This window comes from Enterobacter kobei, from assembly GCF_001729765.1.
GTDB classification, from domain to species: domain Bacteria; phylum Pseudomonadota; class Gammaproteobacteria; order Enterobacterales; family Enterobacteriaceae; genus Enterobacter; species Enterobacter kobei.
Genome location: NZ_CP017181.1, coordinates 1,031,655 through 1,088,169 on the forward strand (window position 1 = coordinate 1,031,655; position 56,515 = coordinate 1,088,169).

At 54.7% G+C, this 56,515-nt stretch carries 55 protein-coding genes, 1 other RNA gene and 1 pseudogene (2 of these 57 only partly in view); 30 read left to right on the forward strand and 27 right to left on the reverse strand.

Going from position 1 to position 56,515, the window contains the following annotated elements:
• The 3 genes in view from dxs to xseB are tightly spaced (at most 24 nt apart) and all read right to left on the reverse strand, a layout consistent with a single transcriptional unit that may run on beyond the window.
• Positions 1-350 carry the beginning of a 1-deoxy-D-xylulose-5-phosphate synthase gene (gene dxs, locus BFV64_RS04860; RefSeq protein ID WP_023332229.1) on the reverse strand. The gene continues 1,513 nt to the left of window position 1, outside the view, so the window shows 350 of its 1,863 coding nt (coding positions 1-350); the start codon lies at positions 348-350; its stop codon lies off the left edge, out of view.
• 24 nt (positions 351-374) lie between these two features.
• Complete coding sequence (gene ispA / locus BFV64_RS04865) at positions 375-1,274, reverse strand: (2E,6E)-farnesyl diphosphate synthase (RefSeq protein WP_014882763.1); 900 nt, start codon at positions 1,272-1,274, stop codon at positions 375-377.
• Entirely contained in the window at positions 1,275-1,517 is a 243-nt protein-coding gene (gene xseB, locus BFV64_RS04870) for an exodeoxyribonuclease VII small subunit (protein WP_008503331.1), read from the reverse strand.
• A 191-nt stretch (positions 1,518-1,708) separates the two neighbouring features.
• Here xseB and thiI point away from each other — a divergent pair, with 191 nt between their 5' ends.
• On the forward strand, positions 1,709-3,157 hold the full coding sequence (thiI, locus tag BFV64_RS04875; protein ID WP_014882764.1) for a tRNA uracil 4-sulfurtransferase ThiI: 1,449 nt from the start codon (positions 1,709-1,711) through the stop codon (positions 3,155-3,157).
• A gap of 132 nt (positions 3,158-3,289) precedes the next feature.
• On the opposite strand, the gene yajL is transcribed toward thiI, so the two are convergent.
• Positions 3,290-3,883, reverse strand: a complete 594-nt coding sequence (gene yajL, locus BFV64_RS04880; protein ID WP_014882765.1) for a protein deglycase YajL — start codon at positions 3,881-3,883, stop codon at positions 3,290-3,292.
• Entirely contained in the window at positions 3,846-4,757 is a 912-nt protein-coding gene (gene panE, locus BFV64_RS04885; RefSeq protein WP_023332230.1) for a 2-dehydropantoate 2-reductase, read from the reverse strand. Before panE ends, yajL begins: the two co-directional genes overlap by 38 nt.
• A gap of 121 nt (positions 4,758-4,878) precedes the next feature.
• Here panE and BFV64_RS04890 point away from each other — a divergent pair, with 121 nt between their 5' ends.
• Positions 4,879-5,370: a YajQ family cyclic di-GMP-binding protein gene (locus tag BFV64_RS04890; RefSeq protein ID WP_023332231.1), complete on the forward strand. Its 492-nt coding sequence runs from the start codon at positions 4,879-4,881 to the stop codon at positions 5,368-5,370.
• Between the two features lie 31 nt (positions 5,371-5,401).
• On the opposite strand, the gene BFV64_RS04895 is transcribed toward BFV64_RS04890, so the two are convergent.
• The 8 genes from BFV64_RS04895 to BFV64_RS04935 all read right to left on the reverse strand — a co-directional run bounded on the left by BFV64_RS04895 (position 5,402) and on the right by BFV64_RS04935 (position 14,275).
• Positions 5,402-6,763: an MFS transporter gene (locus BFV64_RS04895; protein ID WP_023332232.1), complete on the reverse strand. Its 1,362-nt coding sequence runs from the start codon at positions 6,761-6,763 to the stop codon at positions 5,402-5,404.
• Positions 6,764-6,912: 149 nt separating this feature from the next.
• Entirely contained in the window at positions 6,913-7,800 is an 888-nt protein-coding gene (cyoE, locus tag BFV64_RS04900) for a heme o synthase (RefSeq protein ID WP_014882769.1), read from the reverse strand.
• 11 nt (positions 7,801-7,811) lie between these two features.
• Positions 7,812-8,138, reverse strand: coding sequence for a cytochrome o ubiquinol oxidase subunit IV (locus BFV64_RS04905; RefSeq protein ID WP_006176899.1), 327 nt, complete (start codon positions 8,136-8,138; stop codon positions 7,812-7,814).
• Positions 8,138-8,752 carry a cytochrome o ubiquinol oxidase subunit III gene (locus BFV64_RS04910; protein ID WP_008503324.1) on the reverse strand — a complete coding sequence of 205 codons (615 nt, stop codon included), beginning with the start codon at positions 8,750-8,752 and terminating at the stop codon, positions 8,138-8,140. Before BFV64_RS04910 ends, BFV64_RS04905 begins: the two co-directional genes overlap by 1 nt.
• Positions 8,742-10,733, reverse strand: a complete 1,992-nt coding sequence (gene cyoB, locus BFV64_RS04915) for a cytochrome o ubiquinol oxidase subunit I (protein ID WP_014168864.1) — start codon at positions 10,731-10,733, stop codon at positions 8,742-8,744. The genes BFV64_RS04910 and cyoB overlap by 11 nt, the downstream gene beginning before the upstream one ends.
• A 16-nt stretch (positions 10,734-10,749) precedes the next feature.
• Positions 10,750-11,697: a cytochrome o ubiquinol oxidase subunit II gene (gene cyoA / locus BFV64_RS04920; RefSeq protein ID WP_014882770.1), complete on the reverse strand. Its 948-nt coding sequence runs from the start codon at positions 11,695-11,697 to the stop codon at positions 10,750-10,752.
• 478 nt (positions 11,698-12,175) lie between these two features.
• Positions 12,176-13,651, reverse strand: a complete 1,476-nt coding sequence (gene ampG / locus BFV64_RS04930; protein WP_069601779.1) for a muropeptide MFS transporter AmpG — start codon at positions 13,649-13,651, stop codon at positions 12,176-12,178.
• A 45-nt stretch (positions 13,652-13,696) separates the two neighbouring features.
• Positions 13,697-14,275 (reverse strand): lipoprotein, encoded by a 579-nt coding sequence (locus tag BFV64_RS04935; protein WP_014882772.1) that lies wholly within the window; start codon positions 14,273-14,275, stop codon positions 13,697-13,699.
• Between the two features lie 305 nt (positions 14,276-14,580).
• On the opposite strand from BFV64_RS04935, the gene bolA reads away from it, so the two are divergent.
• The 11 genes from bolA to BFV64_RS04990 all read left to right on the forward strand — a co-directional run bounded on the left by bolA (position 14,581) and on the right by BFV64_RS04990 (position 25,659).
• Positions 14,581-14,898, forward strand: a complete 318-nt coding sequence (gene bolA, locus BFV64_RS04940) for a transcriptional regulator BolA (protein WP_013095855.1) — start codon at positions 14,581-14,583, stop codon at positions 14,896-14,898.
• 330 nt (positions 14,899-15,228) lie between these two features.
• The gene (tig, locus tag BFV64_RS04945) at positions 15,229-16,527 is read left to right on the forward strand and encodes a trigger factor (protein WP_069601780.1); all 1,299 of its coding nucleotides are present in this window, start codon (positions 15,229-15,231) and stop codon (positions 16,525-16,527) included.
• Between the two features lie 260 nt (positions 16,528-16,787).
• Positions 16,788-17,411 carry an ATP-dependent Clp endopeptidase proteolytic subunit ClpP gene (gene clpP / locus BFV64_RS04950; protein WP_014069126.1) on the forward strand — a complete coding sequence of 208 codons (624 nt, stop codon included), beginning with the start codon at positions 16,788-16,790 and terminating at the stop codon, positions 17,409-17,411.
• A 126-nt stretch (positions 17,412-17,537) separates the two neighbouring features.
• Positions 17,538-18,812, forward strand: a complete 1,275-nt coding sequence (clpX, locus tag BFV64_RS04955; RefSeq protein ID WP_014882774.1) for an ATP-dependent protease ATP-binding subunit ClpX — start codon at positions 17,538-17,540, stop codon at positions 18,810-18,812.
• A gap of 183 nt (positions 18,813-18,995) precedes the next feature.
• Positions 18,996-21,350 carry an endopeptidase La gene (lon, locus tag BFV64_RS04960; protein ID WP_014882775.1) on the forward strand — a complete coding sequence of 785 codons (2,355 nt, stop codon included), beginning with the start codon at positions 18,996-18,998 and terminating at the stop codon, positions 21,348-21,350.
• A gap of 210 nt (positions 21,351-21,560) precedes the next feature.
• Positions 21,561-21,833, forward strand: coding sequence for a nucleoid-associated protein HU-beta (gene hupB / locus BFV64_RS04965; protein WP_002444653.1), 273 nt, complete (start codon positions 21,561-21,563; stop codon positions 21,831-21,833).
• A 212-nt stretch (positions 21,834-22,045) separates the two neighbouring features.
• Entirely contained in the window at positions 22,046-23,917 is a 1,872-nt protein-coding gene (gene ppiD, locus BFV64_RS04970) for a peptidylprolyl isomerase (protein WP_023332234.1), read from the forward strand.
• Between the two features lie 148 nt (positions 23,918-24,065).
• Positions 24,066-24,446, forward strand: a complete 381-nt coding sequence (locus tag BFV64_RS04975; protein ID WP_014882777.1) for a helix-hairpin-helix domain-containing protein — start codon at positions 24,066-24,068, stop codon at positions 24,444-24,446.
• A gap of 99 nt (positions 24,447-24,545) precedes the next feature.
• Complete coding sequence (locus BFV64_RS04980; RefSeq protein WP_023336819.1) at positions 24,546-24,944, forward strand: YbgC/FadM family acyl-CoA thioesterase; 399 nt, start codon at positions 24,546-24,548, stop codon at positions 24,942-24,944.
• A gap of 48 nt (positions 24,945-24,992) precedes the next feature.
• Positions 24,993-25,358, forward strand: coding sequence for a type II toxin-antitoxin system RelE/ParE family toxin (locus BFV64_RS04985; RefSeq protein ID WP_023336820.1), 366 nt, complete (start codon positions 24,993-24,995; stop codon positions 25,356-25,358).
• Positions 25,330-25,659: an addiction module antidote protein gene (locus BFV64_RS04990; RefSeq protein WP_014882780.1), complete on the forward strand. Its 330-nt coding sequence runs from the start codon at positions 25,330-25,332 to the stop codon at positions 25,657-25,659. Before BFV64_RS04985 ends, BFV64_RS04990 begins: the two co-directional genes overlap by 29 nt.
• Positions 25,660-25,661: 2 nt before the next feature.
• Here the strand turns inward: BFV64_RS04990 and queC are convergent, their stop codons facing one another.
• Together queC and BFV64_RS05000 are read right to left on the reverse strand one after the other, a co-directional pair.
• A complete protein-coding gene (gene queC / locus BFV64_RS04995) occupies positions 25,662-26,357 on the reverse strand; it encodes a 7-cyano-7-deazaguanine synthase QueC (protein WP_023332238.1) in 696 nt (231 codons plus the stop codon).
• A 66-nt stretch (positions 26,358-26,423) separates the two neighbouring features.
• Positions 26,424-28,124, reverse strand: a complete 1,701-nt coding sequence (locus tag BFV64_RS05000; RefSeq protein ID WP_045269158.1) for an SgrR family transcriptional regulator — start codon at positions 28,122-28,124, stop codon at positions 26,424-26,426.
• Positions 28,125-28,224: 100 nt separating this feature from the next.
• Here BFV64_RS05000 and cof point away from each other — a divergent pair, with 100 nt between their 5' ends.
• Positions 28,225-29,043, forward strand: coding sequence for an HMP-PP phosphatase (cof, locus tag BFV64_RS05005; RefSeq protein WP_014882783.1), 819 nt, complete (start codon positions 28,225-28,227; stop codon positions 29,041-29,043).
• A 41-nt stretch (positions 29,044-29,084) separates the two neighbouring features.
• On the opposite strand, the gene BFV64_RS05010 is transcribed toward cof, so the two are convergent.
• Complete coding sequence (locus BFV64_RS05010) at positions 29,085-30,131, reverse strand: PLP-dependent cysteine synthase family protein (protein ID WP_045134719.1); 1,047 nt, start codon at positions 30,129-30,131, stop codon at positions 29,085-29,087.
• A 115-nt stretch (positions 30,132-30,246) separates the two neighbouring features.
• Here BFV64_RS05010 and BFV64_RS05015 point away from each other — a divergent pair, with 115 nt between their 5' ends.
• From BFV64_RS05015 to amtB, 5 genes are all read left to right on the forward strand, one after another.
• A complete protein-coding gene (locus BFV64_RS05015) occupies positions 30,247-30,705 on the forward strand; it encodes an Lrp/AsnC family transcriptional regulator (protein WP_008503307.1) in 459 nt (152 codons plus the stop codon).
• A 30-nt stretch (positions 30,706-30,735) separates the two neighbouring features.
• Positions 30,736-32,508, forward strand: coding sequence for a SmdA family multidrug ABC transporter permease/ATP-binding protein (locus BFV64_RS05020; protein WP_045134720.1), 1,773 nt, complete (start codon positions 30,736-30,738; stop codon positions 32,506-32,508).
• Positions 32,501-34,282 carry a SmdB family multidrug efflux ABC transporter permease/ATP-binding protein gene (locus BFV64_RS05025; RefSeq protein ID WP_014882786.1) on the forward strand — a complete coding sequence of 594 codons (1,782 nt, stop codon included), beginning with the start codon at positions 32,501-32,503 and terminating at the stop codon, positions 34,280-34,282. The genes BFV64_RS05020 and BFV64_RS05025 overlap by 8 nt, the downstream gene beginning before the upstream one ends.
• Positions 34,283-34,502: 220 nt before the next feature.
• Positions 34,503-34,841, forward strand: a complete 339-nt coding sequence (gene glnK, locus BFV64_RS05030) for a P-II family nitrogen regulator (RefSeq protein ID WP_008503304.1) — start codon at positions 34,503-34,505, stop codon at positions 34,839-34,841.
• 35 nt (positions 34,842-34,876) lie between these two features.
• Positions 34,877-36,163: an ammonium transporter AmtB gene (gene amtB / locus BFV64_RS05035; protein WP_014882787.1), complete on the forward strand. Its 1,287-nt coding sequence runs from the start codon at positions 34,877-34,879 to the stop codon at positions 36,161-36,163.
• A 95-nt stretch (positions 36,164-36,258) separates the two neighbouring features.
• Here the strand turns inward: amtB and tesB are convergent, their stop codons facing one another.
• Positions 36,259-37,119, reverse strand: a complete 861-nt coding sequence (tesB, locus tag BFV64_RS05040; protein WP_014882788.1) for an acyl-CoA thioesterase II — start codon at positions 37,117-37,119, stop codon at positions 36,259-36,261.
• A 203-nt stretch (positions 37,120-37,322) separates the two neighbouring features.
• Between tesB and BFV64_RS05045 the strand changes: the two genes are divergently transcribed.
• On the forward strand, positions 37,323-37,850 hold the full coding sequence (locus BFV64_RS05045) for a YbaY family lipoprotein (RefSeq protein ID WP_045281686.1): 528 nt from the start codon (positions 37,323-37,325) through the stop codon (positions 37,848-37,850).
• Positions 37,851-37,883: 33 nt separating this feature from the next.
• Here BFV64_RS05045 and BFV64_RS05050 read toward each other — a convergent pair whose 3' ends face one another.
• Positions 37,884-38,195, reverse strand: coding sequence for an MGMT family protein (locus tag BFV64_RS05050; RefSeq protein WP_014882790.1), 312 nt, complete (start codon positions 38,193-38,195; stop codon positions 37,884-37,886).
• A 170-nt stretch (positions 38,196-38,365) separates the two neighbouring features.
• Here BFV64_RS05050 and ffs point away from each other — a divergent pair.
• The 3 genes from ffs (at position 38,366) to BFV64_RS05065 (ending at position 39,187) form a co-directional block, all read left to right on the forward strand.
• Positions 38,366-38,462, forward strand: an RNA gene (gene ffs, locus BFV64_RS05055) — signal recognition particle sRNA small type.
• Between the two features lie 261 nt (positions 38,463-38,723).
• Entirely contained in the window at positions 38,724-38,975 is a 252-nt protein-coding gene (locus BFV64_RS05060; RefSeq protein WP_023310587.1) for a hypothetical protein, read from the forward strand.
• Positions 38,972-39,187 (forward strand): hypothetical protein, encoded by a 216-nt coding sequence (locus BFV64_RS05065; RefSeq protein WP_023310588.1) that lies wholly within the window; start codon positions 38,972-38,974, stop codon positions 39,185-39,187. Before BFV64_RS05060 ends, BFV64_RS05065 begins: the two co-directional genes overlap by 4 nt.
• Before the next feature lie 81 nt (positions 39,188-39,268).
• Here BFV64_RS05065 and yczR read toward each other — a convergent pair whose 3' ends face one another.
• The gene (gene yczR / locus BFV64_RS05070) at positions 39,269-40,690 is read right to left on the reverse strand and encodes a MocR-like transcription factor YczR (RefSeq protein ID WP_059372400.1); all 1,422 of its coding nucleotides are present in this window, start codon (positions 40,688-40,690) and stop codon (positions 39,269-39,271) included.
• A gap of 87 nt (positions 40,691-40,777) precedes the next feature.
• Between yczR and yczE the strand changes: the two genes are divergently transcribed.
• The 3 genes from yczE to BFV64_RS05085 all read left to right on the forward strand — a co-directional run bounded on the left by yczE (position 40,778) and on the right by BFV64_RS05085 (position 45,731).
• Positions 40,778-41,389: a membrane protein YczE gene (gene yczE / locus BFV64_RS05075; protein ID WP_014882793.1), complete on the forward strand. Its 612-nt coding sequence runs from the start codon at positions 40,778-40,780 to the stop codon at positions 41,387-41,389.
• 76 nt (positions 41,390-41,465) lie between these two features.
• Entirely contained in the window at positions 41,466-42,536 is a 1,071-nt protein-coding gene (locus tag BFV64_RS05080; RefSeq protein WP_047344466.1) for a LacI family DNA-binding transcriptional regulator, read from the forward strand.
• A 102-nt stretch (positions 42,537-42,638) separates the two neighbouring features.
• The gene (locus BFV64_RS05085) at positions 42,639-45,731 is read left to right on the forward strand and encodes a beta-galactosidase (protein WP_069601781.1); all 3,093 of its coding nucleotides are present in this window, start codon (positions 42,639-42,641) and stop codon (positions 45,729-45,731) included.
• A 35-nt stretch (positions 45,732-45,766) separates the two neighbouring features.
• Here BFV64_RS05085 and BFV64_RS05090 read toward each other — a convergent pair whose 3' ends face one another.
• Complete coding sequence (locus BFV64_RS05090; protein WP_069601782.1) at positions 45,767-46,588, reverse strand: nickel/cobalt efflux protein RcnA; 822 nt, start codon at positions 46,586-46,588, stop codon at positions 45,767-45,769.
• A gap of 134 nt (positions 46,589-46,722) precedes the next feature.
• Here BFV64_RS05090 and BFV64_RS05095 point away from each other — a divergent pair, with 134 nt between their 5' ends.
• Positions 46,723-46,995 (forward strand): metal/formaldehyde-sensitive transcriptional repressor, encoded by a 273-nt coding sequence (locus BFV64_RS05095; protein WP_028012182.1) that lies wholly within the window; start codon positions 46,723-46,725, stop codon positions 46,993-46,995.
• On the opposite strand, the pseudogene BFV64_RS05100 reads toward BFV64_RS05095, so the two are convergent.
• Positions 46,988-48,552: pseudogene (locus BFV64_RS05100) on the reverse strand (EAL domain-containing protein). The gene BFV64_RS05095 and the pseudogene BFV64_RS05100 overlap by 8 nt on opposite strands.
• A gap of 221 nt (positions 48,553-48,773) precedes the next feature.
• Here BFV64_RS05100 and BFV64_RS05105 point away from each other — a divergent pair.
• Entirely contained in the window at positions 48,774-49,034 is a 261-nt protein-coding gene (locus tag BFV64_RS05105; RefSeq protein ID WP_069602468.1) for a type B 50S ribosomal protein L31, read from the forward strand.
• Between the two features lie 2 nt (positions 49,035-49,036).
• Positions 49,037-49,177, forward strand: coding sequence for a type B 50S ribosomal protein L36 (gene ykgO / locus BFV64_RS05110; protein ID WP_003859006.1), 141 nt, complete (start codon positions 49,037-49,039; stop codon positions 49,175-49,177).
• On the opposite strand, the gene BFV64_RS05115 is transcribed toward ykgO, so the two are convergent.
• The gene (locus BFV64_RS05115; RefSeq protein WP_069601783.1) at positions 49,174-49,884 is read right to left on the reverse strand and encodes a GNAT family N-acetyltransferase; all 711 of its coding nucleotides are present in this window, start codon (positions 49,882-49,884) and stop codon (positions 49,174-49,176) included. The genes ykgO and BFV64_RS05115 overlap by 4 nt on opposite strands.
• A 101-nt stretch (positions 49,885-49,985) precedes the next feature.
• Here BFV64_RS05115 and pdxR point away from each other — a divergent pair, with 101 nt between their 5' ends.
• Positions 49,986-51,446 (forward strand): MocR-like pyridoxine biosynthesis transcription factor PdxR, encoded by a 1,461-nt coding sequence (gene pdxR, locus BFV64_RS05120; RefSeq protein ID WP_014882799.1) that lies wholly within the window; start codon positions 49,986-49,988, stop codon positions 51,444-51,446.
• Here pdxR and BFV64_RS05125 read toward each other — a convergent pair.
• The 5 genes from BFV64_RS05125 to acrB all read right to left on the reverse strand — a co-directional run.
• Positions 51,418-51,885, reverse strand: coding sequence for a YlaC family protein (locus tag BFV64_RS05125; RefSeq protein WP_014882800.1), 468 nt, complete (start codon positions 51,883-51,885; stop codon positions 51,418-51,420). The genes pdxR and BFV64_RS05125 overlap by 29 nt on opposite strands.
• A gap of 118 nt (positions 51,886-52,003) precedes the next feature.
• A complete protein-coding gene (maa, locus tag BFV64_RS05130) occupies positions 52,004-52,555 on the reverse strand; it encodes a maltose O-acetyltransferase (protein WP_014882801.1) in 552 nt (183 codons plus the stop codon).
• Positions 52,556-52,764: 209 nt separating this feature from the next.
• Positions 52,765-52,983 carry a hemolysin expression-modulating protein Hha gene (locus tag BFV64_RS05135; protein ID WP_014882802.1) on the reverse strand — a complete coding sequence of 73 codons (219 nt, stop codon included), beginning with the start codon at positions 52,981-52,983 and terminating at the stop codon, positions 52,765-52,767.
• 27 nt (positions 52,984-53,010) lie between these two features.
• The gene (gene tomB / locus BFV64_RS05140) at positions 53,011-53,385 is read right to left on the reverse strand and encodes an Hha toxicity modulator TomB (protein ID WP_008499288.1); all 375 of its coding nucleotides are present in this window, start codon (positions 53,383-53,385) and stop codon (positions 53,011-53,013) included.
• A gap of 511 nt (positions 53,386-53,896) precedes the next feature.
• A protein-coding gene (gene acrB, locus BFV64_RS05145) for a multidrug efflux RND transporter permease subunit AcrB (RefSeq protein WP_069601784.1) crosses the window boundary here: on the reverse strand, positions 53,897-56,515 show its 3' portion. It continues 528 nt past the right edge of the window; 2,619 of the gene's 3,147 nt are visible here — the last part of the coding sequence; its start codon lies beyond the right edge, outside the window; it ends in the stop codon at positions 53,897-53,899.

Sequence of the window (56,515 nt, forward strand, 5' to 3'; positions counted from 1 at the left end):
ACGTCATACTCGCTCTCACCGCGCCACGGGAACGGATGCAGGCCACCTTTCTGACGAATGGTGCCAATTTTATCGCGACGTCCGGTCAGAATTTTGTGCGGATAGGCCTGGTGGCCCACGTCCCAGATAAGCTGATCGAACGGCGTGTTATAGACATAGTGCAGCGCCACGGTCAGTTCTACCGTGCCAAGCCCGGAGGCGAAATGGCCGCTTGAGCGGCTTACGCTGTCGAGCAGGTAGCGACGCAGCTCGTCGCACAGCTTCGGCAGGCTCTCTTTCGGCAACAGACGCAACTCCTGGGTGGAGTCAACTAACGCCAGTGTCGGGTATTTGGCAATATCAAAACTCATCAAAGGCTCATCGAGATATATAGTTTATTTATCACGCTGGATTATATAGTCCGCTAGCGCTTCCAGTGCCGAGGTATCCAGCGATTGTGCGGCCAGTACATTTAGCGACTGGCGGGCATCGTCAATCAGATCCCGGGCTTTACGTTGGGCTTGCTCAAGACCCAGCAGGGCGGGGTAGGTACTTTTGCCAAGCTGCTGGTCCGCACCCTGACGTTTACCCAATGTTGCAGTATCGCCCACCACATCCAGAATGTCATCCTGAACCTGGAATGCCAGACCGATACTTTCTGCGTATCTGTCCAGCGTCGGCAAGGCTTTGCGCCCTTGTTCACCCGCGCTCAGCGCGCCCAGGCGAACGGCAGAACGAATCAATGCCCCGGTTTTGTGGCGATGAATACGCTCCAGCTGTTCCAGATTAACCTGACGTCCTTCCGCTTCAAGATCCAGCGCTTGTCCGCCGCACATGCCGGCCACGCCGCTGGCCATCGCCAGTTCGGAAATCATTGCCAGGCGGTCACGGTCAGCCACTTCCGCCATCGGCGCATCGCTCAAAATAGAGAACGCCAGCGTTTGCAGGGCATCGCCCGCCAGAATGGCATTCGCTTCGCCAAACTTGATATGGCAGGTAGGTTGACCGCGACGCAGGTCGTCGTCGTCCATCGCCGGTAAATCATCGTGGATCAGCGAATAGGCATGGATGCACTCAACGGCGGCAGCCGGGGCGTCCAGCGTGTTATCGCTGATACCAAACATATTGCCTGTGGCGTACACCAGGAACGGGCGCAGGCGCTTTCCACCCAAGAGTGCGCCATAGTGCATGGCCTCAACCAGAGGAGTGTTCTGAAAAGGCTGTGGTGCAATAAAACGGCGCAGGGCGTCGTTGGCGCGAACTACACGCGCCTGAAGCTCGTTGGCAAAATCCATTTACTCGGCGTCCGGTGTGAAAGGCGTAGTTTTCGCGTCTTCGCTGTCGGAAAGCAGGATCTGCACGCGCTGCTCGGCCTGCTGCAGTTTGACCTGCCCCTGTCGCGCCAGCTGCACGCCACGTTCGAATTCGTTGAGCGCCTCTTCCAGCGGGAGATCGCCGCTCTCAAGACGGGTAACGATTTGCTCCAGTTCACTCAGCGCAGTTTCGAAACTGGCCGGTGCGTCGTTCTTCTTCGGCATAGTGAATTGACTCTTATATTCTTCGCCCCGACATGGTAACGGACTCGGGCGGATAAGCAAATAACGCGCAATGTGCACAGGAGCGGCGCGATGGTGGTATACTTGCGCGCCTGGATGCAGCCACGGGTGTGGGCTGCTGTACTCTTTTCCATTACAAGCCTTAATACGCTTGCCTAAGAAACATTGCCGCCATGAAGTTTATCATTAAATTGTTCCCTGAAATCACCATCAAAAGCCAATCTGTGCGTTTGCGCTTTATTAAAATTCTCACCGGGAACATTCGTAACGTATTAAAGCACTACGACGAAACGCTCGCCGTGGTGCGCCACTGGGACCACGTTGAAGTCCGTGCGAAAGACGAAAACAAACGTCAGGATATTCGCGACGCGCTGACCCGTATTCCGGGGATCCACCATATTCTGGAAGTGGAAGACGTCCCGTTCAGCGATATGCACGATATCTTCGAGAAAGCGCTGGTTCAGTACCGCGATCAGATCGAAGGCAAAACCTTCTGCGTACGCGTGAAACGTCGCGGCAAGCACGAATTCAGCTCCATTGAAGTGGAACGTTACGTTGGCGGCGGTTTGAACCAGCACGTCGAGTCTGCGCGCGTGCGTCTGACGCACCCGGACGTGACGGTTAACCTGGAGATCGAAAACGATCGCCTGCTGCTGGTGAAAGGTCGTTATGAAGGTATCGGCGGTTTCCCGATCGGCACCCAGGAAGATGTCTTGTCTCTGATCTCCGGCGGCTTCGACTCCGGCGTTTCCAGCTATATGCTGATGCGCCGCGGCTGTCGCGTCCATTACTGCTTCTTTAACCTGGGCGGTGCGGCGCATGAAATCGGCGTTCGCCAGGTCGCGCATTACCTGTGGAACCGCTTCGGCAGCTCCCACCGCGTGCGTTTTGTGGCGATCAACTTCGAGCCGGTAGTGGGCGAAATTCTTGAGAAAGTGGACGACGGCCAGATGGGCGTTATCCTGAAGCGCATGATGGTACGTGCGGCATCCAAAGTGGCTGAGCGCTACGGCGTGCAGGCGCTGGTCACCGGCGAAGCGCTGGGGCAGGTCTCCAGCCAGACGCTGACCAACCTGCGTCTGATCGACAACGTCTCTGATACGCTGATCCTGCGTCCGCTGATCTCCCACGATAAAGAGCACATCATCGATCTGGCACGTGAAATCGGCACCGAAGATTTTGCCCGTACCATGCCGGAATACTGCGGTGTGATCTCAAAAAGCCCGACCGTCAAAGCGGTGAAGGCGAAGATCGAAGCCGAAGAAGAGCACTTCGATTTCAGCATCCTGGATAAAGTGGTGGCGGAAGCGTCCAATATTGATATCCGCGAAATCGCCCAGCAGACCGAGCAGGACGTCGTCGAAGTGGAAACCGTAAGCGGTTTCGGCGCTAACGATGCGATTCTGGATATCCGCTCTATTGATGAGCAGGACGACAAGCCGCTGCAGGTGGAAGGCGTTGAAGTGGTGTCGCTGCCGTTCTACAAGCTGAGCACCAAATTTGGCGATCTCGACCAGAGCAAAACGTATCTGCTGTGGTGTGAGCGTGGGGTGATGAGCCGCCTGCAGGCACTGTATCTGCGCGAGCAGGGCTTTGCGAATGTGAAGGTGTATCGCCCGTAGTTTTTTGCCCGGGAATGCGGCCTGATGCCCCCACCCCGGCCCTCTCCCGCGGGGAGAGGGAGAAAACATAAAAAACGGCAACCTTTGGTTGCCGTTTTGCTTTAACCTGGCGCCACCCGGCTTTTTTACGCACTACTCTTCATAGTAGTTATAAATTCCCGCCGGCATCACCAGCGATGATGCCACCTCGTACGCTTTTTCGCGCCCGACCAGCAGGTCAATAATCTTCAAACCAAAATCAATCGCGGTGCCGGGGCCCTGGCTGGTCAGCAGGTTGACGCGTGGATCCCACACGACGCGTTTGTCCACCCACTGGTCTTCCGGGATGGTCTGCTTCAGACCGGGGTAGCCGGTCATATTGCCGATAGGGAAAATATCGTGCGGAACCAGCACTGTTCCGGCGGCGGCACAGATGGCGGCGACGATACGACCCGATAAGTGGAACTGACGCACGGTCTCGACCAGCAGCGGGCTGTCGCGAAAATATTCCGCACCCTTCAGGCCACCGGGCAGGACGATGATGTCGTAATCCCCGTCGGCCACCTGCACAAGCGGCGCATCCGCAAGCAGTTTCACGCCGCGCGAGCAGGTCACCGCCAGACTGCCATCGCTGGCAACGCTGGCGACCGTCACCTCAATACCGCCGCGCACCATCAAATCAATGGTGGTGACCGCTTCTGTCTCTTCGCTACCAGGGGCGAGGCAGATCAGTGCCGACGCGCTCATATTCACTCTCCTTACGTTTAACCAGGTCATACAAACGGGCGTTTTCCGGCACGGCGATGCCATGTGCTCGGGCACGTTTTAGCAGATAGCCGGTAATGTAGTCGATTTCTGTGTGGCGTAATGCCCGGACATCCTGCAACATTGAGGAGATATTTTCTGCCGTACTCTCAATAACCTGCTCGACATAACCGCGCAAATCCTCTGCCGAGGTATGCAGACCTTCCCGCTCAATGACCGACGCGACTTCAGCACACAGTGATGCAACCTCCTGCGGATGGTTTTTCAGCTCCCCATTCGGGCAGTTCCACAGTGCCGTCAGCGGATTGATCACGCAGTTCACGGCAAGCTTGCGCCAGAGTTGAGGGCGAATAGTGTTATGCCAGGCGACGTCCGGCAACACCTTCTGCAGCACATCGGCAAGATAACTGTAGTCGCCATCCTGTGTTCTGGCCGGTCCCATATGGGTCACGCCGCTGGCGACGTGCACGATGATGTTGCCGTCGCGACGGGCTGCTTGCGTGGTTGTCGCCATCAGCAGGGGCTGCGGGACGCTTTTCAGCTCATCAATGGTCCCCATGCCGTTATGCAGCAGCAGTATAGGGGAAGTGGAGGGGAGTTGCGCAGCCAGCGTCTTCACCGCGTCTGAGACCTGCCACGCTTTAAGCGTCACCAGTAACAGGTCACTTTGCGCCAGGAAATCGGGATCGTTCGCGGTGAGGGATTCGTTAAAGATGCTTCCGTCTTCACCAATCAGGTTTACACTGCAATAGGGCTGGGGCACGCGCAGCCAGCCCTGAACCTCATGTCCGTGCTTGCACAGCGCGGTCAGCCATAGCTGACCAAGCGCTCCGCATCCGAGCACTGTAATTTTCATTGTTCCTCCTCACCTGCAACTGCGCCAGGTGTTACAGCTTAATTATACAGCTAAGCTTCTGTTGAGTTATGCCTCGTAGCGGGTATTATGCAACGCAACAAAAGTGAAGGGAGAAGAAAAGATGCCATCTTTCGATATTGTTTCCGAAGTTGATATCCAGGAAGTTCGCAACGGCGTTGAGAACGCAACCCGCGAAGTTGAGTCACGTTTCGATTTTCGTGGCGTTGAGGCGTCGTTTGAGCTGAACGACGCAAATAAGACCATTAAGGTGCTGAGCGAGTCTGATTTCCAGGTGAATCAGCTGCTCGACATTTTGCGCGCCAAGCTGTTAAAACGCGGCATTGAAGGGGCCTCTCTGGATGTGCCGGAAGAGTTTGTGCACAGCGGTAAAACCTGGTTCGTTGAAGCTAAACTGAAGCAGGGCATTGAAAGCGCGGTGCAGAAGAAGATCGTGAAGCTCATTAAAGACAGCAAGCTGAAGGTGCAGGCGCAGATCCAGGGTGAAGAGATTCGCGTCACCGGCAAGTCCCGCGATGACCTGCAGTCCGTGATGGCGCTGGTGCGTGGCAGCGATCTGGGACAACCGTTCCAGTTTAAAAACTTCCGCGATTAATACCAAAAAGCCCGGTTCAACCGGGCTTTTTTCATGCTTTCAGGGCCTGCTCCACTTCGAAGCGGTTGGTCATTTTGCTGTCTATCTTGACGTAAGCGCTGCGCTCTTCCGGGACAATCAGGACCTCCGTCACACCCTCTTTTGCTTCCAGACGCTGTTTCAGCGCGTCGCTAATCTGAACATCATCCGGGATTTCTACCCGCAGGCTGCTCACGTAGCGCGGCTCTTTCATGGTACTGGCGACCAGCAGCCAGACTGTCGCCAGCAGTGCGCCCGCGAGAAACACGGTTTGAGAGTCAAACAGACCGTCCACCCAGCCGCCAAGCGAGCCGCCAATGGCCACGCCGAGGAACTGGCTGGTGGAGTAGATGCCCATCGCCGTGCCTTTGTAACCGGCAGGGGACTCTTTGCTGATCAGCGACGGCAGCAGGGCTTCCATCAGGTTAAACGCCAGGAAGAACAGCTGCACGCCGGCAATCAGCTCCCAAAAGTGCGGGCCGGCACCCCAGAGCACAATCTCAGCTATCAGCAACAGTGCTACGCAGCCAATAAAGACGCGCTTCATCTTGCGCTTCACTTCAGCGTAGATGATGAATGGCACGACGGAGACAAAGGAAATCAGCATCGTGACCAGATAGATTTTCCAGTGCTCGGCTGCCGGGAAGCCCGCAGCGGCCAGCTGGCCGGGAAGGGCGACAAAGGTCGACATCAGGAGTATGTGCAGACACATAATGCCGAAGTTAAGCTTCAGCAGGCGTGGCTCAACCAGCACTTTGCTGAAGCAGCCCTTTACCATTCCCGATTCACGGTTGAGGACGTGGTTTTTGCTGTCCGGGACGACCCACAGGGTTAAGGCAATACCGAGGGTTGCCAGCACGGCAATCATCCAGAACAGCGCGTGCAGGCCAAGCGCATGGGTGATTATCGGGCCCAGTACCATCGCAATGGCGAAGGTGACGCCAAAGCTAACGCCGATGAACGCCATCGCTTTAGTCCGGTTCTGTTCGCGGGTGAGATCGGACAACAGCGCCATCACGGCGGCAGCAATCGCGCCGGAGCCCTGAAGGGCGCGGCCAAGAATAATCCCCCAGATGGAGTGGGAGAGGGCGGCAATCACACTGCCCAGAACAAAAATAAGCAGGCCACCGACAATCAGTGGCTTGCGGCCAACCCGGTCAGAGAGCAGGCCAAACGGGATCTGGAAGACCGCCTGGGCCAGACCGTAAATGCCAATGGCCAGGCCAATCAATGCCTCGCTCGCCCCCTGCAGCGCCATGCCGTAGGTGGTCAGAACAGGCAGGACCATAAACATGCCGAGCATCCGTAGCGAGAAGACAGTCCCTAAGCCCCAGGTCGCGCGTAGCTCGCCTGGCGTCATTTTATAATCGTTCATTACCACCTCAGTTCAAAAGCAGGCCATAGTGTAGTGCGGGGAAGGGGCGGGGTAAATAAGGGCTTATTTAACAAATATTACATGCGTTATTAATTGATTTTGTGAATAAAAAAGGGTGCCGAAGCACCCTTTTATTGACCTGTTGTCGCTTACCAGACGTAAGTCAGCAGGTTGTGCGAATCTGGCACCATGAAATCCACGGACATCATCACGGACAGAGAAGTGATGGCGACAATGGAGAACACAAACAGCTTACGTGCCCAGACTTTGTCATCTTCCACTTTGTATCCGCGCAGCGCCATGCCAAGCCACCAGACGCTCACCGCAGCCGCTACCGCCAGATATTTATACCCGGCGTAACCACCCAGAGAGAGCATCAGCGTTGCCACGGCAAAGGCGATGATGTAAAGCGTGATGTGGTTCTTGGCAACCGAAATGCCCTTCACGACCGGCAGAACCGGGATGTTCGCTGCCTGATAATCCTTAAAGCGGAAAATCGCGATGGCATAGGAGTGCGGCATCTGCCACAGGCTAAAGATAGCCAGCAGGATCAGCGCACCGCTGTCGAACTCGTTCGTGACGGCGCAGTAGCCAATCACCGGCGGCGCAGCGCCGGAGAGAGAACCAATCAGCGTGCCGTAGACGGAGTGACGTTTCATATACAGGCTGTAGACGCCCACATAGACCACGAACCCCATCACCCCCAGCCAGCAGGCCAGTGGGTTAGCACCAAACCACAGCAGCATAAAGCCAGCAATACCCAGCAAGGTGGCGTACACCAGCGAGACGGAAGGGGCGATCAGGCCTTTCACCAGCACCCGATTTTTGGTCCTTTCCATCTTCTTGTCGATATCCATGTCGATGTAGTTGTTAAATACACAACCGGACGCAACAACCAGTGACACACCGACCAGCGTGTAAATAAAGAGGGCGTAATCAATGCTGCCTTTAGAGGCCAGCAGGAACCCTCCGATCACGGAGATCAGGTTGCCAAAGATGATGCCTGGTTTCGTTACTTGCAGGTATTGCTTAAACATACTCGCCGCTCTTAGTGAACCATCATGTTGTAGTTGAGGTTCCACATAATCCAGATGGAACCGACTACCAGGATAGCGATGATAATCACGGTAAAGATAAAGGCCGTCATGTTCCAGCCTTCATCGGACTTGGTGTTCATGTGCAGGAAGCAAACCAGATGCACCAGAATCTGAATCACCGCGGTCACCAGGATTGCTCCCAGGATAACCGGTTTAGACGCAGAACCGCTCATCACCATCCAGAACGGGATCACCGTCAGGATGATCGACAGGATGAAACCTGTCATGTAGGTTTTTACGCTGCCATGGGAAGCGCCATGATCGTTAGAATGACTCATTACATCGCCCCCATCAGATAGACAACAGAGAACACACAGATCCACACCACGTCCAGGAAGTGCCAGAACAGGCTCAGGCACAGGATACGGGTACGGTTAGTGCTGGTCAGGCCGCGACGGGAGATCTGGAACATCAGTACTGCCATCCAGATCAGACCCGAGGTCACGTGCAGACCGTGGGTACCGACCAGCGCGAAGAACGCGGACAGGAAGCCACTGCGATCCGGACCAAAGCCTTCCATAATCAGGTGATGGAATTCATAGATTTCCATCCCGATAAATCCAGCACCAAACAGCCAGGTCAACGCCAGCCAGGAGACAACCTGGCTCTTGTTGTTTTTGTACATGGCGATAGCCGCCATGCCGTAGGTGATAGAGCTGAATAACAGCAGTGCGGTTTCAACCAGAACGAACGGCAGTTCAAAGATGTCCTTGCCGGTCGGGCCGCCCGCTGTGCCGTTCACCAGAACGGCATAGGTCGCGAACAGACAGCAGAACAGAATGCAGTCGCTCATCAGGTAGATCCAGAAACCGAAGACTTTGGTCGGTCCTGTATCGTGGTGCGCATGTTCATGCGCGTGGGCAGTTGAGTGCGCCAGAGTATCAGTTGCCATTTTTCAGCCCCGCTTTAGAAATCTCGTCGAAATGCTGATTTTCCAGCTTTTCAACTTCACGGACTGGTACGTAGTAGTCCACGTCCTCGTCAAAGCTCTTCACAATCCAGCTGATTACGATGCCAGCGAAGCCAACAATCGCCATCCACCAGATGTGCCAGATCATTGCGAAACCAAATACCGTAGCGAAGGCGGCAATGACAATGCCCGCACCGCTGTTTTTCGGCATATGGATCTCTTCGTAATGAGCAGGTTGCTTGTACGCTTCACCTTTTTCTTTCATTTCCCAGAATGCGTCGCGTTCATGAACCTGCGGCACGATGGCAAAGTTATAGAAAGGCGGTGGAGAAGAGGTCGCCCACTCCAGCGTACGGCCACCCCATGGGTCACCGGTCAGGTCACGGTTCTGATCGCGGTCGCGAATAGACACGTAGAACTGAATCAGCTGAGACGCGATACCGCAGGCAATCAGCACCGCACCGCCCGCTGCAACCATCAGCATTGGGTGGAACTGCGGATCGATCTGCTGGCTCAGACGACGGGTCATACCCATGAAGCCCAGCACGTACAGCGGCATAAATGCCACGAAGAAGCCGATGATCCAGAACCAGAACGCGCGTTTACCCCATTTCTCGTTCAGCGTGAAGCCGAACGCTTTTGGCCACCAGTAGGTTACGCCCGCGAAGCAGCCGAAGACCACGCCACCGATGATAACGTTATGGAAGTGCGCAATCAGGAACAGACTGTTGTGCAGAACGAAGTCAGCACCTGGTACCGCCAGCAGTACACCGGTCATCCCACCTACGGAGAAGGTCACGATGAAGCCGATGGTCCACAGCATCGCTGAGTGGAACACGATACGGCCCTGGTACATGGTGAACAGCCAGTTGAAGATCTTCACCCCGGTCGGGATGGCGATAATCATAGTAGTGATACCGAAGAAGGCGTTTACGTTCGCGCCCGCACCCATGGTGAAGAAGTGGTGCAGCCAAACGATGAACGACAGAACGGTAATACACACGGTTGCCCACACCAGAGAGGTGTAACCAAACAGACGTTTACGCGAGAAGGTTGCCGCGATTTCGGAGAACACACCGAAGACAGGCAGAACCAGGATGTACACTTCCGGGTGACCCCAGGCCCAAATCAGGTTGATGTACATCATCATGTTGCCACCCATATCATTCGTGAAGAAATGGGTACCCAGGTAGCGGTCCAGGGTCAGCAGCGCGATGGTGACGGTCAGAATTGGGAAAGAGGCAATAATCAGGATGTTGGCGCACAGAGATGCCCAGGTAAATACCGGCATCTTGAACATGGTCATGCCAGGGGCACGCATCTTGATAATGGTCACGAAGAAGTTGATACCGGTCAGGGTGGTACCGACACCGGAGAGCTGAAGCGCCCAGATCCAGTAGTCAACGCCAACGCCCGGACTGTACTCAATTCCTGATAGCGGCGGGTATGCCAGCCAGCCGGTCTGCGCGAATTCGCCCACACCCAGTGACAGGTTAACCAGGATAACGCCGACAACCGTGAACCAGAAGCTCAGGTTGTTCAGGAACGGGAACGCCACGTCGCGCGCGCCGATTTGCAGCGGAACGACCACGTTCATCAGACCGATAACCAGCGGCATCGCTACGAAGAAGATCATGATAACGCCGTGAGCGGTAAAGATCTGATCGTAGTGGTGCGGCGGCAGGAAGCCGGCTTCACCCGCAGAAGCGAGTGCTTGCTGGCTACGCATCATGATCGCATCCGCAAAGCCACGAATTAACATGACGATACCGACGATGCAGTACATGATACCGAGTTTTTTGTGGTCAACCGAAGTCAGCCACTCGTTCCACAGGTAGCTCCACTTACCGAAGTAAGTGATCAGGGCCAGTAAGGCCGCGCCACCAATGATAATTGCAGCCACCGTAACCACGATAATCGGTTCATGGTAGGGCACTGCATCCAGTGTCAATTTTCCGAACATTTTCTTCCTCGGCCCCTTAGTGAGCGGTTTCCGCGTGGCTCATGTCCATGCCTTCCATACCTTCATGCGCGCTGTGCTCGCCTTCAGGCTGGGTCATGTCCATGCTCTTGCCGTGATCCATAAATTTGCCAATGACATCTTTGAACAAATCAGGTTTCACATTAGAGAAGTACTCCACCTTGTTGTATTCGCTAGGTGCAGCCACTTTTTCGAACGCCGCCATGTCAGACATGGTGTTTGGAGACTGCTTCGCTTTTTCAACCCACTGGTCGAAAGCGGCACGGTCTGGCGTTGCAATAGCTTTGAACTTCATACCTGAGAAGCCCGGGCCGCTATAGCTGGCGGAGATACCATCATAGGTGCCTGCTTCATTCGCGATCAGATGCAGGTTAGTCTGCATACCGGCCATCGCGTAGATCTGGCTACCCAGACGTGGGATGAAGAAGGAGTTCATTACGGAGTTGGAGGTCACTTTGAACTGAACCGGAGTGTTCGCCGGGAAGGCGATTTCATTCACGGTAGCAATACCCTGCTCTGGATAGATGAAGAACCATTTCCAGTCCATGGAGACCACTTCAATGGTAATAGGTTTCTCATCGTGAACCAGTGGTTTGCTTGGCTCAAGTGCGTGAGTGGTTTTCCAGGTCAGTACGGCAAGGAACAGGATGATCAGAATAGGTACCGTCCAGACCACAGCTTCCACTTTATTGGAGTGTGACCAGTTAGGGCTATACTTCGCATCTTTATTGCTCGCACGATACTTCCAGGCGAAACCAACAGCCATCAAAATGGCAGGAATAACCACAATCAACATCAGGCCAAAAGCCGTCAGTATCAGTGAACGTTGTTCCAGTCCAATCTGTCCTTTGGGGTCTAGTAGTGCAGAATCGCAGCCACTGAGTAATACAGTGCCCGCGAATAATGACAACCATCCCAAACTTTTATTGTATTTCCCGAGTCTCATTTAACGACCTCAATTCCACGGAGTCTGGTGGCGTTTAAAGTGTGGGGGCATTTTACGGGAAGGTTACATTACTGTAAACATCATTAGGCCTGTGTCAGGAAGGTGTTACCGGGTTCTGCCGCACGTGTCACAAGTGTTGCAAATTATGTCGGTTTTTATGACAGAAGCCGCATGGCGTGGGCTTTATAACGAAAGGACCCCCAAGCATACCCTAAAAGGGACAATTGGTATAACCATTGTTAAAAATAAACAAAAAATTAACAATTAATTATCAATAAAAAGACATCTAAAAAACGAAAAATCAAACTATCGGATGCTGAATCGTTTAATGAAAAATAGCGTTTTGGAACTGGAGCCAATAATTTCCAAATCCTATCCCGCACAAAACAACAAATATTTTTTTGGGGGGGCGCTGGCTATTTCGCCGTTATAATTTCGGTTAGTGATTACAACGGGAAATAACCTTTCGCATTTTTCTTCAGGTCATCTGCGTTTTACGCAACGCCATGAAATCGAGCAGACCCCCGGTCAGGATCCCGGCAATAGCCAGCAGGGCGCCCGCGTCCAGAAGAAGCGCTTCGAACGGGAGTGCCAGTGACGTGCTGGCGTTAATAATCAGCACCACAAGCCAGAGTGCCAGAGCAACGCAGCCCACCATTAACAGACGTAACGCAAAACGGTAGGCGGTATGATATTCGGTGCGCGGCATAAAGTGTTCGGTCCGCTGCGTATATTCCAGCGGCTGACGGCAGACCAGCAGCAATAAAATTCCCGGCACGGCAGCCACGACAGAGAAGAGATAAAACGTTGGCCAGCCGTGGGCTTCCACGAACCAGCCCGCAATCGGTCCAACGTACACGCGACCCACGGCAGAGAGCGCCGAGAGCAACGCAAACTGCGTAGCGGAAAATGATTTATTGCAAAGCGTCATCAACAGGGCAACAAATGCCGCGGTGCCCATGCCGCCGCAGAGGTTCTCGAAGAATACCGCCGCGGCCATGCTGATCATATGTTTATCGGTAATCGACAGCAGCCAGTAGCCCGCGTTAGAGGCTCCCTGAAGGATGCCGAAAATCAGCAGTGCGCGAAACAGGGTCAGGCGCTGCATCAGCACGCCGCCATACAGCGCGCCCACAATCGTCGCAAACAGTCCCAGCGTTTTGTTTACCACACCCACTTCACCGGCATCAAAACCGACACCGCGTATCAGGAAGGTGGTGGTCAGGCTCATGGCGAACGCATCCCCCAGCTTATAAAGGACGATGAGCAGCAGGATCAGCCAGGCATTGTTGCGACCAAAAAAGTCGCGCAGCGGTTCGGCCACGGCCTGCTCCAGCGAGCGGGGGACCGGAATGACATCGCTCGGTTCGGGAGCAAAGATCGTCGCGATAATGCACGGGATAAGCAGGGCGGCCATCAGCCAGTACATACCCTGCCAGCCGAGGTAACGGTCAGCCAGCCACAGTGCCAGTCCCCCGGAGACCAGCATCCCGAGGCGATAGCCCAGCACGCTGATCGCGGCACCGGCGCCGCGCTCTTCCGCAGGCAAAACGTCCGTCTTCCAGGCGTCAAAGACAATATCCTGGGAGGCGGAACAGAAGGCAATCACGACCGCAAGTGCGGCCATCCAGCGAAGCTGTGTGGTCGGCTCAAGAAAACCCATCGCCGCAATGGCCAGCAGCAGCAAGACTTGCGTCATCACTAACCAGCCGCGACGACGTCCCAGGAAAGGTGGCGTGTAGCGATCCATGACCGGAGACCACAGGAACTTAAAGACATAGGCCTGACCGACAAGCGAGAAGAAACCGATGGTTTTGAGATCGATATTTTCGACCGTCATCCACGCCTGAAGCGTGCCGGAGGTGAGCGCGAGAGGTAAACCCGAGGCAAAGCCGAGGATCAGCAGAATCGCTGATTTCGGTTGCTGGAAAATGCGTAAGTAATGGCTGGACATGTTCTTATGAACTGACCCGGTGAAGCACCGGGTCAGTCGGCAGGATTAACGTGCGTTCTGCTTGATGAAGTCGTGGATGCTGGTGTCCTGCGCCATGTCGGAAATGGTATCCGTCAGCACGCTGTTAACCGCATCAGCAATATTTTTATTCGATGCCTGGAACGCGCCTTCGACAGAGTAGCTCGCACGGTAGTTTTTGGTCATCTTATTACCGTTTTTCGCGGTAGCAATGATGGCGATATCCGCTTTGGTCGCGATGTTGTAACGCACGTTGCCCTGAGACACGTCTGCGTACAGGTTGTTAACGATGATCTGCAGATCAACCGCACCGCTTGGGCCAATCATATAGCCGCGAGCGGTCATTTGCTTCTCAAGCACTTCCTGCAGCAGGAAGCGCAGGTCGCGGGACGCGGTCAGAGTCACCTGCTGGTTATCGCGGGTCACTTTTGCCAGAGCCTGGTCCTGACGCTGATCGGCACCGTTAATGCTCACGGTGACGCCCATCAGGCTTGGATCCTGTTGAGGCAGCGTAATTTTGGGTGAGACATCAATGGTGGTAGGCGGGGTTGCACAGCCTGCCAGCATAAAAAGGGCTACCAACGGAAAGAAGAGTTTTTTTAACATTTTCGGGTTCTCAACGAATCGTAAGCATATAAAGAGAAAAATTGCCGTCATCATAACATCGCCAACGGCGAGGGGAAGTGGTCAACGCATGTAAATTCATCGCCTTGTCCGAAAACTGACCAGCTTACCCAATTTCCCCTCTCGCGAATGATGAAAGGTATGAGTCTCGCAGTGAACTTCATTCGTTTGAATGAGAAAATCAGACGAAAGCTAAATATTTGTTGTCAAGGTGTAATGGAAACGGTAAAAGCGGCTAACATTTAAAGGGATGGGTGACATCCTGGCGTTGTCGGAGGAGTAATTTCATGATGATACGTGAGCAGATAGAAGATAAATTAAGGGCAGCGTTCAACCCTGTGTTCCTCGAAGTCGTCGACGAGAGCTATCGTCATAACGTGCCGGCAGGTTCTGAAAGCCACTTTAAAGTGGTTCTGGTTAGCGATCGCTTCACGGGAGAACGTTTCCTGAACCGACACCGCTTGATCTACAGCACCTTGACGGAAGAACTCTCCACCACCGTGCATGCGCTGGCACTGCATACCTACACCATTAAGGAATGGGAAGGCTTGCAGGATACGGTTTTCGCATCACCGCCGTGTCGCGGTGCAGGCACCATCGCCTGATAAATCGGATTTGCAACGGCTGGAGCTTTTCCAGTATGTTGCTTACAGATTTCCTCAAAACGGCCTCCGGGCCGTTTTGTTTTGTCTGAGTTTTGAGCGGATGGAGCGATTTTAAGGCTAAAAATAGCCTTAAAGTGTGAAAAAAGCCGCAGCAACATGCCCCAACCGTTCTCGACTCACCTAAGTGATGCCGCTATAATGCCGCGTCTTATTGAATGTCTTCGGGATGATTCTGGCGACAGGGAATGTGAATCTGCACTAAGAGAGCATCCCGGTATAACAGACAGATTCAGAGTTGACCGAGCACTGTGATTTTTTTGAGGTAACAAGATGCAAGTTTCAGTTGAAACCACTCAAGGCCTTGGCCGCCGTGTAACGATTACTATCGCTGCTGACAGCATCGAAACTGCTGTGAAAAGCGAGCTGGTCAACGTAGCAAAAAAAGTACGTATTGACGGCTTCCGTAAGGGCAAAGTTCCAATGAATGTTGTTGCTCAGCGTTATGGCGCCTCTGTGCGTCAGGATGTGCTGGGTGAACTGATGAGCCGCAACTTTATTGATGCGATCATCAAAGAAAAAATCAATCCGGCCGGCGCGCCAAACTACGTTCCAGGCGAATACAAACTGGGCGAAGACTTCACTTACTCCGTCGAGTTCGAAGTGTACCCGGAAGTTGAGCTGAAAGGTCTGGAATCTATCGAAGTTGAAAAACCGATTGTCTCCGTGACTGACGAAGATGTTGACGGCATGCTGGACACCCTGCGCAAGCAGCAGGCGAACTGGAAAGAGAAAGAAGGCGCTGTTGACGCGGAAGACCGTGTGACCATCGACTTCACCGGTTCTGTAGACGGCGAAGAGTTCGAAGGCGGCAAAGCGTCTGACTTCGTACTGGCAATGGGTCAGGGTCGTATGATCCCAGGCTTCGAAGACGGTATCAAAGGCCACAAGGCTGGCGAAGAGTTCACTATCGACGTGACCTTCCCTGAAGAATACCACGCTGAAAACCTGAAAGGTAAAGCAGCGAAGTTCGTGATCAACCTGAAGAAAGTGGAAGAGCGCGAACTGCCAGAACTGACTGAAGAATTCATCAAGCGTTTCGGCGTGGAAGATGGTTCAGTTGCTGGCCTGCGTACCGAAGTGCGTAAAAACATGGAGCGCGAGCTGAACGGTGCTGTGCGTAACCGTGTGAAATCTCAGGCGATTGAAGGTCTGGTGAAAGCGAACGACATCGACGTTCCTGCAGCCCTGATCGACAGCGAAATCGATGTGCTGCGCCGTCAGGCTGCACAGCGTTTCGGTGGCAACCAGCAGCAAGCGATGGAACTGCCACGCGAGCTGTTTGAAGAGCAAGCGAAACGTCGCGTTGTTGTTGGCCTGCTGCTGGGCGAAGTGATTCGTACCCACGAGCTGAAAGCTGACGAAGAGCGCGTGAAAGGCCTGATCGAAGAGATGGCTTCCGCATACGAAGATCCATCAGAAGTGATCGAGTTCTACGGTAAGAACAAAGAGCTGATGGACAACATGCGCAACGTCGCACTGGAAGAGCAGGCTGTTGAAGCGGTTCTGGCGAAAGCGAAATTGACCGAAAAAGCGACCTCTTTCAACGAACTGATGAACCAGCAGGCGTAATAACGCCCTAACGGTTTAAAGTTTGACCAAAAAACCCGTTGCCCTCCGGCGACGGGTTTTTTTTATCGCAGCTTTAGTCCTGGAAGGGTGCTAAAACGCCCTTTCAGTGTTAGCGTTACAACAAAAGGTTGTTATGCTTGAAATAGGGCGTGGCGAACCCCATAAGTATGTAATCACGATGATTGAGACTGGCTGATAATCCGTCCATAAGGTTACAATCAGTACAGCAGGTGTTTTCAATTTTGAACCAGGAGACGGAAATGTCATACAGTGGCGAACGAGATAACTTTGCACCCCATATGGCGCTGGTGCCAATGGTTATTGAACAGACCTCACGTGGTGAGCGTTCTTTCGATATCTATTCCCGTCTGCTCAAGGAACGCGTTATCTTTCTGACCGGCCAGGTAGAAGACCATATGGCTAACCTGATCGTAGCGCAGATGCTGTTCCTGGAAGCGGAAAACCCGGAAAAAGACATTTACCTGTACATCAACTCGCCAGGCGGTGTGATTACGGCGGGTATGTCCATTTATGACACCATGCAATTCATCAAGCCAGATGTCAGCACGATCTGTATGGGTCAGGCTGCATCCATGGGTGCCTTCCTGTTAACCGCAGGGGCGAAAGGTAAGCGTTTCTGCCTGCCTAACTCCCGTGTGATGATTCACCAGCCGCTGGGTGGTTACCAGGGGCAGGCGACGGATATCGAAATCCACGCCCGCGAAATTCTGAAAGTAAAAGCGCGCATGAATGAACTTATGGCGCAGCATACAGGTCAATCTCTCGAGCAGATCGAGCGCGATACCGAGCGCGATCGCTTCCTCTCTGCTCCAGAGGCAGTTGAGTACGGCTTAGTCGACTCCGTATTGACCCATCGTAATTGATGCCCGCGACGCGAGTGTGCCGCTATACTAAGGTAGGGCGGCACGCTGCTTTAAGCAGTACGCGTCTTAGAATGGCATTTGCGTCGTCATGTGCGGCACAAAGAACTTAAAAAGAGGTTTGGACTCATGACAGATAAACGCAAAGATGGTTCGGGCAAACTGCTGTACTGCTCTTTTTGCGGCAAAAGCCAGCATGAAGTGCGTAAACTGATTGCCGGGCCGTCCGTGTATATCTGCGACGAATGTGTTGATTTATGTAACGACATCATTCGCGAAGAGATTAAAGAAGTTGCGCCGCACCGTGAGCGTAGCGCATTGCCAACGCCGCATGAAATTCGTCATCACCTTGACGACTATGTCATCGGACAAGAGCAGGCGAAGAAAGTGCTGGCGGTAGCGGTATATAACCACTACAAACGTCTGCGTAACGGCGACACCAGTAATGGCGTAGAACTGGGTAAAAGTAACATCCTGCTGATCGGACCGACGGGTTCCGGTAAAACGTTGCTGGCGGAAACCCTGGCGCGCCTGCTGGATGTTCCGTTTACCATGGCCGATGCCACCACCCTGACCGAAGCCGGTTATGTGGGTGAAGACGTTGAGAACATCATTCAGAAACTGCTGCAGAAGTGCGATTACGACGTACAGAAAGCACAGCGCGGCATTGTTTATATTGATGAGATCGATAAGATCTCCCGTAAATCAGACAACCCGTCCATCACCCGCGACGTGTCGGGTGAAGGCGTGCAGCAGGCGCTGCTGAAGCTGATCGAAGGTACGGTTGCCGCCGTTCCACCGCAGGGGGGGCGTAAGCATCCTCAGCAGGAGTTCCTGCAGGTTGATACCTCCAAGATCCTGTTCATCTGTGGCGGTGCGTTTGCCGGTCTGGATAAAGTCATTTCCCACCGTGTTGAAACCGGCTCCGGCATTGGTTTTGGCGCAACGGTAAAAGCCTCGTCCGAAAAACCGAACGAAGGCGAACTGCTTTCGCAGGTTGAACCTGAAGATCTGATCAAATTCGGTCTGATTCCTGAGTTCATTGGCCGTCTGCCCGTTGTGGCAACGCTGAATGAGCTGAGTGAAGAGGCGCTGATTCAGATCCTGAAAGAGCCGAAAAATGCGCTGACCAAGCAGTACCAGGCGCTGTTCAATCTGGAAGGGGTTGACCTTGAATTCCGTGACGAAGCGCTTGATGCGATTGCTAAGAAAGCGATGATCCGTAAAACCGGTGCGCGTGGTCTGCGTTCAATCGTTGAAGCGGCGCTGCTCGATACCATGTACGATCTGCCGTCGATGGAAGATGTTGAGAAAGTGGTTATCGACGAGTCCGTAATCAGCGGCCAAACCAAGCCGCTGCTGATTTACGGTAAACCGGAAGCCCAGCAGGCATCTGGCGAATAATTCACCAAATCATACAAGCAGTTAATTAAAAAGGGGGGATTTTATCTCCCCTTTACTTTTTCCGTATTCATAGCGTTGAATGTGTGGGAAACATCCCCATATACTGGATACATGTTAATGGTTATGTGAAGTACAGTGACATGACCAGCTTACCTGGCGGACACTAAACTAAGAGAGAGCTCTATGAATCCTGAGCGTTCTGAACGCATTGAAATCCCCGTATTGCCGTTGCGCGATGTGGTGGTTTATCCGCACATGGTCATACCCTTGTTTGTAGGGCGGGAAAAATCTATCCGTTGCCTCGAAGCCGCCATGGATCATGATAAAAAAATCATGCTGGTGGCACAGAAAGAAGCATCGACGGATGAGCCGGGTGTAAACGATCTTTTCACCGTCGGGACCGTGGCCTCTATTTTGCAGATGCTGAAGCTGCCTGACGGCACCGTGAAGGTGCTGGTCGAAGGGCTGCAGCGTGCGCGTATTACCACTCTGTCAGATGACGGCGAACACTTCTCTGCCAAGGCAGAGTACCTTGATTCGCCTGAGCTTGATGAGCGCGAGCAGGAAGTGCTGGTGCGCACCGCAATTAGCCAGTTTGAAGGCTATATCAAGCTGAATAAAAAAATCCCACCAGAAGTGCTGACGTCGCTGAACAGCATCGACGATCCTGCGCGTCTGGCGGACACCATCGCAGCACACATGCCGCTGAAGCTGGCTGACAAACAGTCCGTGCTGGAAATGTCCGACGTTAACGAACGTCTGGAATACCTGATGGCGATGATGGAGTCTGAAATCGATCTGCTGCAGGTTGAGAAACGTATTCGCAACCGCGTCAAAAAGCAGATGGAGAAATCTCAGCGTGAGTACTATCTGAATGAGCAAATGAAAGCGATTCAGAAAGAGCTCGGCGAGATGGACGACGCGCCGGACGAAAACGAAGCGCTGAAGCGTAAAATCGACGCGGCGAAGATGCCGAAAGAGGCGAAAGAGAAAGCCGAAGCAGAATTGCAGAAGCTGAAAATGATGTCTCCAATGTCGGCTGAAGCAACCGTCGTACGCGGCTACATTGAGTGGATGGTGCAGGTTCCTTGGAACGCCCGCAGCAAGGTCAAAAAAGACCTGCGTCAGGCGCAGGAGATCCTGGATACCGACCACTACGGCCTGGAACGCGTGAAAGACCGCATTCTTGAGTACCTCGCGGTACAAAGCCGTGTAAACAAAATCAAAGGCCCAATTCTGTGTCTGGTAGGACCGCCGGGGGTGGGTAAAACCTCTCTGGGACAGTCCATCGCCAAAGCGACCGGACGTAAGTATATCCGTATGGCGCTGGGTGGCGTACGCGATGAAGCGGAAATCCGCGGTCACCGTCGTACCTACATCGGTTCTATGCCGGGTAAACTGATCCAGAAGATGGCGAAAGTGGGCGTTAAAAACCCGCTGTTCCTGCTTGATGAGATCGACAAAATGTCTTCGGACATGCGTGGCGATCCGGCCTCTGCACTGCTGGAAGTGCTTGATCCAGAACAGAACGTGGCGTTCAGCGATCACTACCTGGAAGTGGACTACGACCTGAGCGATGTGATGTTCGTGGCAACCTCCAACTCCATGAACATACCGGCCCCGCTGCTGGACCGTATGGAAGTGATCCGCCTCTCCGGTTACACCGAAGATGAGAAGCTGAATATCGCGAAACAGCACCTGCTGCCGAAACAGATTGAGCGTAACGCACTGAAAGCCAACGAGCTGACCGTCGAGGACAGCGCGATTATCGGCATCATTCGCTATTACACCCGTGAAGCGGGCGTGCGTAGCCTTGAGCGTGAAATCTCTAAACTGTGCCGCAAGGCGGTGAAACAGCTGCTGCTGGATAAGAGCCTGAAACACATTGTGATCAACGGCGACAATCTGCATGCCTACCTGGGCGTTCAGCGCTTCGACTACGGTCGTGCGGATAATGAAAACCGCGTAGGCCAGGTGACCGGTCTGGCATGGACGGAAGTGGGCGGCGATCTGCTGACCATCGAAACCGCCTGTGTACCGGGTAAAGGCAAGCTGACCTACACCGGCTCGCTGGGTGAAGTGATGCAGGAGTCCATTCAGGCGGCGCTGACCGTGGTGCGCGCGCGCGCGGAAAAACTGGGTATTAACCCGGATTTCTACGAAAAACGCGACATCCACGTTCACGTCCCGGAAGGGGCGACGCCGAAAGATGGTCCAAGCGCGGGTATTGCCATGTGTACGGCGCTGGTCTCCTGTCTGACAGGCAACCCGGTACGCGCTGATGTGGCAATGACCGGTGAAATCACCCTGCGTGGTCAGGTTCTGCCTATCGGCGGGTTAAAAGAAAAACTGCTGGCGGCACACCGTGGTGGGATCAAAACCGTATTGATTCCTTACGAGAATAAACGCGATCTGGAAGAGATTCCGGACAACGTAATTGCCGATCTGCAGATTCATCCTGTTAAGCGAATTGAGGAAGTTCTTACTCTCGCATTGCAGAATGAGCCGTCCGGAATGCAGGTTGTAACCGCAAAATAGTGACCTCGCGCAAAGAGCGTCAATAAAAACAAGGCTGGTAAGGCATTTCGCACTTGCCAGCCTTTTTTTGTATAGCTAATTTAGATTGCTGATTAGGTCAGCCATCAACAACGGGTGTTGTAAGGTCATGGCAGGCCTGATATAACTGCTGCGCGGTCGCGTTGTGAAGGACTCAGGCGCGATATAAATTATAAAGAGAGGAAGAGAACAGTGAATAAATCTCAACTGATTGACAAAATTGCTGCTGGTGCTGATATTTCTAAAGCTGCAGCTGGACGTGCGTTAGATGCATTAATTGCTTCTGTTACTGAATCTCTGCAGGCTGGAGACGACGTTGCACTGGTAGGCTTCGGTACTTTTGCTGTTAAAGAGCGTGCTGCCCGTACTGGCCGCAACCCTCAGACCGGTAAAGAGATCACCATTGCTGCTGCTAAAGTGCCGGGTTTCCGTGCAGGTAAAGCGCTGAAAGACGCAGTAAATTGATTGCTTTCCCGTTTCAGGGAAGCCGGAAAGTACAAGGGCGCATCATTTGATGTGCCTTTTTTGTTTGTCCAGACCTGATTTGTGCGAGTTTATGCGAGTTGTGGGCTGACAATCGCCCCGTTTTCTTGTCACAATACGCCTTTACGCGCGACGGGCAGGATTTTCCGTCAGCGTCAGGTAACCAGTCACCTACAGCGGAGTGTTGTTACACCATGATGGACAGCTTACGCACGGCTGCTAACAGTCTCGTGCTCAAGATTATTTTCGGTATCATTATCGTGTCGTTCATATTGACCGGCGTGAGCAGTTACCTTATTGGCGGTGGCGCGAACTATGCCGCAAAAGTGAATGGCCAGGAGATCAGCCGTGGTCAGTTCGAGAATGCTTTTGCCGGTGAACGTAACCGTATGCAGCAACAGCTGGGCGACCAATTCTCTGAACTGGCGGCGAATGAAGGGTATATGAAGACCCTGCGCCAACAGACGCTGAACCGTCTTATCGACGAAGCGTTACTGGATCAGTATGCCAAAAAGCTGGGTCTTGGCATCAGCGATGAGCAGGTGAAAAAAGCGATCTTCGCCACTCAGGCATTCCAGTCAAACGGTAAATTCGACAACGCACGTTACAATAGCATCGTCAACCAGATGGGCATGACGGCTGACCAATACGCTCAGGCGTTGCGTAACCAACTGACCACTCAGCAGCTTATCAATGCCGTTGTGGGCACCGATTTCATGCTCAAAGGTGAGACGGAAGAGCTGGCCGCGCTGGTGGCGCAGCAGCGCGTTGTCCGTGAAGCGACCATAGATGTTAACGCCCTGGCGGCCAAACAGCAGGTCAGCGACGCGGAACTGAACGCCTGGTACGAGCAGAACAAAAATACCTTCGTTTCTCCAGAGCAGTTCCGCGTGAGCTACATCAAGCTGGATGCTGCCGGGCTGCAGGAAACGGCGTCTGATACAGAAATTCAGTCTTACTACGATCAGCATCAGGATCAGTTCACTCAGCCGCAGCGTAACCGCTACAGCGTGATTCAGACTAAAACCGAGGCTGACGCCAAAGCGGTACTGGATGAGCTGAATAAAGGGGCTGATTTCGCCACCCTCGCGAAAGCAAAATCCACCGATATTATCTCTGCCAAAAACGGCGGTGATATGGGTTGGCTGGAAGACGCAACCACGCCGGACGAACTGAAAAATGCGGGTCTGAAAGAGAAAGGCCAGCTTTCTGGTGTCATTAAGTCTTCCGTTGGTTTCCTGGTCGCGCGTCTGGACGACATCACCGCGGCGAAAACCAAGCCGCTGGCTGACGTTCGTGATGATATCGCGGCGAAAGTGAAACAGGAAAAAGCGCTGGATGCCTACTACGCACTTCAACAGAAGGTGAGCGATGCCGCCAGCAACGACAACGAATCGCTGGCGGGTGCAGAGCAGGCTGCTGGGGTGAAAGCGGTTGAGACGGGCTGGTTTGGTCGTGATAACCTGCCGGAAGAGCTGAACTTTAAACCGGTTTCAGACGCCATCTTTAACGGTGGTCTGGTGGGCGAGAACGGTACGCCAGGCAGCAACTCTGACATCATTACCGTCGACGGTGACCGTGCGTTCGTGCTGCGCGTCAGCGAGCACAAGCCGGAAGCGGTCAAACCGCTGGCAGAAGTGAAGGATCAGGTTGCCGCTCAGGTTAAGCACAACAAAGCGGAACAGCAGGCGAAACTGGATGCTGAGAAGATTCTGGCTGATCTGAAAGCGGGCAAAGACGATGCGCTGAAAGCGGCAGGCCTGAGCTTCGGTGAAGCGAAAACGCTGAGCCGTACCGGTCAGGACCCCATCAGCCAGGCTGCGTTTGGCCTGACTCTGCCTGCGAAGGACAAACCAAGCTTCGGCACCACCACCGATATGCAGGGTAACGTTGTTCTGCTGGCGCTGGACGAAGTAAAAGCCGGTACCCTGCCAGAAGCGCAGAAGAAGGCGATGGTTCAGGGCATTACCCAGAACAATGCTCAGATTGCTTTCGAAGCCATGATGAGCAACCTGCGTAAAGATGCCAAAATCAAGCTGGGCGATGTGATGACTCAGCAGCAATAATTACGTATCTGCTCGCAGATTTTCGTAACGCTCTGCAAAAACTAAAGGCCGCTTTCGCGGCCTTTTCCATTTCTGCAATCTGCTGTTTGTAGCTGTTTTTCCGGGCGGCTATCGTGACGTGGCTGTCAACAAACAAGGAGAAAACAGCATGAAATGTGGAATCAAAGCACTGTTAATTGCGCTGGCTATTGCCACCACCGGGATGACCACGAGTGCGCTGGCCGCGACGCCCGCAGCCAAAGCACAGACGGTACAGAGCAAATCTGACGCCTCAGCGTCAGTGCAAGGGCAATCCAAAGCGGCTGATGCCGGTAAAACGGCGGATGATGACGGTACGCGGGTCAGTATCAATTCGGCCTCTGCGGAAGATCTCGCCCGCGCAATGAACGGTGTCGGCCTGAAAAAAGCACAGGCCATCGTCAGCTACCGCGAAGAGTATGGTCCTTTCAAAACTGTCGACGACCTCAAACAGGTGCCGGGCATGGGCAGCGCGCTGGTGGAGCGTAACCTCTCACACCTGACGTTGTAATCTCACAATTACTTGCACTGCGGCGATAATTTGCCAGGATAAAGAGGTCATACCAGTTATGACCTCTGATCCTATAACAACAGTAAAGGCTATTGCGCTATGCAGACAAAAATCAAAGTACGCGGTTACCACCTTGATGTTTACCAGCACGTTAACAATGCCCGCTATCTTGAGTTCCTTGAAGAAGCGCGCTGGGACGGGCTGGAAAACAGCGAAAGCTTTCAGTGGTTGAGCGCGCATAACATCGCGTTCGTGGTCGTCAATATCAACATCAACTACCGCCGCCCGGCCGTGCTGGGTGATGTACTCACGGTGACCAGTCAGGTGCAACAGCTCAACGGCAAGAGTGGTGTATTAAGCCAGGTGGTGACGCTCGATCCTGAAGGGCAGGTGGTGGCTGATGCACTGATCACCTTTGTCTGTATCGATCTGAAAACCCAGAAGGCTCTGCCGCTGGAAGGGGCATTGCGGGAGAAGCTGGAGCTGATGATCGTTTAGAAATTTTGTCTTTTATAAAAGACAAAACGTTTTTCCAGGGATAGAATCATGGACAGGGACTACGTTGTTGAACGCTACCGTACCCGTGACGGAAAAGTGCCATTTGAGGAGTGGGTAGCGAAGATGAAGCGAAAGGATCCGGAATTAGTGTTTCGGATTCTTTTGCGAATTGACCGTGCAGAGAAAGGGAACTTCGGCGATTACCGGTATCTCAGAGATGGTATCTGGGAATTGAAAATTGATTGTGGTCCCGGATATCGAATCTATTTTGCAGTACAACATCGGGAGATCCTATTGTTGCTGATTGGGGGTGACAAAAAGAGTCAAAGGACCGATGTGAAACTGGCAATTGATTACTGGAATGACCATCAAAAGGAGAAATCCGATGAGCAAAAGCGAACGAAAATTCTCTAGCTCCGTCAGTCACGATGAAGCCGTCGTAAAAATGCTTCGCGAAAACCCTTCCTACGCTCAGCTATATCTGCAGGTTGCGTTGGATGAGATTTATGAAGACCAGGGAATCCCTGCATACTTAATCGCGCTAAGACGTGTTATCGAATCCCGCGGTGGCATAGGTGAAATTGCTGCCAAATCCGGTCTGTCCCGCCAACAGTTATACCGAACCTTATCTGACAACGGTAACCCAACGCTGACGACGCTAATGAAAGTGACTCGTGCTGCCGGCGTAAAACTGTTCGACAGCACGGTTAAGTAGCGTTATTTAAGCCCGGTCTTTTGCTTCATTGCGGCCATCACGCCAACTTTATCGGCCAGATAGTGGTTCAGCCCGTTAGCGCGAAGATTACAGGCCGCGCACTGGCCGCAACCGTCGCCTTTGATGCCGTTATAGCAGGTGAGGGTTTCACTGCGAACCAGATCCAGCTTGCCCCAGTAGTCCGCCAGGGCCCAGGTTTCGGCTTTATCCAGCCACATCAACGGCGTCTCAAAGCGCGTCTCTTTCGCCATGCCCAGATTGACGGCGTGGTTTAATGCTTTCACGAATTCGTCACGGCAGTCCGGGTAGCCGGAGAAGTCTGTTTCGCATACGCCAGTGATTACCGCTTCGGCTTTCACCTGGTAGGCGTAGATCGCCGTCAGGGTCAGAAACAGAATATTGCGGCCCGGTACGAAGGTATTCGGAATGCCGCTGGCATCGGGTTCATAATCCGGTACAGGAATGCTGTCGCGGGTGAGGCTACTGACAGCCAGTTCATTTAACAGCGTAACGTCCAGCACCTTGTGCGCGCGTGCCCCCAGTTTGAGGGCCAGTTCACGGGCAACGTCGATTTCAGCTCGGTGGCGCTGACCATAATCAAAGGTCACACAGTGAACTTCATCATACTGATGAAGGGCCTGAACCAGGCAAGTAGTAGAGTCTTGTCCTCCGCTGAACACGACGACGGCACGTTTCATAAATCATCTCAACAGTTACGGTAAAAACGTTATGTTACCGCCTGGCTACGGCGGCGACCAGCTTCTTCACGATTTGGGGGCAGGCAGCCAGGCTTCGGTAAAATCAAACCAGCCGCGGGTGTTAAGGCGTATCCCGTTTACGCCTGGCGGCGCGCTGATTTGATACTGATAATTAAAGAGCGGCGTCAACACCGCATCCTCCATTAAGCGGCTGAAAATGGCTTGCAGCCCCGCGTGTCGGTCCCGGGACTCGGCTTGCGCCTGCACCGCATCCAGCGTGGCTTGCAAATGGGCGTAAGCCGGTGCGCTTAACACATGCGGCCACAGCGCATCACAGCGGAGCCACTGCTCAAGCGTATACGCTGGCGCTTCACCAATCAGCTTATCTCCCATCATGATGTCTGCATCGGCAAGCTGCTGGCATCCATCCCACGTCTTCGCGTCGTGAAAGATGACGGTCAATTCACAACCCTGCAGGGCGAGGTACTCCTTCAACTGGCTGGCCATGGTGTGAAGCTCTACGGGCAGATGATAAACCAGCGTCAACGCCTCAGGGAGGGCAATGTCCGTCAAATCAGGCCATTCCGGGATTGTCCAGCCGGGAAGCAGTTCATGAGTTGGCGTGATGAGCCCTTCGTTGAGCGGAAGCGTGTGCAGAAGCCTGGAGAGATGAATGATATTAATCAGCCGCTTTGCCTGGATCTCACTCAGCCGCGCGCTCTGTTTCAGCGTGAGATAACAGAAGCCCAGGCTGGTGCTGCTGCTCACCAGCCGCAGGCTTTCGAGCTCATCGGCCTCGCCAATGGCGATTTGCACCGGGTGGCGACAGCTGGTACCCAGCCTGTAATCAAAAAGCTGGGGAGTGATCCAGTACTCGATGGCCTTAAGCAGCGGATGACTCAGGTGGTATTGCTCATGGCTTTCCAGGCGTACCAGGTCGGGCTCAAAGAGGGTCAGCCGGAAGGGACCACTGCCGACGACCGGGCGATCGGGATGCGCCAGACGGCTACAGTAGGTTGCCAGCCTGTGCGCCAGCCAGTAGTCCGGTTGATGTAAAACAAACGTCAGACATTGCGGATGTGTGGTTTCGACAGACAAGACGCTCTGAAAAAGCGTTCGCATGATGGGCTGCGCTAACAACGCCGTCAGGCTTCGCTGGAGTTGCGCCGTTTCTATTTTATCGCCGTCATGCCAGTGCAGCGTGGAGCGAATATAGAAATGCCAGCGCAGCCCGTCAGCAGAGACCTCCCAGTGATGCGCCAGATCGCCGGTGGGTTCACTGCTGTTACCGTTAAATCGCGTCAAGCCTGAGAACACCTGTCCTGCCAGATGTTGCTCGGCCCGGCCCGGTAAAAAACCCGGCTGAAGGGGTTCCAGCGAGCGATAGTAGGGGATGCGCAGCGTCGGCGTGTCGTTTTGCCATTGCCCACCCAAAAACGGATGCAGTAACGAACGCAGCTCGTCAGGCGCAAGCTGGGCCAGTTCCAGCGCGTTATGCTGCTGTCCGCTCTTCAGTGCTTCTTCCATCATCATATTGCGCAGCGACTCAGGGGTGGCATGGAACGTCAGTTCGCCGCGCTTGCCGCGACCAGACTGCGCGCGCCAGCTCAGCCAGCCCGCCTCCTGAGCCTGACGCAGCAGCGTTCGGACATGCCGCTCGCTACAAAAACAGCGGGCTGCCAGCTCGCTGATAGTGACCTGCTGCGTCGCACCTTCGGACGGCTGCCATAAACGGTGATACTGGTTAAGACGGTTAAGCTGACGCATAGAAACCCGGAACAATAATTATCATCTATTCACTATTACTTCCGTATATCTCACCTGATACTGATGCACAAGCTAATCGCATCACATTTCAGGAGTCATCATGGCCCGCCTCGCTGCATTTGATATGGACGGCACGCTGTTAATGCCGGATCACCGTCTGGGAGAGAAAACGCTGAGTGCCCTGAAGCGCCTGCGCGAGCGAGATGTCACTCTGACATTTGCCACCGGCCGACATGTTCTGGAGATGCGCCATTTACTGGGCGCGTTTTCTCTTGATGCTTTTCTGATCACCGGAAACGGAACGCGCATTCACACCGTCGAAGGGGAGGTACTGCACCGTCAGGATCTTAACCCGGAAGTGGCGGATATCGTCCTGCACAGCACCTGGGACACACAGGCCAGTGTCCACGTTTTTAACGATCAAGGCTGGTTTACCGGAAGCGAAATCCCCGAGTTACTGCATGCGCATGTCTATAGCGGTTTTAAATATCAGCTTATCGATCTGCGCCGGATCCCCGCCCACGCGGTGACCAAGATCTGCTTCTGTGGCGATCACGACGATCTGCGACGCCTGCGCATCCAGTTAAATGAGGCGCTCGGCAACCGGGCGCATCTGACCTTCTCGGCGGTAGATTGTCTGGAAGTATTACCCGTGGGCTGTAACAAAGGTTCCGCCCTGGCGGTACTGAGCGACCATCTGGGCTTAACGCTGCAGGATTGTATGGCATTTGGCGACGCCATGAATGACCGAGAGATGCTGGGCAGCGTGGGGCGCGGCTTGATTATGGGGAATGCGATGCCGCAGCTGATTGCCGAGCTTCCTCATCTGCCCGTTATCGGACACTGCGGTAACGAAGCGGTGTCCCATTTTTTGACTCATTGGCTGGACAACAACAACCTCCCTTATTCCCCCGAATAGCGAGCGCCTTCCAGCAAGCCAGACGTCGGTCTGGCTTTTTTTTATTTCAGCAGCTGTGCAATCTGCACTTTCCACGGCGTGATGTCGCCGATGTTAGCCTGTACCCATTCTGCATTGTAGTAGGTCTCAAGGTAGCGCTCGCCGCTGTCGCACAGCAGCGTGACGATGGAGCCGGTACGCCCTTCCTCACGCATGCGTGCCGCCAGCTGCAGTGCGCCCCACATATTGGTGCCTGTCGATGCCCCGACTTTGCGGCCAAGCTGGGTTTCCAGCCAGTGTGCGGTTGCCACGCTGGCGGCATCCGGCACGCGCAGCATTTCATCCACTACATCTGGGATGAATGACGGTTCCACGCGCGGGCGGCCAATTCCTTCAATTTTACTGCCTGACGGGCTGCGAAGATCGGCATCGCGGCTCTGCCAGTAGTCGAGGAACACCGAGTTTTGCGGGTCAACCACCATCAGTTGGGTATCGTAGCCCTGACAGCGAATGTAGCGTCCTATGGTGGCTGAGGTGCCACCGGTACCGGCGCTCATCACAATGTACGACGGCACGGGGTGCGGCTCGTGGGTCATCTGGCGGAAAATACTGTCAGCGATGTTGTTATTGCCGCGCCAGTCCGTTGCGCGTTCGGCGAAGGTAAACTGGTCCATATAGTGACCGTTGAGCTCACGGGCCAGCATTTCAGAGGCGGCGTAGATTTCGCAGGCACTCTCAACGAAGTGGCAGCGACCGCCGTAAAATTCGATCTGCTCGATTTTGCGTTTTGCAGTGCAGGAGGGCATCACCGCGATAAACGGCAGGCCCAGCAGGCGGGCAAAATAGGCTTCGGACACGGCGGTTGAACCGGACGAGGATTCAATAATGGGAGTGCCTTCTTTGATCCAGCCGTTACATAAACCGTATAAAAACAGTGAGCGCGCCAGGCGATGCTTCAGGCTGCCGGTCGGATGGGTGCTTTCATCCTTAAGATAGAGCTGAATACCGTCAAATCCCGGCAGGGAAAGGCGGATCAGGTGGGTATCCGCCGAACGCTGGTAGTCGGCATTGATTTCGCTGATGGCATGTTTAACCCAGGTGCTATTCATCGTAATTATCCGTTTGTCATTTTGTGCCCAGCATAGCGAAAAGCACAGAAAAAATTGTTGCTATCTGGCCTTTAAAATAGAATGAAGGGAGAAAAATTTTCTCTGTGAGGTGGGTATGCTAGATAAAATTGACCGTAAGCTCCTTTCCTTGCTGCAAAGTGACTGTACCCTCTCTTTGCAGGCGCTGGCAGATGCCGTTAATCTGACCACCACACCGTGCTGGAAGCGCCTTAAGAAGCTCGAAGATGATGGCATTTTGCTGGGGCGCGTCGCGCTGCTCGATCCCGAAAAACTGGGGCTTGGGTTGACGGCATTTGTGCTGATTAAAACCCAGCACCACAGCAGCGAGTGGTATTGCCGCTTTGTTACTCAGGTCTCTGAGATGCCCGAGGTGCTCGGTTTCTGGCGAATGGCCGGCGAGTACGATTACCTGATGCGCGTCCAGGTGGCAGACATGAAGCGCTATGATGACTTCTACAAGCGGCTGGTGAACAGCGTCCCGGGCTTATCAGACGTCACCTCAAGCTTCGCCATGGAACAGATTAAGTACACTACAGCCTTACCCATTGAATAACTTCGTAAAAAACCTTCAGGAACAAACCGCGTGCGATTATTTGCCCAATTAAGCTGGTACTTTCGTCGGGAGTGGCAACGCTACCTCGGTGCAGTGGCCCTGCTTATTATCATTGCCATTCTGCAGCTGATCCCGCCGAAAGTGGTTGGGTACGTCGTGGATGGTGTCACCGAACAGCATTACACCACCGCACGGGTGTTGATGTGGGTCGGCACGCTGGTGCTGACGGCCGTCATTGTTTATCTCCTGCGCTACGTCTGGCGCGTGCTGCTGTTTGGTGCGTCCTATCAGTTGGCCGTTGAGCTGCGTGAAGATTTTTACCGCCAGCTGAGCCGACAGCATCCCGAATTTTATCTGCGCCATCGCACCGGGGACCTCATCGCCCGTGCCACGAACGATGTTGATCGCGTGGTCTTCGCCGCCGGAGAAGGGGTATTAACGCTGGTGGATTCGCTGGTGATGGGCTGTGCGGTATTGATTGTCATGTCCACGCAGATCAGCTGGCAGTTGACCCTTCTGGCGCTGCTGCCGATGCCGCTGATGGCATTGGCGATCAATCGCTACGGCGAACAGCTGCACGAGCGCTTCAAACTGGCGCAGGCGGCATTTTCGTCTCTGAACGATCGCACCCAGGAGAGCATGACCAGCATTCGCATGATCAAAGCCTTTGGTCTGGAGGACCGGCAGTCCGCGCTGTTTGCCGCCGATGCGGCAGACACGGGGGCGAAGAACATGCGCGTCGCGCGCATTGACGCCCGTTTTGACCCGACAATCTATGTTGCGATTGGCATGGCCAACCTGCTGGCTATCGGAGGCGGTAGCTGGATGGTGGTACAGGGGACGTTAACCCTGGGACAATTGACCAGTTTTGCGATGTATCTCGGGCTGATGATCTGGCCGATGCTGGCTTTAGCCTGGATGTTCAACATTGTGGAGCGGGGCAGCGCCGCCTACAGCCGCATTCGCGCCATGCTGGCCGAAGCGCCGGTGGTGACTGACGGCAGCGAAGCGGTCCCGGAAGGGCGTGGCGTAATGAAGGTCGACGTCCGTCAATTTGTCTATCCGCAGACGGCGCATCCGGTACTGGAGAACGTCAGCTTTACGCTTCAGCCCGGCCAGATGTTGGGTATTTGTGGTCCGACGGGGGCCGGAAAAAGTACCGTCCTCTCTCTGCTCCAGCGCCACTTTGACGTCACCGAAGGGGATATTCGTTTCCATGATATCCCCCTGAAGAACCTGCTGCTGGATGAGTGGCGTGGCCGCCTGGCGGTGGTCAGCCAGACGCCGTTTTTATTTTCGGACACCGTGGCGAATAACATTGCCCTCGGATGCCCTGCGGCGACGCAGGAGGAGATCGAGCATGTGGCGCGTTTAGCCAGCGTGCATGATGATATTTTGCGTCTGCCGCAGGGGTACGAAACGGAAGTCGGGGAGCGTGGCGTCATGCTGTCCGGCGGGCAGAAACAGCGTATTTCGATTGCCCGTGCGCTGCTGCTGAATGCCGAAATCCTGATCCTGGATGATGCGCTCTCCGCTGTGGATGGCCGTACCGAGCACCAGATCCTGCATAACCTGCGTCAGTGGGGCGACGGTCGCACGGTGATTATCAGCGCTCACCGTTTGTCGGCGCTGACCGAAGCCAGCGAAATTCTGGTATTGCAGCACGGGCACATTGCCCAGCGCGGGCAGCATGAAAATCTTGTTGAGCAACCGGGCTGGTATCGCGATATGTATCGCTATCAACAGCTTGAAGCGGCGCTTGACGATGCCCCCGAACAGAATGAGGAGGCCGCTAATGCGTAAGCTCGGAACGATGTGGCCGACGCTCAAACGTCTGCTGGCCTACGGCTCGCCGTGGCGTAAACCGCTGTCCGTGGCCGTGCTTTTACTCTGGATAGCGGCGATTGCAGAAGTGAGCGGGCCGCTGCTCATCAGTTACTTTATCGACAATATGGTCGCCAAAAGCTACCTGCCCCTGGGGCTGGTGGCGGGTTTAGGCGTCGCTTACGTTGGGTTACAGCTGACGGCAGCAGGGCTGCACTATGCGCAGTCGCTGCTGTTTAACCGCGCAGCCGTCGGTGTCGTTCAGCAGTTGCGTACGGATGTAATGGACGCCGCGCTTCGCCAGCCGCTCAGCGAGTTTGATATTCAGCCGGTCGGGCAGGTTATCTCCCGGGTAACCAACGATACCGAGGTGATCCGCGATCTGTACGTCACCGTGGTGGCGACGGTGCTCCGCAGCGCGGCGCTGATTGGTGCGATGCTGGTGGCAATGTTCAGTCTCGACTGGCGCATGGCGCTGGTGGCGATCACGATCTTCCCGGCGGTGCTGATCGTCATGGTCATCTACCAGCGCTACAGCACGCCAATCGTGCGTCGTGTACGAGCCTATCTGGCCGACATCAACGATGGCTTCAACGAAGTCATCAACGGCATGAGCGTTATCCAGCAGTTCCGCCAGCAGGCGCGCTTTGGTGAACGGATGGGCGAAGCCAGCCGCTCGCACTATATGGCACGCATGCAGACGCTGCGGCTTGACGGTTTTCTGCTGCGTCCGCTGCTGAGCCTTTTCTCTGCGCTGGTGCTTTGCGGTCTCCTGATGCTGTTTGGGCTGAGCGCTAACGGTACGATTGAAGTGGGGGTGCTGTACGCCTTTATTAGCTATCTGGGGCGCCTTAACGAACCGCTGATCGAGCTCACCACCCAGCAGTCTATGCTGCAACAGGCTGTGGTCGCCGGTGAGCGTGTGTTCGAGCTGATGGACCGGCCGCGACAGGCCTACGGCAACGATGAGCGGCCTTTGCAAAGCGGTGCCATTGATTTTGATAATGTCTCGTTTGCCTATCGCGAAGACCGGCTGGTGTTGCAGGATATCTCACTTGATGTTCCGTCGCGTGGTTTCGTGGCGCTGGTGGGCCATACGGGAAGCGGTAAGAGCACCCTCGCCAGCCTGTTAATGGGTTACTACCCGGTTACGCACGGTGAAATCCGGATCGACGGACGTCCGCTCGCGTCTCTTAGCCACAACGTGTTGCGTAAAGGCGTCGCGATGGTGCAGCAGGATCCGGTCGTCCTGGCCGATACCTTCTATGCGAACGTGACCCTGGGGCGGGACTACACGCAGGAGCAGGTCTGGGAGGTACTGGAAAAAGTGCAGCTGGCGGATCTGGCGCGCGGGTTTAGTGAGGGGATCAATACTAAGCTGGGCGAGCAGGGGAACAATCTCTCCGTCGGGCAAAAACAGCTCCTCGCCCTGGCGCGGGTGCTGATTGAAACGCCGCAGGTTCTGATTCTGGATGAAGCGACAGCCAGTATTGACTCCGGTACCGAGCAGGCCATCCAGCAGGCGCTGTCGGCCGTGCGTGACCATACGACGCTGGTGGTGATTGCCCACCGTCTTTCCACCATCGTTGATGCCGATACCATTCTGGTGCTACATCGCGGCCAGGCCGTTGAACGGGGTACGCACCGTGAACTGCTGGAAGCCAAGGGACGTTACTGGCAGATGTATCAGCTTCAGCTGGCAGGCGAAGAGCTGGCGGCAAGCGTGCGTGAGGAAGAATCGCTGAGCGCCTGATGCACCAAAATGCGGCGACGCGCTAACAGTCATTCCTGTTGGTGCAAAACGGAAACGCACCCTGCACCGGCATGGTGCGTTTTTTTTCACCGGTTCGTTTATCAAGGCCGTGTAGCGCTCTTTGCACCGCAGTTCCTTCTGGTTTTCATTTCTGGCACACCCCTTGCAATACCTTCTGCGTAAGCTGCGGCCATTACCGAATTCTGACTGGAGGGGATCTATGAAGCTGGTTACGGTTGTAATCAAACCATTCAAACTCGAAGACGTGCGTGAAGCGTTGTCTTCCATGGGTATTCAGGGACTGACTGTCACCGAAGTGAAAGGCTTTGGTCGTCAGAAGGGTCATGCCGAGCTTTACCGCGGGGCGGAATACAGCGTTAACTTTCTGCCAAAAGTAAAAATTGATGTCGCGATTGCTGACGATCAGCTTGATGAAGTCATTGATGTCATTAGCAAAGCGGCCTACACAGGCAAAATTGGCGACGGCAAAATTTTCGTTGCCGAACTGCAGCGCGTCATTCGCATTCGTACCGGCGAATCTGACGAAGCGGCACTGTAAGTAACTCCTGGCACACAGTGATAGGGATCGAGAAAATGAAGATAGCAACACTTAAAACGGGTCTGGGTTCGCTGGCACTGCTGCCGGGCCTCGCGCTGGCTGCCCCTGCGGTGGCAGATAAAGCCGATAACGCCTTTATGATGATCAGCACCGCGCTGGTGCTGTTCATGTCAATTCCGGGGATTGCCCTGTTCTACGGCGGTCTGATCCGTGGCAAAAACGTTCTCTCCATGCTGACCCAGGTAGCCGTGACCTTCGCACTGGTCTGCGTGCTGTGGGTAGTTTACGGTTACTCTCTGGCCTTTGGCACCGGCAACGCCTTCTTCGGTAACTTTGACTGGGTGATGCTGAAAAATATTGAGCTGACCGCGCTGATGGGCAGTTTCTACCAGTATATTCACGTTGCGTTCCAGGGCTCGTTCGCCTGCATCACCGTCGGGCTGATTGTAGGCGCACTGGCCGAGCGTATACGTTTCTCTGCCGTTCTGATCTTTGTGGTGGTCTGGCTGACGCTCTCCTATGTGCCGATTGCGCACATGGTCTGGGGCGGCGGTCTGCTGGCAACGCACGGCGCGCTGGACTTCGCGGGCGGTACCGTCGTACATATCAACGCCGCGGTAGCGGGTCTGGTTGGCGCATACCTGATCGGTAAACGCGTGGGCTTCGGTAAAGAAGCGTTCAAACCGCACAACCTGCCGATGGTCTTTACCGGTACCGCGATCCTCTACTTTGGCTGGTTTGGCTTCAACGCCGGGTCTGCAAGCGCAGCAAACGAAATCGCCGCGCTGGCCTTCGTGAACACCGTCGTGGCCACAGCCGGTGCGATCCTCTCCTGGGTCTTCGGTGAGTGGGCGGTGCGCGGTAAACCTTCCCTGCTGGGTGCCTGTTCTGGCGCAATCGCGGGCCTGGTCGGTATCACGCCTGCCTGTGGTTATGTGGGTGTCGGTGGTGCGCTGCTGGTAGGTTTGGTTGCAGGTCTTGCAGGTCTGTGGGGCGTAACGGCACTGAAACGCGTGCTGCGCGTTGATGACCCTTGCGATGTATTTGGGGTGCACGGTGTGTGCGGCATCGTCGGCTGTATCATGACCGGTATCTTCGCCGCGAAATCGCTGGGTGGCGTGGGCTATGCAGAAGGTGTCACTATGGTTCATCAGGTACTGGTGCAGCTGGAAAGTATTGCTATCACCGTGGTGTGGTCTGCCGTTGTCGCTTTTATTGGCTACAAGCTGGCGGACATGACTGTGGGTCTGCGCGTACCGGAAGAGCAGGAGCGCGAAGGTCTGGATGTGAACAGCCACGGTGAGAATGCGTATAACGCATAACCAACAGCAAAACGGCAATCTCGATTGCCGTTTTTAATGTTTATTCCCTCTCCCTGTGGGAGAGGGCCAGGGTGAGGGCATCAGGCCGCACGTTATTAACCGCGATTACGCATTACCCCTTCCTGCACCGTTGAAGCGACCAGCACGCCGTCCTGCGTATAAAACTCTCCACGCACAAACCCGCGAGCGCTCGATGCCGACGTACTCTCCACGCTGTAAAGCAGCCACTCATTCATGTTGAAGGGACGGTGGAACCACATGGAGTGGTCGATGGTCGCGACCTGCATCCCTTTTTCGAGGAACCCGACGCCGTGCGGCTGCAGTGCCACCGGCAGAAAGTTAAAATCTGACGCATACCCGAGCAGATACTGATGCACGCGGAAATCTTCCGGCACGGTACCGTTGGCGCGGATCCAGACCTGGCGCTTCGGCTCGGCGGTGTGACCCTTCATCGGGTTATGGAACTCGACGGGGCGGATCTCCAGCGGTTTATCGCACAGAAATTTCTCTTTGACCTGTGGCGGAAGCAGATGCGCCAGCGCACGGGCGATATCGGTCTCTGATTTGAGCGTGTCTGGCGACGGTGCCGGCGGCATCGTTTTCTGATGCTCGTATCCCGGTTCCGGTGCCTGGAACGAGGCGGTCATATAGAAGATGGGCTTACCGTTCTGAATGGCCGCCACGCGGCGGGCACTGAAACTATTACCGTCACGCAGAACTTCAACATCATACACAATCGGTTTTGCGCTATCGCCAGGGCGTAAGAAATAGCTGTGGAACGAATGCACCAGACGGTCTGCCGGGACGGTCTCCTTTGCCGCGTACAGCGCTTGTCCAACGACTTGCCCACCGAAGACCTGGCGCAAGCCTAAATCTTCACTCTGTCCGCGAAAGAGTCCTTCCTCAATTTTTTCCAGATTCAGTAATGTCAGCAGATTGTTCAGTGCCTGACTCATAGTTGTCCTCAATAAACGCCGTAGCGAAAGATAGGCAGAGTATAACGCAGAAATGTAAGTGGTCCGATGGGTAGAATAATCTTAATATCGGCACGTTTTCAGGCATTAATCGGTGATCTGTGCCACACTTGAATATGTTATGTGATTGAAACGACATCGGATGGGATCGATCCCGCTGGTGCATTGATGATAAGGAGACTTCAATGAAACTCGTGCCTATGCTAAGTGGTGTAGCTATTGCGGTGGCGTTGTCCGCCTGTGCCGGTAAGAGCGCCCAGGTGCCGGTACCTGCAGCCGATCCGAACGGGATTAATACCCTTTCACAGCAATCCATTCAGCAGCCTAATGTTTCCGGTACCATCTGGATCAAACAGAGAGTCGCTTTGCCGCCGGATGCGGTATTAACGGTTACGCTGTCTGATGCTTCCTTGGCCGACGCGCCGTCGAAAGTCCTGGCTCAGCGTGCGGTTCGCACTGAAGGTAAGCAGGCGCCATTTAGCTTCGTGCTGCCATATAACCCGTCAGACGTACAGCCGAATGCCCGTATCCTGCTGAGTGCCGCGGTAACGATCAACGATAAGCTGGTCTTTATTACCGATACGGTTCAGGAAGCCATTAACCACGGTGGGACTAAAGTCGACCTGAATCTGGTTCCCGTACAGCAAACCGCAGTGCCGGTTGCTCCACAGACCAATCAGCCGTCCCTTCCAACCCCACCGACCCAGATGTAATTGTTGCTATCACCCTCTCCTTCGGGGGAGGGGTTAGTACACCCAGCGGTACTTTTGCAAATCTATCTGTCCCGATCCCGATACCTGCACACCCTCTGACAGTAATGCCTGGCGCTGACGCTGGAGATCCGGTCCGGTCAGCGAGATGGCACCATGACGATTCACCACGCGATGCCAGGGCAGCGTGCTTCCTTCCGGCAGCCGTTTAAGAACGCCGCCTACCTGTCGCGCCGCGCGCGGTGAACCGGCCAGCTGTGCGACATCACCATAGGTTGTGACGTAGCCTTCCGGGATTGAGGCCACAATTTGCCATACGCGCTGGGGAAAGGAGTCGTGTTCGTCCATACCTGCACCTGTGGGGATCATCTGGACAGCCATGGTAAACGAAGATTGCCCTGATTGCTGCGCCTGTTTGCGCAATAAACCAGCATCCGGTTCCGGGTCGCTTGCAATTGGGTCTTCGCACAGGGATAATGCGCCAGCGCGTTGGTTATCAACGCTCTCAATGGGGGCTCTGTTGGTTCTCCCGCAACGCTACTCTGTTCACCAGGTCAGGTCCGGAAGGAAGCAGCCAGGGCAGACGACGTGGGTGCCGGGATGTAGCTGGCAGGGCCCCCACCCATTTACGGCCTCGTACAAACCTTCCTGCGTTACCTCTCTCTGTAGTCATTATTCCACAATACTATAACGCCTATATGCTGTAATATATATTTCATCGTGCTGAAATATTATCGTCATAAACCTGTAATAATAGACTGGCATTTTATAATTGGACGTCTATTTAACACCAAAATTCAAAAAAATATAAATCTGGATAACAGTGTTAACTTCGTGTATTACATAAAGTACTTATTCCGAAGGGAAGTGACAAACATGGCTACTGCGGTTTTAAATGTTAAAATTGACGACGCGCTAAAAGAAAGGCTTCGCCACTATGCGGAAGTGAATAACGAGAATTTAAGCGTGACCACAGAGAAACTGCTGCTGCTGGCGTTTGAAGCAGTAGAAGAGGCGGGAGTATCGGAAGAAGATATTGATAATCAGCATACGGAAGAAGAGAGTGTTTCTCCTTTTACTCCTAAAGAAATCAAAGCACTACGTAAACTTCTGAAGAAGAGAAAATGAAACAACAACTGTCAACTGCCAGTGACTACAACGAGGCCTGCGATCTCTTGCGCTCAGGCTATGTGAAGCATGTACGTCTTGGCTGGAATGTTGGAAGCGATGAGTTCTTTCGTATTGCGTCTGACTGGTGTGATACCGGTGCAAAAATAAAGAAAGACGGTGATAACTTCGTTATTTCGCTGAAAGGTTTCCCTATTCCTCCGCAACATTAATTGTTGTCCAGTGAAAACTGCTGACTGCATATATTACAGTCAGCAGTTTTTATTTTATGATCCCCTTCAAATTTTTTATTCTTAAACCAGACTGCGTTTGATGGCCGGCTCATTTGAATGTAATGCACGCCATAAGGGTTTAATCCGCAGTAACGCCGCTTCCATTTCCGCTGGCTCCAGCGAGAAGGGCATGCGCAAAAAGCGGTCAAACGCCCCCGATAAGCCAAACCGTGTGCCCGTTCCCAGGTTAATCCCGATGATTTCTGCCCGCGCGGCAAGCTGTGTCGCCAGCATGCCGGGAAGTTCGATCCAGTAAGAAAGTCCGCCTTCCGCCTCATGGAATCGCCACTCGGGAAAATGTTCACGCAGCAGTTCACTGCATCGATCGCGCCGTTCCGCAAGCATCTTGCGGCGAGCGGGCAGAAAACGTTCGCTATTGTTGATAAGCCACAGCGTCGCCAGTTGCTCCAGCAGCGGCGAGCCCAGATCAAGCGTATCCCGCGTCTGGGCGAGGGTGGCGATGGTACGTGAAGAGGCGTGGATCCAGCCGAGACGCAGCCCGCCCCAGAAGCTTTTTCCGGCGGAGCCTAATGTCATGACGGTTGCCTCCCGGTTAAATGATGCCAGCGGTGGCGGTGGGGGCGAGTCAAACCAGAGATCGACCATCGTTTCATCTACAACCAGCGTCGTGCGGGTTTGTGCGGCAATATCGGCGATCGCCTGACGGGTGGCGATATCCATACAACGCCCGGTTGGGTTGTGAAAATCAGGCATCAGGTAAGCCAGGCGCGGTGCAGTCTGGGCAAGCGTGGCGGCAAAACCATCCGTGTCCCAGCCTGTATCCGGCAGCGACACCCCAACGGGCCGGCACTGCGCCCCCTGAATGGCGGCAATCGCCAGCGGATAGGTAGGATGATCGACCACGACGCGATCTCCCGGCCCGGTTAACATCCGCAATATCAGCGCAAAACCGCTGACGGCACCGTTGACCACCATGACTTCGTCTGCGCGGGTGGGAAGACCCCGTTCGGTATAGCGTGCCGCTATAGCTTCCCGAAGCGCAGGCAGCCCAAGCTGGTCGTAGCCCGTCAGCGAGAGGTGCTGGGTAATAGCCGTCAGCGCGTGGGTATAAGCCTGGTGGATCTCTGGCCCGGCATTGAGGGCGGCAGTGGAGAGATCCAGTGCGGCACTCGCCGCTGAAAGGGTAGGAACGGCGCGCGTATCCGGGAGGATCACGCGCGACCCGCTGCCGTGGCGGCTTTCAAGATATCCCTCCTCGCGCAGATGGGCGAGGGCGCTGCTGACGGTGGTCCGGCTCACGTCCAGCGCCGTAGCCAGCTCACGCTCACCCGGCAGTCGCGTATTTAATGCCAGTCGGCCATCAAGGATTAACAGACGCAACGCGTCAGCCAGCTGGCGCCAGAGCGGGGTGCGGGATGAAGCTTGCTGCCAGTGGCCTAAAAGGCGTACCAGAGACTGACTTCCAAAGCGGCGTGATGACATATGCAGTCCACTATTTGAAAACTGGACATTAATCATAGTGCCATTTTAGGTCAGGATGAAAGCCTGGTTATCGGGAGAAGATAAAAAATGGTACGTCGTCTGCTACAACTTTATGTCGGTTTGGGTCTGTATGGCCTCTCTACCACGATGTTTATTCGCTCGGATCTGGGGGTTGATCCGTGGGATGTATTTCACCTCGGCGTCGGGCTACAGCTGGGGATGAGTATCGGGACGGTGATCATTTTGACCGGCGCTGCGGTGCTGCTGCTGTGGATCCCCCTGCGCCAGATGCCCGGACTCGGCACGATCAGTAACGTGATTTGTATCGGTCTGGCTGCAGACGCCAGCATGGCGCTCATCCCCGAGCTGAGTTCGTTACCTGTGCGAATCGCTTTCCTGGTATCGGGCATTGTTATGAACGCGATTGCCACCAGTATGTACATTGGTGCCGGTTTCGGGCCCGGCCCGCGCGATGGTCTGATGACAGGCATTCACGCCCGGCTGGGCTGGTCCATTCGCAGCGTGCGAACCACAATCGAAGTGTCCGTCCTGCTGATTGGGTGCGTGCTTGGCGGTACGTTTGGCGTAGGAACCGTACTGTATGCCCTGACCATTGGTCCGCTTATTCAGCTCTGTATGCCCTGGTTCCGCCAGAAGTCGCGCAATGAGAACGTTCCTCAGCCGGAACGGGTTGTTTAATTTGCGAAGCGCTCACATGTTTTAACGGCATCGCTGTGGCAGAATAGTCGCTTCGACTATCGCGATGCCAGAAAGCATGAAAGCAATCACTCTCTATGATGTCGCCTCCCTTGCGGGGGTTTCTTATCAGACCGTTTCCCGCGTGATTAACGACGCGGAGCATGTCTCTGCCCGCACGCGGGAAAAGGTGCAGCAGGCAATGGCGGAACTGCACTATGTGCCTAACCTGCGGGCACAACAGCTGGCGGGTAAACGCACCCGTACGCTGGGTCTTATTACGACCGATCTGGCGCTGCACGCGCCTTCACAAATCGTCTCGGCGGTAAAATCCCGGGCAGCGGAACAGGGGGCGAGTGTCCTCATTTCCATGGTAGAGCAACCGCACCAGTGTCAGGCCGCGCTTCAGGCGTTGCTGGCGCAGCGGGTGGAAGCACTGCTGGTCAATGTGCCGCTTGACGATCCTCACGCCGAACAGCTCAGGGCGCTGGCATCGCCCGTTCCGGTGCTGTTTCTGGATGTATCGCCCTCAGCGCAGGTAAACAGCCTCGTGTTTAACGCAGAGGAGGGGGCGCGTCTAGGCGTTGAGCATCTGCTTTCGCTGGGGCATCAGCATATTGCTTTGTTGAGCGGACCGGAAAGCTCGGTCTCTGCGCGTGCGCGTCTGGCCGGATGGCAAGCGACGCTGGCACAGGCCGGCCTTGACGCGGTTGCCGTGGAATACGGTGACTGGAGCGCGGCCAGCGGTTATGAAAAAGGGCATATGCTGCTGTCGGGTACGGTATTACCGGAGGCGATTCTGGTGGCGAACGATCAAATGGCGCTTGGGGTGATGCGCGCCTGCGCGGAAAAAGGGGTAGCGATCCCTGGCCAGCTATCGGTAGTCGGGTTTGACGATACGGCCGACAGTGCCTGGTTTTCGCCGCCGCTGACGACCGTTCGCCAGGCGTTTCGCCAGGCGGGCGAACGCAGCGTGACGTGGCTGCTGGACCCCCTCCAGGGCGATGCGTGCTGGCAGGTTCAGCTGCCGGTTACGCTGGTGATCCGTCACTCCACCGCGCGCCGCCATCCGCAGCAGGCCGAGCAAGAGGATCTGGCGCAGCAGCTCAGACGCCTGGCTCTCCTGGCAGAGCAGCTTGCGCGTAAATAAAACTTTGTGATCTGACTCGCTGCTCCGCGATGGAATGCTTTACCCTCGCTCAGTGACAGGGCATGTTAACCAAAATTGTGAGCGCTTCGCAAAGAGGTTAGTATGCCCAACACTTTATCACCGACGCTCGGTGCCATTCTGGCCCGACGGGACTGGGAAAACCCCGGCGTTACCCAGTGGAACCGGCTGTCGGCTCATGCGCCGTTACACAGCTGGCGCCATGAATCCTCGGCCCTGAACGACGAGGAGTCAGTCAGCAGACGTTCTCTTAACGGGGCGTGGCGGTTTAATTATTTTACTGCACCCGAGCAAGTCCCGGAGGCATGGGTAACGGAAGATTGCGCGGACGCCGTTGCGATGCCCGTGCCGTCTAACTGGCAGATGCAGGGATTTGACACGCCCATCTACACCAACGTCACCTATCCCATTCCCGTCACGCCGCCTTTTGTTCCACAAGAGAACCCAACCGGATGTTACTCGCTCACATTTGAGGTGGATGACGCCTGGCTCCACGGCGGGCAAACCCGCATTATCTTTGACGGCGTGAACTCGGCGTTTCATCTTTGGTGCAACGGACAGTGGATAGGCTATTCCCAGGACAGCCGCTTGCCCGCCGAATTCGATCTCTCGGCGGCGCTGCGCGCCGGGGAGAACCGCCTGGCGGTCATGGTACTGCGCTGGTGCGACGGCAGTTATCTTGAAGACCAGGACATGTGGCGGATGAGCGGCATTTTCCGCGACGTCACTTTGCTGCATAAACCCGAAACGCAGATCGCCGATTACCATGTGTTGACGGACCTGAACGCTGAGCTGGACCGCGCGGTGCTGAAAGTGGCGGTCGCGCTGACAGGCGCTCGCTACGCGGAGTGCGATGTCACGATAACGCTGTGGCGCAACGGTGAACGCTGTGCCAGCGCGACCCAGCGGCCAGGCTCTGCCATTGTGGACGAGCGTGGCGGCTGGGCTGAGCGGTTAACGGTGGCGATCCCCGTCGAGCACCCTGCGCTGTGGAGTGCTGAAACGCCGGAACTGTATCGCCTGACGATTGCGCTTCTCAACTCGCAGGGTGAGGTGGTCGAGGTCGAGGCATGCGACGTTGGCTTCCGCCGCGTTGACGTCAGCAATGGCCTGCTCAAGCTCAACGGTAAACCGCTGCTGATCCGCGGCGTTAACCGACATGAGCACCACCCTGAAAACGGCCAGGTGATGGATGAAGCAACCATGCGTCGCGATATCGAAATCATGAAGCAGCACAACTTCAACGCCGTGCGCTGCTCGCACTATCCTAATCATCCGCTGTGGTACCGGCTTTGCGATCGTTATGGGCTGTACGTCGTTGACGAAGCGAATATCGAAACGCACGGTATGGTGCCGATGAGCCGCCTCGCTGACGATCCGCGCTGGCTACCTGCCATGAGCGAGCGCGTGACCCGCATGGTGCAGCGCGACCGAAATCATCCTTCGATTATTATCTGGTCGCTGGGCAATGAATCCGGCCACGGTGCGAACCACGATGCGCTGTACCGCTGGCTGAAAACCACCGACCCGACGCGCCCGGTGCAGTATGAAGGCGGCGGGGCGAATACGGCAGCGACCGATATTGTCTGCCCGATGTACGCCCGGGTCGATCAGGATCAGCCTTTCCCGGCAGTACCTAAATGGTCAATCAAGAAATGGATCGGCATGCCGGATGAAACGCGTCCGCTGATCCTCTGCGAATACGCCCACGCGATGGGCAACAGCTTTGGTGGGTTTGCGAAATACTGGCAGGCGTTTCGCAATCATCCTCGCCTGCAGGGCGGGTTTGTCTGGGACTGGGTCGATCAGGCCCTGACGAAGCAAGACGAAAAGGGTAACGCGTTCTGGGCGTACGGCGGAGACTTTGGCGATAAGCCGAACGATCGGCAGTTCTGCCTCAATGGTCTGGTATTCCCCGACCGAACCCCGCATCCGGCGCTGTACGAAGCGCAGCGCGCCCAGCAGTTTTTTACCTTTACGCTGGTGAGCACTGCTCCGCTGGTGATTGAGGTGCAAAGCGGCTACCTGTTCCGCCACACCGATAACGAGGTGCTGAGCTGGACGATTGCACGTGATGGAGAGGTGCTGGCCGCGGGCGAGGTCACGCTCGCGATGGCTCCCGAGGGCACCCAGCGTCTGGAGCTCGATCTGCCTGCGCCGAAGGCCGGGCCGGGAGAGGTTTGGCTGAATGTTGAGGTTCGCCAGCCGCGGGCAACGCCGTGGTCACCGGCTGGCCATCGCTGCGCGTGGGAGCAGTGGCCGCTCCCGGTTCCTCTCTTTATTGCGCCGACAATGTCTGCGGGCGAACCTCCCGTGTTGACGCAACATGACCTCATGCTGGAGATAACGCATCAGCAGCTGCGCTGGCAGTTCGATTGCACTTCCGGAAACCTGACCCAATGGTGGCGAGATGGCGTGGCACTGTTGATTTCACCCGTGACGGATAGCTTCAGCCGCGCGCCGTTGGATAATGACATTGGCGTGAGCGAAGCGACGAAAATCGATCCGAACGCGTGGGTTGAACGCTGGAAAGCAGCGGGTATGTACGATCTCACCTCCCGCGTACTGTCCTGTGATGCAGAGCAGCATGCTCGCGAGGTGGTGGTCAATACCCTGCATGTCTGGGAGTACCACGGCAAAGCGCTGTTCCTGAGCCGTAAAACCTGGCGGGTGGACGAGCAGGGCGTTCTGCATGGTGATATTCAGGTCGATATGGCGTCTGATATCCCGGAACCCGCGCGGATTGGCCTGAGCGTTCATCTCGCCGAAGCGCCGGAAAACGTTCACTGGCTGGGGCTGGGGCCGCACGAAAATTACCCGGACAGAAAGCTGGCGGCACAGCAGGGGCGCTGGACATTGCCCCTGGAGGCGATGCACACGCCGTATATCTTCCCGACGGAAAATGGTTTGCGCTGCGATACCCGCGAACTTGTGGCAGGAACGCATCTGCTGAATGGCCGGTTCCACTTCTCAATAAGCCGCTACGGCCAGCAGCAGTTGCGCGAGACAACCCATCATCACCTGTTGCGCGAAGAGCCGGGGTGTTGGCTCAACCTCGACGCGTTCCACATGGGCGTGGGCGGCGATGACTCCTGGAGCCCCAGCGTCTCGCCGGAATTTCTCCTGCAGACGCGCCAGCTTCGTTATCGCTTCAGCTGGCAGCAGAACCTCAGCTGACCCTTGAGATGCGGCCACCTGACGTGACCGCAGGCTTATGCCAGGATGCCGCTCAGGCCGTGCAGGCTCATGTAAATCCCTACCACGGTAATCAGCGCAGCGGAAATCCACGGTGCTTTGCGGGACAGTTCGCTAAAGCCAGGCCAGCGTTTGGTCACGTGTTTGAGGCTAAGGGCGGCAATCGCCCCGGACGCGACCAGCGTCAACGCCAGACCGATACTGAAGCTGAATACCAGCGTCGCGCCGAGCGCAAAATGCTTTAACTGAAGGCAGATCAGCAGAACCGTGATGGATGCCGGGCAGGGAATAAGCCCGCCTGTCAGGCCAAACATCACGATCTGTCCCGTGGTCACATGTTGTCCATTAAAACGCCGGTTAATATCCTGCACATGGGCGCGCTGGTGGGCGTCCTGCCACTCCTCTTCAACAAGCGGGTGGTGGTGATCATGATGATGTTCATGTTCATGTTCATGTTCATGTTCATGGTCATGATGGTGGTGGTGATGATCGTGCGGCTGGCTCTCTTTCCAGGTTCGCCATGCCATCCACAGGGCGATTAAAACGATCAACCCCCCGGAGAACAGCTGGAACCAGGGTTCGGACGTATGAGCATCCCAGCCCCGACCAAACCATAACCCCGCCATGGCAATGATCCAGACCACCGCCGTATGGGATAGCGTTGCCGCCAGACCCAGCAGTACAGCCTGCTTCAGCGTGCCGCGGATGGCCACGATAAAGGCAGCCATCATGGTTTTGGAATGGCCCGGTTCCAGACCATGTAACGCGCCGAGCAGGATAGCGCTGGGAACAAACAGCCAGGCATTACCCTGCTGCAGAAGTGAAGCAAAATCGGTCATTGAATGTTCCAGGGTGGAAAGCGTGTGCAAATACTACTCCCCCCCAGTAGTAATATACTACTCCCCAGTAGAAAAATACTCAGGGGGAGTAGAGCGTGATATGCTTTAAACGCCATAAACTGAGGGAGACAGAGATGTCACATACCGTTCGCGACAAGAAGATGTTATTGACTCGCCTGAAGAAAATTCAGGGGCAGAGCACTGCCCTCGAAAAAATGCTAAACAGCGATCACGAATGCGCCGAGGTGCTACAGCAGCTGGCGGCGATCCGTGGGGCAGTCAATGGCATGATGATGCAGGTGATTGAAGGGCATCTCACCGATCATGTCGTGAAAGAGCCTGAAGAGGCGCAGCGTGAAGCCGATCTTGGCGTGGTGTTGCAGGTGATCAAATCCTACCTCAAGTAACGTGCCTGCCGAGGTTATTTTCAGCCCACAGAATAAATTCCGTCTTTGGCAGCGCCTTACTGTAGAACCACCCCTGCCCATACTGCACCCCATGACGGTGCAGCCACGCGAGCTGCCCTTCGGTCTCGACACCCTCCGCCACCATCGCCAGCTTCAGCGATTTCGCCATTTCAATAATGTGCGGCGTGACGTTTTTGTACTCCAGCGCATCCACGAACGATTTATCAATTTTGAGCGTATCCACGTCGAGATCCTGCAGATAGCTCAGGCTGGAGTAGCCCGTGCCAAAGTCATCAATATAGACAGGGTGACCGGAATGACGTAGCGCGGCGATAGCCGGGGCGCTGATTTTAGGGTCGGCAAAACCGCGTTCGGTGAGCTCAAGAGCGATTTGTCGGGGGTGAATTTGCCATTTATTCATTAACTGACTCAGCAACGGTGGCAGTTTGCCGGAGGTCAAATCGGCAGGGGCGAGATTAATGGAGATATGCTGATCGGGGTGGTGTTGCAACCAGTGGCCCATATCTTCAAACACTTTTTCAATGACTAACTGCGTGAGCTGCGAGATGAGCCCGGTTTGTTCAGCAAGGGGAACAAAATATCCGGCGAGAGGCTGCTGCCATCTGGCTGAGGCCAGCGCGCCAGCGCCTCTGCCCCCACCACTTTCCCGCTACAGAGCGCCACGATGGGCTGATAGTGAACCACAAAATCCCGGCTGTTAATGGCGTCAAGCAGGCGATTGCGGGGCGACTGGATGCGACGCAGTATCCGCAAGACAAACAGTGCGGCGAGCAAGCTTATCAACATGCCAAACGGTAACCAGAAAAGGAGTTGCCTGTGCCAGGTATCAGCCAAAGGTTTGAGCGGAGCCCAGGTCACGACGGTAAAGCCCAACTCAGGGACAGGCTTCATCACGTACATGGAACCGTTGTACTGGACGCGGTCTCCCTCTCGTTCCTGAATCATCTCGCGGATATGCGGCGCGAGTGGATTAGTGCTGGCAAAAATGCGGTGTGTTGCGGTTCCGACCAGGGCGGCGTCGATGGCTATTTCCCCGAAAGGGATCACATCCACCAGCGAGTCAGGATCGATCATGACAAGGTAGCGGCCTTTGCCCAGCACAACCATGTAGCGGTGAAATCCCAGATCGTTTTGCGCCGTCAGCCATGCGCTGTAACCATCCCGGGTAATGCGCGTTGGTGGGGGGAAGGGGGAGGCATGGCTGGATTGCTCCAGCGAGGAGCAGCGTGGTTTCAGGTTGTCGGTATAGATCGCTTCCTGGACATATCGCCAGGAAAACGCGGCCCGGCGCATCTCTTTCAAATGCGAAGGGCTGCACGGCACGCCGTCATACGTTTGCAGATGATTAAGCGCATCTTTTGCCTGAGCCAGGACCCTGTCGGTTCGTATCAGCACACGAGAAGCATAGTTATCCAGCGCATCGACAAATTTCTCTTCCGCCTGGCGATGCGCCAGCCAGATGCTCAGGCAAATGGGAACCAGCACAGAAAAGATAAGTATGCCAGTCACCAGACTGACCAGATGTCGGGTATTCATGCTGTCGTTTCCTTTCTCATATGTCGAAATCCGGACGCTGAGTTCCCCGCCTGAAGAGAAAGATTTTACCGCGAAATGATACAGTTATAGCACGTGGGCGGCCTGGTTTTTATTTTATCTCAGGTAAACCCGAAAAATATCAGTGGCAAAAGGGGGGTTGTTTTTTCAACAAGGGCTGGATATTATTTTGTTATGTTATAACAAAACATGAGAGATTGATGATGAAACCCGATATCCATCCAGCGTATCGCACTGTGGTATTCCACGACACCAGTGCCAATGAATACTTTAAAGTCGGCTCAACCATTAAAACTGACCGCGAAATTGAACTCGACGGTGAAATGTATCCATACATCACCATCGAGGTTTCTTCGAAATCGCACCCGTTTTATACCGGTAAGCAAAAAACGTTCTCCACGGATGGCAGCGCGGCGCGCTTCCGTAAGCGTTTTGGCGGTTTTCTTAATGCGAAGCGGGGGTAATGATGCAGGTGCTTAACTCATTGCGCAGTGCGAAACAGCGTCACCCGGATTGCCAGATAGTCAAACGCAAGGGACGCTTATACGTGATTTGCAAATCCAATCCGCGCTTTAAGGCGGTTCAGGGGCGTAAGAAAAGACGCTAGGCGCGTATTTCTCGCCAGCTTTCCAGGGATCTTTTCTGTTTGCCATCGGCGGTAAAATTGTCGGTGGCAAGCCAGCTTTCAAAGGCGTTCGCCAGCGCCGGCCACTCTTTGTCGAGAATCGAAAACCAGTCGGTATCCCGGTTACGGCCTTTTATGACCAGCGCCTGGCGAAACCGCCCTTCAAACTGAAAACCCAGGCGCAGTGCGGCTTTGCGTGAAGGTGCGTTCAGGCTGTTGCACTTCCATTCGTATCGCCGATAGCCCAGGGTATCAAACACGTACCGCATCAGCAGGTATTGCGCTTCTGTCGACATTGGCGTGCGGCTCAACAGGGGCGAGAAATGAACGTGACCCACCTCCACGACGCCGTTTTTCGGATCGATCCGCATCAGGGCCAGCGTTCCGACCGGAGACTGGGTCTGATTATCAATGACGGCAAAGTGCATCGGGTCAGATAAATCACTCACGCTCGCCACCCATTCGGCATACTCGGCGGCCGTGGCATCAGGTTCGCGCAGCAGCCACGTCCAGCTACGGGTGTCTTCGGCCAGGGAATAGGCGGAGAAGAGCGCCTCGGCATGCGCCACGCGCAGAGGTTCAAGCCGACAAAAACGCCCCTGCAGTACCACCCGGGACGGATGGGGTCGAGGCTGCCAGTCGATAAGGGCGTCGCCCACGGGTTGTCCAAACTCATTGAATGTCTTCATCTTCATTTCCGTGACGTTGAAAAGAGCTTCAGACTAGTGAATTGCTGGTTCCTTAAAAAGCACCACTCGGCTATGTTTTGTTGGTACCACAAGGAGATGATATGAATATACCGGGTGATGAATTTTATACTTTGCTCCATGCTGCACTGAAAAAGCGTGGGGACGAGACACTCCAGCGGGCGCTCTATCTGGCTTTGCGAGAGGCCATCCTCAGCGGGAAACTTCAGTCCGGTAGCCAGCTATCCGGCTCGCGCACGCTGGCGCAGCAGCTCGCGGTTTCCCGGAACACCGTTAACGCGGCGCTGGATCAGCTCACGCTTGAAGGCTATTTGCTGCGTAACCGGCAGGGGACAAAGGTGGCACACTTTGCGCATCGCGCACGCATCCGGACATTGCCGGCGCCTGAGGTTGTGCTGGCAAAACGGGTCACTCATCTGCCTGCGCCGGTGCAGCGTGATACTCCGGTCATGGCATTTACGCCGGGAACGCCCGCCATCAACTATTTCCCGTTGCCGCTGTGGCGGCGATTGTACGATCGCGTCTTGCGCGAGGAGGGGAACGCTCTGCTTGGGTATGGCGATCCGGCCGGAGAGCCGTCGCTTCGTGCGGCGATTGCTCGCCACCTCGCGCTCTCCCGGGGCATTGACTGCGACGCCAGCCAGATAGTGATAACCGAAGGGGCGCTTGAAGGGGTTAATCTGTGCACGATACTGTTGAGCGAACCAGGCGATGTTGCCTGGGTAGAAAACCCCGGCTATGCCGGAGCCAAAAGTGCCTTTGTCAAAACCGGCCTGACAATGACGGGAATGCCGGTGGATGATGAGGGAATGTGCTGGGAAGGGCGGAATGCGCCTTCCCCCACGCTGATTTTCACTTCGCCCTCGCATCAGTTCCCTTACGGAAGCGTGCTCAGCGCTCGGCGGAGGCTGGCGTTGCTGGAGCTGGCCCGACAGCACAACGCATGGATCATTGAAGATGATTACGACAGCGAGTTCCGTTATGCCGGTGAGCCCGTACCGGCCATGCTGGGAATGGTGAATAACGCCCCTGTTGTGTATCTCGGAACCTTCAGCAAAACGTTGTTTCCGTCACTCAGAATGGGGTTTATGGTGCTACCGCCCGCACTGGCGAAGGCGGCACGCCCTGCCATTGGCTCGCTGCTGCGCGGCGGGCATCGTGCGGAGCAGCGCACCCTCGCGCTGTTCATTGAAGAAGGTCACTATGCCCGTCATCTTGCTGCCATGCGTCGGCTTTATCGTAAACGTTACCGCCAGCTGCGCGAGGCGCTGAGCACAGCGCTTCACACCCCACACCGTATTCTTGCCGGAGAGGGCGGGATGCACCTGACGGTGACGATTGACGGTATTGATGACCAGAGGCTTGCGGAGAAGGCGAGGGCATTTCAGCTGGCACCCGCTGCGCTGAGCGGGTACTACCTGGAGGCGAAGCAGGGGCAAACCGGTCTGGTTTTAGGCTATGGCAATACCTCTGCTTCGCAGTTTGTGCCGGGTATCCGACGCCTGCAGGCGTTAATTACGCAGCAGCAGGGCGAGAAAGAGTAAAGACATCATAGAAAGAGAGCTGACCTTTGGTGGAAACCATTTTTTGCAGCTTCTCTTTTTGCACGGTTTCAACGGCCGGAGAGTGCATGATGCTCTCGATAAGCTCCGCAGGCACGAAACGCGTGTTGTACCATTCACCGTTGTAGCAGACCCGGAAATCGAGCACGTCGATATCTTCGTAACGGTAGCGGGGATTCACGTCGAAAAAGAAAAAAGCGTTAAAGACGACAAATAACACAACCAGTAGCCAGACGGAGTCCACCAGCGTTTCGGACTTCAGCATCACAATAAGCGTTGCCAGCCAGGCGGCATACATTGCGACAAACAGTCCGGGATGTTTGCGGATAAAGCTGATGCTAAAGCGCGGGCGATTATCGCGCTTTTCGCGGAGGTTAAGATCGTCGATGGTGGCGGTAAGCAGGCGCTGTATCTCGGTCATTTTTTGCCTTTATGCGTGTAGACAATACAGGGTGTCTGCCAATTTTAGGGGAGCCATCCCGCTGAAAAAAGTAACAGTCAGGCGCTAAAAGACCATAACAGTTGACTCCCCCGGGATCTTACAGCGTTTTGATGATCTTCGCCGGGTTACCCCCAACGACGACATTAGACGGGACGTCTTTCGTCACGACGGCACCGGAAGCGACGACCACGTTGTCACCCAGGGTAACGCCTGGGTTAATGACCGCCCGTCCGCCAATCCAGACATTATTGCCAATAGTGACGGGCTTACCAAACTCGACGCCGCTATTACGTTCCTCCGCATCCAGGGGATGGGTTGCTGTATAAATATGAACACCCGGCGCGAGCATACAGTTATCGCCGATATGAACAGGACACACATCCAGCATCACGCAATCGAAGTTCGCGTAAAAGTTTTTGCCCAGATAAATGTTATATCCATAGTCACAGCGGAAACTCGGCTCAATATAAGCCCCTTCACTTTGCCCCAGCAGTTCCGCCAGAATGGTCTGGCGTTCTGTTTTTTCATCAGGCGCAGTGTGGTTATAGCGATGGATGAGATGGCGTGCCCGCAGTCTGTCGGCGCGTAGTGTCTCATCACCCGGGCGGTAATGTTCACCTGAAATCATCTTCTGTTTTTCAATGCTCATCGTAAACCTCTCTGGATGTGATTCCTGAAGGGTAATCGCAACTGGCCAGGAGGGGAACGTTCCCGAAAAGCCGATGTGAGCAGAGTCACAACATTGTTGCTGATGAGCGCGTTTAACACGGAGACCTGGCTTTCGCACAGGGAGCATAACGGGACAGGTGAATACAGCTTAGAACGTGGCGTAGAACCTCTACAGACACACTTCAAAGATCAACGTACAAATTTCCACACGGATGTGGGAATTTTGTCATATAACTTATTCATCGTTAGCTCAGCGAGGCGATGGTCAGCAGCTGAATAAAATACCGCCAGTTCATTATCAGAAAGCTCGTATTTATTCTTTTCAATGACGCGTTCGAGGGTGTCAATTGACTGACAACGGCGTAAGCGCATCAAATAATCGACCTTTGTGAGTGGTTTTTCAGACATAAATTCACCTTAGTAATTGTAATAATTTTAACAGGAAAGGCTAACGGGGTTAGCTCTGCTCACGTTGACGAAACAGCGGAATAGTCGGTTTCCCGATTTGCGCCATTTTTGCAAATCTTGCGCGTTAATGCCGTAACTACTGAACAACATAAAGGTGTCGTCCAGGTATTCATCAATTTGCTCAATGAGCTTATTATCTTCATTGTACTTAATTTTATAATTAAGTGCGAAGGTAGCGATATGCTCTATAAGCTCGTTCAACTGTAAATTGATGGCAGACGTTGGATCGTTTACCCAGCCATGGTTACTTTCATCAAGATTGGCAAGGCAGTCATGGTACAAGGATTCGCAGAGAAATTTCAACTGCGCGATATCATGCCGTTTTGGCGAGTACTCGTCCATAGCGCATCCCCTTCTGAGTGATTTATTACTCACCGAACATCATTGTCGGGATGGATACAACTGACTTAGCTACATGAGTGCTGTGTTCCTGATAACCTAACTATAAGCCACTCCTGTCTGGATTTCACCGCGCTATTACGAAAAATTACAAATAAAACCGCAGGCTGCGAGACTCTACGCAAATGTTCATCCGGAACGGAACATTTTTATCCAGATTAACGCTTGTTTTGTTAGCTTCCTTACGTTTCATTAGCTTAGGTTTGCGCCTGAAGAAAAAGTTCAAATCCGGAGTTCTGTTTTTCCGAACTTTTAATTAGGAATATTCCTAACCCTCTGACCGAAGAAATGAATTTAAAAAAATCCTGTATTCTCGGATTACGTTATCCGTTATTTATGATATGTCCTGTTACGCTGGCAGAAAATAAATAAAACCACAATAAGCGTATTTTATGATTTTTTCTTAAAATGAAAAAGGCCGCTAATGCGGCCTTTTTATGATGTGAAACCGGTATCAGTGCGGTTCTACCGAATGACTGTGCTCAACATCTTCATTTTTGCGGCTGAAGCGGCGGCGAACCACCACGAAGAACACCGGAACGAAGAAGATAGCCAGCACGGTCGCGGTGATCATACCGCCCATCACGCCAGTACCGACCGCGTTCTGCGCACCGGAGCCCGCGCCAGAGCTGATAACCAGCGGCAGTACGCCGAGGATAAACGCCAGTGACGTCATCAGAATAGGACGCAGACGCATACGTACCGCTTCAAGCGTCGCCTCGATAAGCCCTTTACCTTCTTTCTCCATCAGGTCTTTGGCGAATTCAACGATAAGTATCGCGTTCTTCGCCGACAAGCCAATGGTTGTCAGCAGGCCTACCTGGAAGTACACGTCGTTGGTCAATCCACGGAACGTCGCCGCCAGCAGTGCACCGATAACCCCGAGTGGAACCACCAGCATAACGGAGAACGGAATCGACCAGCTCTCATACAGTGCCGCCAGACACAGGAATACCACAATCAAAGAAATGGCATACAGGGCAGGGGCCTGGTTACCGGACAGACGTTCCTGATAGGACATACCGGTCCAGTCATAGCCGATGCCCGAAGGCAATTTGCTCGCCAGCTCTTCCATCAGGTTCATGGCTTCACCGGTGCTTCGGCCTGGTGCGGCCTGACCCAGGATCTCCATTGATGGCAGACCGTTGTAACGTTCCAGACGTGGTGAACCATATTCCCAGCGTGACGTTGAGAACGCCGCGAACGGAACCATCTGACCATTGCTGCCGCGAACGTACCAGTTATTAATATCGTTCGGCAACATACGGTACTGCGCCTCTGACATCACGTACACTTTCTTCACACGACCACGGTCGATGAAGTCGTTCACGTAACTACCGCCCCAGGCCGCGCCCAGTGTGGTATTGATGTCGCTGATGGACACGCCCAGCGCCTGTGCTTTCTCCTGGTCGATATCGATCTTGTACTGCGGCGTATCTTCCAGACCGTTTGGACGCACGCCAACCAGTAGGTCAGGGTGTTTCGCCACCTCTCCGAACAGTTGGTTACGTGCCTGCGTCAGTTTTTCGTGACCCAGACCGCCCTGGTCGATCAGCTGGAAGTCGAAACCGGTCGCGGTACCCAGTTCAACAATCGCTGGCAGGTTAAAGGCGAAGACCATCGCATCCTTAATCTGCGAGAAGGTCCCCATTGCACGGCCAGTGATGGCCTCAACTTTGTTCTCCTCGCCCGGACGATCCGCCCAGTCTTTCAGAGAGACGAAGGCGATACCGGTGTTCTGACCACGACCCGCAAAGCCAAAGCCGTTAACCGCAAACACGGACTCAACGTTCGCTTTCTCTTTGGTGAGGTAGTAGTCCGTCACTTCATCCAGCACTTTCTGGGTACGCTCTTGCGATGCACCCGCCGGAAGCTGCGCCATCGTCAGGAACACGCCCTGGTCTTCATCAGGCAGGAACGAGCTTGGCAGACGAACGAACAGATAGGCCATGCCGACGACAATGATGATATAGAGCAGCAGATAACGACCGGTGCTACGCAGGATGTTGCCCACGCTGTCGGTGTAGTGGTGCGTGCTCTTGTCAAACATGCGGTTAAACCAGCCAAAGAACCCTTTATGCTCGCCATGACCGCCTTTCTGAATGGGCTTCAGCATGGTGGCACACAGCGCAGGCGTCAGGATCAATGCGACCAGCACCGACAGCGCCATCGCGGAAACGATGGTAATCGAGAACTGGCGGTAAATCGCACCGGTAGAGCCGCCGAAGAAGGCCATCGGGATAAATACCGCCGACAGTACCATCGCGATACCGACCAGCGCGCCCTGGATCTGGCCCATGGATTTACGGGTTGCTTCCTTCGGCGGTAAACCCTCTTCCGCCATGACACGCTCGACGTTCTCTACCACTACGATGGCGTCATCCACCAACAGGCCGATGGCAAGCACCATCCCGAACATCGTCAGGGTATTTATCGAGAATCCAAAGGCCGCAAGGATGGCAAAGGTTCCAAGCAGAACGACCGGCACGGCGATGGTTGGGATCAGCGTCGCGCGGAAGTTTTGCAGGAACAGATACATCACCAGGAAGACCAGGATAATCGCTTCTACCAGCGTTTTAACCACTTCATGAATCGAAATTTTTACGAACGGCGTCGTGTCGTACGGGTAGACGATTTTCAGACCTGACGGGAAGAACGGTTCCATCTTCTTCAACTCTGCGCGGATCGCCGTGGCGGTGTCCAGGGCGTTAGCGCCGGTCGCCAGTTTAATACCCAGACCGGAAGCCGGTTTACCGTTAAACTTCGCAATGATGTCGTAGTTTTCGCCACCCAGCTCCACTTTCGCTACGTCGCGCAGGCGAACCTGCGAACCGTCCTGATTCACTTTCAGCAGGATTTTGCTGAACTCATCGGCGGAGGTCAGACGGGTTTGCGCGATAATGGACGCGTTAAGCTGCTGGCCTTTCACAGGTGGTGTACCGCCTAACTGACCGGCTGCCACCTGGGCGTTCTGCGCTTTAATCGCGTTAATCACGTCAACCGGCGTCAGCTGGAAGTTGTTCAGTTTGTTCGGATCCATCCAGATACGCATCGCGTACTGAGAACCGAACAG

Bases quoted from the DNA above. Each gene is read 5' to 3' on its own strand.
- BFV64_RS05015 (WP_008503307.1), top strand. From the start codon at position 30,247: ATGCTAGATAAAATTGACCGTAAGCTCCTTTCCTTGCTGCAAAGTGAC.
- BFV64_RS04935 (WP_014882772.1), bottom strand. From the start codon at position 14,275: ATGTTAAAAAAACTCTTCTTTCCGTTGGTAGCCCTTTTTATGCTGGCA.
- ykgO (WP_003859006.1), top strand. From the start codon at position 49,037: ATGCAGGTGCTTAACTCATTGCGCAGTGCGAAACAGCGTCACCCGGAT.
- BFV64_RS05000 (WP_045269158.1), bottom strand. From the start codon at position 28,124: ATGCGTCAGCTTAACCGTCTTAACCAGTATCACCGTTTATGGCAGCCG.
- BFV64_RS05105 (WP_069602468.1), top strand. From the start codon at position 48,774: ATGAAACCCGATATCCATCCAGCGTATCGCACTGTGGTATTCCACGAC.
- thiI (WP_014882764.1), top strand. From the start codon at position 1,709: ATGAAGTTTATCATTAAATTGTTCCCTGAAATCACCATCAAAAGCCAA.
- BFV64_RS05065 (WP_023310588.1), top strand. From the start codon at position 38,972: ATGAAACAACAACTGTCAACTGCCAGTGACTACAACGAGGCCTGCGAT.
- BFV64_RS05115 (WP_069601783.1), bottom strand. From the start codon at position 49,884: ATGAAGACATTCAATGAGTTTGGACAACCCGTGGGCGACGCCCTTATC.
- BFV64_RS05095 (WP_028012182.1), top strand. From the start codon at position 46,723: ATGTCACATACCGTTCGCGACAAGAAGATGTTATTGACTCGCCTGAAG.
- BFV64_RS05085 (WP_069601781.1), top strand. From the start codon at position 42,639: ATGCCCAACACTTTATCACCGACGCTCGGTGCCATTCTGGCCCGACGG.
- yczR (WP_059372400.1), bottom strand. From the start codon at position 40,690: ATGTCATCACGCCGCTTTGGAAGTCAGTCTCTGGTACGCCTTTTAGGC.
- xseB (WP_008503331.1), bottom strand. From the start codon at position 1,517: ATGCCGAAGAAGAACGACGCACCGGCCAGTTTCGAAACTGCGCTGAGT.
- BFV64_RS04890 (WP_023332231.1), top strand. From the start codon at position 4,879: ATGCCATCTTTCGATATTGTTTCCGAAGTTGATATCCAGGAAGTTCGC.
- yajL (WP_014882765.1), bottom strand. From the start codon at position 3,883: ATGAGCGCGTCGGCACTGATCTGCCTCGCCCCTGGTAGCGAAGAGACA.
- cyoE (WP_014882769.1), bottom strand. From the start codon at position 7,800: ATGTTTAAGCAATACCTGCAAGTAACGAAACCAGGCATCATCTTTGGC.
- cyoB (WP_014168864.1), bottom strand. From the start codon at position 10,733: ATGTTCGGAAAATTGACACTGGATGCAGTGCCCTACCATGAACCGATT.
- BFV64_RS04975 (WP_014882777.1), top strand. From the start codon at position 24,066: ATGAAATGTGGAATCAAAGCACTGTTAATTGCGCTGGCTATTGCCACC.
- clpP (WP_014069126.1), top strand. From the start codon at position 16,788: ATGTCATACAGTGGCGAACGAGATAACTTTGCACCCCATATGGCGCTG.
- yczE (WP_014882793.1), top strand. From the start codon at position 40,778: ATGGTACGTCGTCTGCTACAACTTTATGTCGGTTTGGGTCTGTATGGC.
- BFV64_RS05125 (WP_014882800.1), bottom strand. From the start codon at position 51,885: ATGACCGAGATACAGCGCCTGCTTACCGCCACCATCGACGATCTTAAC.
- BFV64_RS05135 (WP_014882802.1), bottom strand. From the start codon at position 52,983: ATGTCTGAAAAACCACTCACAAAGGTCGATTATTTGATGCGCTTACGC.
- BFV64_RS04895 (WP_023332232.1), bottom strand. From the start codon at position 6,763: ATGAACGATTATAAAATGACGCCAGGCGAGCTACGCGCGACCTGGGGC.
- BFV64_RS05060 (WP_023310587.1), top strand. From the start codon at position 38,724: ATGGCTACTGCGGTTTTAAATGTTAAAATTGACGACGCGCTAAAAGAA.
- cyoA (WP_014882770.1), bottom strand. From the start codon at position 11,697: ATGAGACTCGGGAAATACAATAAAAGTTTGGGATGGTTGTCATTATTC.
- cof (WP_014882783.1), top strand. From the start codon at position 28,225: ATGGCCCGCCTCGCTGCATTTGATATGGACGGCACGCTGTTAATGCCG.
- BFV64_RS05045 (WP_045281686.1), top strand. From the start codon at position 37,323: ATGAAACTCGTGCCTATGCTAAGTGGTGTAGCTATTGCGGTGGCGTTG.
- lon (WP_014882775.1), top strand. From the start codon at position 18,996: ATGAATCCTGAGCGTTCTGAACGCATTGAAATCCCCGTATTGCCGTTG.
- BFV64_RS04990 (WP_014882780.1), top strand. From the start codon at position 25,330: ATGAGCAAAAGCGAACGAAAATTCTCTAGCTCCGTCAGTCACGATGAA.
- glnK (WP_008503304.1), top strand. From the start codon at position 34,503: ATGAAGCTGGTTACGGTTGTAATCAAACCATTCAAACTCGAAGACGTG.
- BFV64_RS05025 (WP_014882786.1), top strand. From the start codon at position 32,501: ATGCGTAAGCTCGGAACGATGTGGCCGACGCTCAAACGTCTGCTGGCC.
- ppiD (WP_023332234.1), top strand. From the start codon at position 22,046: ATGATGGACAGCTTACGCACGGCTGCTAACAGTCTCGTGCTCAAGATT.
- ampG (WP_069601779.1), bottom strand. From the start codon at position 13,651: ATGTCCAGCCATTACTTACGCATTTTCCAGCAACCGAAATCAGCGATT.
- pdxR (WP_014882799.1), top strand. From the start codon at position 49,986: ATGAATATACCGGGTGATGAATTTTATACTTTGCTCCATGCTGCACTG.
- tig (WP_069601780.1), top strand. From the start codon at position 15,229: ATGCAAGTTTCAGTTGAAACCACTCAAGGCCTTGGCCGCCGTGTAACG.
- BFV64_RS04905 (WP_006176899.1), bottom strand. From the start codon at position 8,138: ATGAGTCATTCTAACGATCATGGCGCTTCCCATGGCAGCGTAAAAACC.
- queC (WP_023332238.1), bottom strand. From the start codon at position 26,357: ATGAAACGTGCCGTCGTCGTGTTCAGCGGAGGACAAGACTCTACTACT.
- BFV64_RS04910 (WP_008503324.1), bottom strand. From the start codon at position 8,752: ATGGCAACTGATACTCTGGCGCACTCAACTGCCCACGCGCATGAACAT.
- BFV64_RS04980 (WP_023336819.1), top strand. From the start codon at position 24,546: ATGCAGACAAAAATCAAAGTACGCGGTTACCACCTTGATGTTTACCAG.
- bolA (WP_013095855.1), top strand. From the start codon at position 14,581: ATGATGATACGTGAGCAGATAGAAGATAAATTAAGGGCAGCGTTCAAC.
- BFV64_RS05050 (WP_014882790.1), bottom strand. From the start codon at position 38,195: ATGGACGAACACGACTCCTTTCCCCAGCGCGTATGGCAAATTGTGGCC.
- ispA (WP_014882763.1), bottom strand. From the start codon at position 1,274: ATGGATTTTGCCAACGAGCTTCAGGCGCGTGTAGTTCGCGCCAACGAC.
- BFV64_RS05090 (WP_069601782.1), bottom strand. From the start codon at position 46,588: ATGACCGATTTTGCTTCACTTCTGCAGCAGGGTAATGCCTGGCTGTTT.
- BFV64_RS04985 (WP_023336820.1), top strand. From the start codon at position 24,993: ATGGACAGGGACTACGTTGTTGAACGCTACCGTACCCGTGACGGAAAA.
- clpX (WP_014882774.1), top strand. From the start codon at position 17,538: ATGACAGATAAACGCAAAGATGGTTCGGGCAAACTGCTGTACTGCTCT.
- tomB (WP_008499288.1), bottom strand. From the start codon at position 53,385: ATGGACGAGTACTCGCCAAAACGGCATGATATCGCGCAGTTGAAATTT.
- maa (WP_014882801.1), bottom strand. From the start codon at position 52,555: ATGAGCATTGAAAAACAGAAGATGATTTCAGGTGAACATTACCGCCCG.
- amtB (WP_014882787.1), top strand. From the start codon at position 34,877: ATGAAGATAGCAACACTTAAAACGGGTCTGGGTTCGCTGGCACTGCTG.
- BFV64_RS05080 (WP_047344466.1), top strand. From the start codon at position 41,466: ATGAAAGCAATCACTCTCTATGATGTCGCCTCCCTTGCGGGGGTTTCT.
- tesB (WP_014882788.1), bottom strand. From the start codon at position 37,119: ATGAGTCAGGCACTGAACAATCTGCTGACATTACTGAATCTGGAAAAA.
- panE (WP_023332230.1), bottom strand. From the start codon at position 4,757: ATGAAAATTACAGTGCTCGGATGCGGAGCGCTTGGTCAGCTATGGCTG.
- BFV64_RS05010 (WP_045134719.1), bottom strand. From the start codon at position 30,131: ATGAATAGCACCTGGGTTAAACATGCCATCAGCGAAATCAATGCCGAC.